The sequence below is a fragment of the Streptomyces sp. NPDC043870 genome (genome assembly GCF_056435785.1).
Genome location: NZ_JBWKDT010000002.1, coordinates 345,235 through 392,166 on the forward strand (window position 1 = coordinate 345,235; position 46,932 = coordinate 392,166).

The window sequence follows — 46,932 nt, forward strand, 5'->3', positions numbered from 1 at the left end:
GCTTTTGGTGGGGGAGAGGCGCACGAAGACAGGGCCCAGCCGGGGGGGGGGGGGGGAGCACCCCCCCGCGCCCCCCCCCCCCCACCGTCGTCTCCGGGGCTTTTACGAGCCGGCAGTGCCGGGTAAGGTTAGGTTAGCCTCACCGATTAGTCGGGACGGGCACTACTTATCGATCCCGCCGGGAGGTGAACCGCGTGTACGTCTGCTCGTGCTTCGGCATCACGGAGAAGCAGGTCAAGGAACACGCGGAGGCGGGTGCCTGCACCCCCCGCCAGATAGCGTCGGTTTCCAAGGCCGGGACCGACTGCGGGTCGTGTGTACGTCGCATTCAGGGCATTCTCGGCCGTGGTGCGTGCCCCCGTCGCGAGCTGCTCGACCAGGGTGTGAAAGCGCTGGCGGTAAGCGCCGAACAGGACCCCGCGCTCAGCGAGGCGGCCTAGCTCTCGGGCTGCTCGATCAGCTGGGCGATGTAGAGCGCCTCGCCGAGCTTCTCGACCAGCTCCAGCTGGGTGTCGAGGTAGTCGATGTGGTGTTCCTCGTCCGCCAGGATCGACTCGAAGATGTTCGCGGAGGTGATGTCGCCCTTGTTCCGCATGACCTCGATGCCGCGCCTCAGGCGGTCGATGGCCTCGACCTCGACCTGCCGGTCGGCCTGGAACATCTCGGTGACCGTCTGTCCGATCCGGACGTGGAAGAGCCGCTGGTAGTTCGGCAGGCCCTCCAGGAAGAGGATCCGGTCGGTCAGGACCTCCGCGTGCTTCATCTCGTCGAACGACTCGGCCCGGGTGTACTTGGCGAGCTTCGTCCAGCCGAAGTTCTCCTGCATCTTCGCGTGCAGGAAGTACTGGTTGATCGCGGTCAATTCGGCGGTCAGCTGCTCATTGAGGAACTCGATGACCTCGGGGTCGCCCTGCATCGCAGAGGCTCCTTCCGCGCGTATGACTGGCCAGGATGCGCGCATCCTCGCACCGTGATCGGGGAGCGTCCAGTAAGTGCCTCCTTAGTAGGAGTTGCCCGAATCGGTGCAGACCTGGTCATGACCACCCCTCGCGGTCTGTCACCATTGAAGGCATGGGTCAGCCGGAGAGCCGGGAATACCGCGAGTCAGAGCAGTCCGAGCTTCCTCCGGGGCAGCGGTTGCAGCGTGGCTGGCCCGTCACCCACTACGGGCCCGTCCCCAAGTTCAAGCCGGACCGCTGGGGGTTCCGGGTCTTCGGCGCCACCGCGGACGGCGACAAGCACTGCTGGAACCACGAAGAGTTCTCGGCGCTCCCGTTCTCGACGGTCGTGGCGGATCTGCACTGCGTCACGAAGTTCAGCATGGTGGGGGCCGAATGGGGTGGGGTGCCCGCCCGGACGATCGTCGAACTGGCCCCGCCGGCGCCGAGCGTCACCCATGTCATGGTCTGGGCCGAGTACGGCTTCAGCGCCAATCTGCGGCTCTCCGACTTCCTCTCCGAGCGCACGATTTTCGCCACCCACATGGATGGTGAGCTGCTCACTGCCGAGCACGGCTTTCCGCTGCGGCTGGTGGTCCCGCATCTGTACGCCTGGAAGGGCCCGAAGTGGGTGCGGGGCGTGGAGTACATGACCGCCGACCGCCGGGGTTTCTGGGAGGAGCGGGGCTACCACAACATCGGCGACCCCTGGCGGGAGCAGCGCTACTCCTACCAGGAGGAGCCGGGGGACGGCCCCGAGCTGTAGGGCCTGTCCGGCGGGACAGGCCCTGGCGCCTGTGGCCGCCGCGCTCAGTGGTGGTACTGGTGGACCACCGCGTGGCCCTTGCCGCGGCCGATCATCCACTTGTTGACCGGGGTGGTGACCAGGAACGCGACGAGGAAGGCCAGGGCGAGCGCCCCCCAGAACAGCCCGTCGGACAGGTGCGCGTCCATCGCGCCCGGCACGACCAGCAGCACACCGTTGTCGACGAGCTCCATCACGGCGATGGAGAGGGTGTCTGCGGCGAGGGCGACCCCGACGGCCGCCTTCAGGCTCAGCCCGGCGCGTACGACCGCCGAGAGCGTCAGCGAGTAGCCGAAGAAGAAGGCCAGCACGATGGCGAGGACCATCGTGGGGGCGTTGCCCCAGCCCAGCGCGGTTCCGATGATCATGCCGAGGACCTCGCCGATGGCGCAGCCGGTGAGGCAGTGAAGGGTGGCCTTGGCGGCCATGGACCAGCTCGCCCCGCCGTGGTGTCCCTCGTGAGCCTCGTGACCCTCGTGCGCGCCGTGCTGCTCGGTGTGCGCGCCGTGCTTGGCGTGCTCGGTGTGCTTGGCGTGCTCGGCGTGCTCGGCGTGGTGGTGAGCGTGTGTGTCGTGCTGCATGAGACAACCCCCATAGCCGGGTAGCGGTTCCTGCCGACAGCAAGAACCGTATACCCCCTAGGGGTATTCCTCAAGCGATCTCAGTCGTCGCGGAGCTTCTTCAGCAGCGCCACATCGGCCGCGTACGTCTCCTTCCCGTGCCGGCCACCGGGGGTCTCGATGATCAGGGGTACGCCGTCGGCCGCGGGGTGGCGCATCAGCTCGCGGAACGGCTCCTCGCCGATGTGACCTGCGCCGATGTTCTCGTGGCGGTCCTTGCGCGCCCCCACGACATCCTTGGAGTCATTGGCGTGGATGAGCTTCAGCCGACCCTCGCCGACCGTGTCCACCAGCAGGTCCAGCGTCCGCCGCGTCCCGTCGGGAGCGGCCAGATCGTGCCCGGCGGCGAAGACGTGGCAGGTGTCCAGACAGACACCCAGCTTGGGATGGGCGTCCAGGGCCTCGAAGTACGGGCCGAAGTCCCAGGTCCTGGAGCACAGCGAGAAGCCCTGACCGGCGGTGGACTCCAGCAGCAGGAACGGGTCGTCGTCGTGCGTCAGCTCGTCGAGCAGCGGCAGCATGCGCGTACGTACCTGGGCGAGCGCCTCCTCGCGCGGCCGGCCTCCGGTGGCCGAGCCGGTGTGGACGACCACGCCCAGAGCGCCGATCTCCCGGCCGCGCTGCAGCGAGTGGCGCAGCGACTCCACGGACCGCTCGACGGTCGCCTCCGTGTGCGAGCCGAAGTTGATCAGATATGGGGCGTGGACGTACACCGGTATGTCCTCGGCCGCGCACTCCGCACGGAACAGTTCGTCCTGCGCCGGGTTCCCGGCCGGTGTCGCCCAGCCGCGCGGATTGGCGACGAAGACCTGCACGGTCTCCGCGCCGATCTCGCGGGCGTACGTCAGGCCGGTCTTGGCGAGGCCGCCGGCCACCGGAACATGGGCGCCGACAGGGTTGCGCATCGGATCTAGAGTCCCTTGGTCTTGATGGTGATCGTGCTGCCCTCGGGGGCCTGCTCGCCGCCCGCGACCGACTGGCTCTCGACGGTGTCACCGAGGAACGGGAAGCCCCGCTCGACCTCGACCTCGAAGCCCGCCTGCTCCAGCTCGCTCTTCGCGGCGTCGGCCTTGTCGCCGACGACGTCGGGGACCTCGATCATCCGGGGGCCCTTGGAGAGCGTGAGGGTGATGGTGTCGCCCTCGGCGGCCTGCTTGCCCTCGGCGGGGGACTGCGTGGCGACCGAACCGGCGTCCTCGGGGGAGTGGACCCGCTCCGCGGCCACCTCGACCTTCAGCCCGGCGTCCTCGAGCGTGCTCGTGGCGCTCTCGACGGACTCGCCGGTGACATCCGGGACGTCGATCGGTGCGCCCTGGCTGACGACGAGCGCGACGGCCGAATCCGGCCGGCGGCCGGTCCCGGCCTCCGGGTCGGAGCTGATGACCGTGCCCTGCGCGAACTCCTCGCTGAACGCCTTGGTGATCACGCCTTCGGCGAGACCGACCTTGCGCAGCGCGCTCCTGGCCTCGGCGAGGGTCTTCCCCTGGACCTCGGGGACCTTGACGATCTCCGGACCGCGGGAGATCACGAGCGTCACCGAGCCGTTGTCGCGGATGCGCTTGCCCGGGCCGGGGTCGATGTCCATGACGCTGCCGCGCTTGTAGACGTCGCTGAAGCCCTTCTTCGTCTGCTCGACGTCGAGGCCCGCGTCGGCCAGCCGCTTCTTCGCCGCAGCCTCGGTCTGACCGAGGACGGGCGGTACGCGGGTGAACTGTCCCGAATTGATGTACCAGACACCGGTGCCCACGCCGAGGAGCAGCAGTGCCGCGACGACGGCGGCGACGACACCACGCCGGGGGGCCGCCGGGACGCGAGGACCGCGCCGGGGCCGGGGAGGTCCGGGCGGCGGCATCTCCAGCCGGCTGGTGCGATGGACGGCCTCGTCCTCGGTGGGCAGGGGCCGGAGGATCACGCTCGTACGGTCGTCGGCGCCGGCGGTTGCGCCGGCGTCCACGGTCCGCGCCTGCGGCGGTACGGCGTCGAGCTGGTCGTCGCCGAGCGCGGCACGGGCCGCGCGGGTCTGCGCGAGCAGCGCCACGGCGTCGTACGGGCGTGCCTCGGGGTTGCGGGCCGTGGCGCTCGCCACGAGCTCGTCCAGCTCCGGGGCCAGCCCGGGGACGGCGGCGGACGGGGCCGGCACGTCCTCGTTGAGGTGCTGGAAGAGGACCTGGGCGGGGGTGTCGCCCGCATGCGGCTTGCCGCCGGTCAGCATCTCGTAGAGCACGACACCGCAGGCGTACACGTCGGCGCGGGTGTCGGCGGTGCCGGACTCGATCTGCTCCGGTGCGAGGTAGGACACGGTGCCCAGCACGGACCCCGAGGTGTTCGTCTCCGACCCGACGGCCCTGACCAGGCCGAAGTCGGCGACCTTCACCCGGCCGTCGTCACCTATCAGCACGTTCTCCGGCTTGACGTCCCGGTGCACGAAGCCGCCCCGGTGCGCCGCCCCGAGCGCGGCCAGCACCGGCTCCATGATGTCCAGCGCCGCCCGCGGCTGGAGCGCACCGCGCTCGCGCAGTACGTCACGCAGGGTGCACCCGGCGACGTACTCCATCGCGAGATAGACGTACGCGCCCTGCGCACCCTGGTCGAACACCCCCACCACGTTCGGGTGGGACAGCCGCGCCACGGACTTCGCCTCCCGGATGAAGCGCTCCACGAACGTGGCGTCCGTCGCGAGCGCCGGGTGCATCACTTTGAGGGCGAGCACCCGGTCGAGCCGGGTGTCCACGGCCCGGTAGACCGTGGCCATCCCGCCGACGGCGATGCGCGCGTCGACGCGGTAGCGGCCGTCGAGCAGCTGCCCGACGAGGGGGTCCTGAAGGGTCGTATCCACGTCGCTGAGTCTACGAGCCGAGCGCACCCGCTCCGCCCCCTCGGGTCGCGCCCGGCCGCTTCCTGCAGCACACCTGTGACCGTGGGGCGATCAGAACGCCGGGCGTTCCGGGTCCAGTGCCGCACGGCCCTCCACCGGGGACGAGGCCTCGGCGAAGTGGCGGCGGGGGATGCGGCCCGCGAGGTGGGCCAGCCGCCCCGCCTCGACCGCGTGGCGCATGGCATCGGCCATGAGGACGGGCTCATGCGCACGGGTGACGGCTGAGGCGAGCATCACCGCCGCGCAGCCCAGCTCCATCGCCAGGGCCGCGTCCGACGCGGTGCCCGCGCCCGCGTCCATGATCACCGGTACCCGTGCCTGCTCGGTGATCAGCTGGAAGTTGTGCGGGTTGCGGATGCCGAGACCGGAGCCGATCGGTGAGCCGAGCGGCATGATCGCGGCGCAGCCGACGTCCTCCAGCTTCCGTGCGAGGACCGGGTCGTCGTTCGTGTACGGCAGCACGGTGAAGCCGTCGTCGACGAGCACCTCCGCCGCGTCCAGCAGCTCGATCGGGTCGGGCAGCAGCGTGCGCTCGTCCGCGACCACCTCCAGCTTGATCCAGCCGGTCCCGAGGGCCTCGCGTGCGAGCCGCGCGGTCAGCACGGCCTCGCCCGCGGTGAAGCAGCCCGCCGTGTTCGGCAGGACCTGGATGCCGAGCCGGTCGAGCACGGACAGTACGGATCCCTGCACGGTCGGATCGAGACGCCGCATCGCCACGGTCGTCAGTTCCGTACCGCTCGCGATCAGTGAGCGTTCCAGTACGTCGAGGCTGGGCGCCCCTCCCGTTCCCATGATCAGACGGGACGAGAAATCCACCCCGCCCAGCACAAAACGGTCATCGGCCATGACTGATCAGCCTCCCTGGACCGCGGTGAGGACCTCGACCCGGTCGCCGTCGCCCAGCAGCGTCCCGGACCACTCGCCGCGCGGGACGACCGTCTCGTTCACGGCGGCGGCGACCCCGGACGGGGCGGCGGTGAGCGTGGCGACCAGTGCGTCGAGCGTCGTGCCGGCCGCGACGTCGCGCGGCTCTCCGTTCACGGACACGGTGTTCACGGACATGGTCATACGGACGACTCCTGACGAACGGGAGAGAAGCGGCGTGGGGTGAAGGGGCGTGCCTCCACCGGGAGTTCACCCGTGACCAGGACGTGCGCCATCGCGTCGCCGGTCACCGGAGTGAGGAGGACACCGTTGCGATAGTGCCCGGTGGCCAGCAGCAGACCGGGCAGCTCCGTCGGGCCGAGCAGCGGCGCGTTGTCCGGCGAACCGGGCCGCAGTCCCGCGCGGGTCTCCGTGAGCGGCAGCTCGGTGATGCCCGGGACCAGCTCATGGGCATCGCGCAGCAGCTCGTACACGCCGCCGGCCGTGACCGTCGTGTCCCAGCCCAGCTCCTCGCTCGTCGCGCCCACGACCAGCTCACCGTTCTCGCGCGGCACCAGATAGACATGGCTGCCGCGCACCACGGCCCGCACCGTGCGCGACAGGAAGGGGGCGTACGGGCCCGGCACCGTCAGCCGCAGCACCTGCCCCTTCACCGGCCGTACCGGAGGCACAAGCTCCGCCGGCAGGCCGTCCAGCCTGCCGCTCAGACTGCCCGCGGCCAGCACGACCTGGCCGGCGGCGACTTCCCCGCCGTCGTCGAGGACCGCTCCGGCGGCCCGGTCCCGTACCACCGTCAGCCGCTCCGCCCAGCGCCGGTGGAAGACCACCCCGGCCCGCTCGCACGCCACGACCAGTGCCTTGGCGAGGCGTCGCGGATCGATCTGGTGGTCGCCGTCCACCCGCAGCCCACCGCGCACACCCGGTGCCAGCATCGGCTCCAGCCGCCGGCACTCGCGCCCGGTCAGCCACTCCGACTCCAGGCCCGACCTGCGCTGCAGCGCGTGCAGTTCGCGCAGATGGGCGCGGTCGTCCGTGTCGAGGGCGACGGCGAGCGTCCCGCAGGAGCGGTATCCGGTGTCCTGTCCGCTCGCCTCCTCCAGCTCGGCGACGAAGTCCGGATAGCGCCGCGCGGAGGCGAGATTGAGACCGAGCAGGGTCTCCTCGCCGTAGTGGAGCTCCGTGACGGCGGCCAGCATGCCCGCCGCGACCTGCGCGGCCCCGCCGCCGGGCCCGGGGTCGGCGAGTGCGGTGCGCAGCCCCCGCTGCGCCGCCCGCCAGGCCGTGACCAGGCCGATGATTCCGCCCCCGATGACGAGCACATCCGCAGAATCCCGTGAATGCATGGGCGTCCAGACCCTCCCTTCGCCGGCATGACCCGGATCAGGTTCGTACGGTCGGAGGCCGCCTCAGCCTCCCTCTCAGCCCGGTGCGTCCGGGCTCCCGCGAGTAGCAGTACGGTGGCCAGCCTAACCCCCGTCCCCAACTGGCAGTAAGGGAGCCCGCGCTGTGCCCCGCTCGCTCGACGGACTTGTTCTCTCCCCGGTCGCCGACCAGGCCCCGGGTCAGGTCGGTACGCGGACCCGGTTCACGTACCACGAGGAGGACGGCCGGATCTGGGCCGATTACGCAGGCGGTGACGTGGTCCGCGGCCATCTCGTCGGCACCCGCGAAGGCGACCGGCTGGACTTCCGCTACGTACAGCTGAAGCGTGACGGAACGACATCTTCCGGGCACTGTGTCTCCACGGTCACCGAGCTGCCCGACGGGCGGGTGCGGCTGGACGAGGCCTGGGAATGGGAGTCCCAGGAGGGCAGTGGCACGAGCGTGGTGGAGCAGCTCCCTTCCTGACGGCCCGTCAGATGGTTAGGGTGGCCGGGTGAGCGAGCAGACAACGCAGAGCCGCCGGGTCGTCATCGTCGGGGCCGGCATGGCCGGCGTACAGACCGCCGTGGCCCTGCGTGAACAAGGTTTCACCGGCACCGTCACCCTGATCGGCGCCGAGCCGCACCAGCCGTACGACCGGCCCCCGCTGTCCAAGTCCGTGCTGCTCGGGAAGGCGGAGGGCTCCGCCCTCGACGTCGACTTCGAAGCGCTCTCGGTCGACCTCCAGCTGGGCCGCGAGGTCAGCGGTCTGCGCCCCGGGGCACATGAGCTGGACACCCCGGCCGGGCCCGTCCCGTACGACGTCCTCGTCATCGCCACCGGCGCCGAGCCGATCACCCTGCCCGGCACCGAAGGCGTCCCCGGCGTCCATCTGCTGCGCACCCTGGACGACGCGGAACGGCTGCGTCCGGTGCTGGAGCGGCAGCACGACATCGTGGTCGTCGGCGCCGGCTGGATCGGCGCCGAGTTCGCCACCGCCGCCCGCGAGGCGGGCTGCGCCGTCACCGTCGTCGAAGCCGCCGACCGCCCGCTGCCGGGCGCCCTGCCCGCCGAGGTCGCCGCGCCGATGGCCGACTGGTACGCGCAGAGCGGCGCGGAACTGCTCACGGACGCGCGCGTCGCGGCCGTCGAGCCGGGAGTCGTCGTTCTCGCGGACGGCCGCAGGCTGCCGGCCGACGCCGTCGTCGTCGGCATCGGCGCACGGCCCGCCACCGGCTGGCTCGCGGGCTCCGGCATCGCTCTCGGCGCGGACGGCTCGATCACCGCGGACGAGCGGCTGCGCACCTCCCTGCCCGACGTGTACGCCGTTGGGGACTGTGCCTCCTTCCCGTCCGGGCGCTACGGCGAGCGGCTGCTCGTCCACCACTGGGACAACGCCCTCCAGGGGCCGCGTACGGTCGCCGCCAACGTCATCGGCAACGTCATCGGCAGCGACACGGGCGAGCTGCCGCAGATCTATGACCCGGTGCCGTACTTCTGGTCCGAGCAGTTCGGCCGCTTCGTGCAGTACGCGGGGCACCACGCGGGTGCCGGGACACTCGTATGGCGGGGCGACCCGGCCGAAGCCTCCTGGTCGGTCCTGTGGCTGCGGGACGGGGTCCTGGTCGCCGTGCTCGCGGTCGGCAGGCCCCGTGATCTGGCCCAGGGACGCAGGCTCATCGAGGCCGGAGCCCGGCTCGACCCGGAGCGCGCCGCCGACCCTTCCGTCCCCCTGAAGGCGGCGGCTCGCTGAGGCTCGGCTACCGACTGTCAGTCCGGGATGGCACGCTTGTCCCGTGACCGAGATTGACGCAAAGATCGATGCCCTCGTCCCCGCCTGGCTCCACCTGCCGGACATCGCGGAAAAGCTGGATGTCGAGGTGACGCGTGTGCGGCAGCTGGTCAAGGAGGGCCAGCTGATCGCCGTGCGCCGAGGGGAGAACCGGACACTTCAGGTTCCGGCCGCCTTCATCAAGGGCGACAAGGTGGTCAAGGGCCTCTCCGGGACCCTGACGCTCCTGAGGGACGACGGCTTCACCGACGAAGAGATGCTGGAGTGGCTCTTCACGCCCGACCCGACCCTGCCGGGCACTCCCGCTGAGGCACTCAGCGAGAATCGCGGCACGGAGGTGAAGCGCCGGGCCCAGGCGCTCGCCGTCTGACGCCGTTCTGAAGACACCACTGGACGCGGTGTACGGACCGGTGGCGGGCGCCCTTCCGCCGCCCGGTCCGCACACCGCCCAACCAGCCCAAACGGGGGAGCACCTCATGTCCACGGTCCGCGCACTGCTGTCCGACGCCCGGCTCTATCTGTGCACGGACGCACGGAAGCGCCAGGGCGATCTCCCGGAGTTCCTGGACGCCGTCCTGTCCTCCGGAGTGGACATCGTGCAGCTGCGCGACAAGGGCATGGAGGCCGGCGAGGAGCTGGAGCACCTCGCCGTCTTCGCCGACGCCTGCCGCCGCCACGGAAAGCTCCTCGCGGTGAACGACCGTGCCGATGTCGCCCACGCCATCGGCTCCGACGTGCTGCATCTGGGCCAGGGCGACCTGCCCGTGCCGGCCGCCCGGGCGATCCTCGGCGACGAGGTGCTCATCGGCCGCTCCACGCACGCCCGCGAGGAGGTCGACGCGGCCGCTGCCGAGCCCGGCGTCGACTACTTCTGCACCGGGCCGTGCTGGCCCACCCCCACCAAGCCGGGCCGTCACGCCCCGGGCCTGGATCTCGTGCGGTACACCGCCTCGCTGCGCCAGGACCGCCCCTGGTTCGCGATCGGCGGCATCGACGCGGGCAATCTCGACGAGGTGCTGGACGCGGGCGCGCGCCGCGTCGTGGTCGTACGGGCGATCACGGAGGCCGACGACCCGGCCGCGGCCGCGGCCGGTCTCACGAAGCGGATACGGGCCCACGGCCAGTAGGCCGATTCGTGACCGATCGGTGTCCGATGGGTGGACTCCGGTTGGGCGACCGGGATGCCCTGGTTAACCTGCGAGTATGGCCCTCGGCACAGCTTCCACCAGGTCGGATCGCGCACGCACCGTGCGCGAGCTGCTCGCCACCGACAAAACGTCGTACTCGTTCGAGTTCTGGGCGCCCAAGACGGAGAAGGGCGAAAGGAACCTCTGGAACGCGCTGCGCCGGGTCGAGGCGGTGCAGCCGAACTTCGTCTCGGTGACCTACGGAGCCGGCGGCTCCACCCGTGCCGGTACGGTCAAGGCCACCCAGCAGATCGCCGCCGACACCACTCTGACGCCGGTCGCGCATCTCACCGCGGTCGACCACTCCGTCGCCGAGCTGCGCAACATGATCGGCCAGTACGCCGACGCCGGGATCAGGAACATCCTCGCGGTCCGCGGCGACCCGCCCGGCGACCCGATGGGCGAGTGGGTCAAGCACCCGGAGGGCGTCCGGTACGCCGCCGACCTGGTCCGGCTGATCAAGGAGTCGGGCGACTTCTGCGTCGGCGTCGCGGCCTTCCCCGAGATGCACCCGCGCTCGACCGACTGGGATGCGGACATCCAGCACTTCGTGGACAAATGCCGGGCTGGAGCCGATTATGCGATCACTCAGATGTTCTTCCATCCGGAGGACTATCTGCGGCTCCGTGACCGGGTCGCCGAAGCCGGCTGCGAAACCCCGATCATCCCCGAGATCATGCCCGTCACCAGCGTGAAGCAGATCGAAAGGTTCGCGCAGCTCAGCAACGCGTCGTTCCCGTCCGCCCTCGAACAACGGATCCGCGCCGTCAAGGACGATCCCGCCGCTGTACGCTCCATCGGTATCGAGTTCGCTACGGAGTTCTGCGCGCGGCTGCTCTCCGAGGGTGTCCCGGGGCTGCATTTCATTACGCTCAACAACTCCACCGCAACGCTCGAAATCTACGAGAATCTCGGACTGCACCAGCAGTCGTGACCGGCCGTACCCGCCGCACCCCCTGGCGGAGGCCGCAGGAGAGGGGCGGGCATGGGCTGGACGGTGCTCTACATCGCGTTCGGCATTGTCGCGCTGTGGCTGCTCGGTGAAGTGCTGCTGCAGTACAAGGCGCGGCTGCGCTGGCGGCTTGTCGCGTTCGCCGGATTCCTGGGTGTGGTCATCGGCGTCCTGATGCCGAACGTGATCGTGATCGCGGTCGGCGCATGCGCCTTCGCGATCGGCCAGACGTACGTCACGCTGTCCTTCCGGCGTGGCTTCTCCACCGGCTGGGCGCTCGGCGGCAGCCCGGGTTCCAGCCGCCGCCGCAAGTCCGGCGACGGCGGCGCCATGCGCGAGCCCACGCTCGAGGTGACCGACCTCGCCTATGGGCCGGCAGACTTCGCGGACCCGGCCGGCCGGCCCGGCCCCGACGGAGCCGAGCCCACGGCCGCGGAGACGACGGCCGTCTACGAGCCCCAGCCTCTGCCGGACGACACCGGGCAGTACGGCATCTACACCGATTCGGCGTACGCCGCGAGCCAGGGACAGGGCCAGAGCGAGACCTTCTACGGGAGTGGCGGCTACTCCTCGGGCTACCCGGACAGCCACTCCCACAGCAGCTACGAACAGCCGGTCGGCGCCCACGACGCCTACGCCGGGCCTTACGACTACGGCACCGGTCAGCAGCAGTACGCCGCGTACTCAGATCCGTACATCGGCGCCCAGGGCTACGGCTCGTACGACAGCTACGGCGGCCAGCAGCAGTACGCCGACCCGTACGCCGCCCAGCAGGGCTACAGCGAGACGCCCCCGGGCGGTGTGTGGGTGCCCCAGCAGCGCGACGGCGAGCAGGTCCCCCCGATGCCGCCGGAGCAGCCCTCGCCGTACGGATACGGCCACCCTGGCTACGAGACCGACTACAACGGCCAGCCGTACCGCTACTGACCGCGCCCGCGGGACCCCTGCCCCCGGGCATCAACCCGTGTGCCTTTCCCCGGGATTCCTGCCCGCGGGCCCTTCGCACCGGCACACAGGGACACCAGCGAACAGGGACTTCGGCACACAGGGACTTCGGCACACCGGCACACCCCGGACACGGGCCTCAGGCACACCCTGGACACGGAGCTCCAGCACACCCGTAGGCAGGGACGCCGGCGGTCACTGCGAGCCGCGGAAGCCCTCGCCCTCGGTGATCAGCCCCGCGACCAGCGCCCCCGACATGCCCGCGTGGGCCAGCCCGCCGCCCGGGTGGGACCAGCCGCCCGCGAAGTACAGCCCGGGCACGGGCGAGGTGTTGGCCGCGGGCAGCAGCTCCCCGCGCGCACCCGCCAACGCCGGGCCGGGCACCTGGTAGGTGCCCGTCTCGCGGAAGGTGTCCGCGGGAGTGCGCACCTCGCGCCACAGCAGCCGCTCCCGCAGCCCGGGAACGGCGGCCTCCGCGGCTTCCACCATCCGGTCCGCGAACGCCTCCACGTCCGTGTCCCACGCTCCCCACAGGTTCTGCGACGACCGGGCACCACCGGCCGGGACGGTCGCGGTCACCGTGACCGCCTCGTGCCCGTCGTCGGGGAGCAGCCGCTCGTCGCCGGGCCGCAGCACCACCACCGTCGGCCGCTCGCACAGCCGTTGTCCCGCGCCGAGCGACTCCAGCTCGTCCGCCCGGTCGGCCGAGTGCACCACCGTCCGATGGGCCGCGCCCGCCTCCCGGGCGCCGCGCAGCGCCAGACAGACCGTGACCCGTCCGGTCCGTAGCGCCGTCTGGTGGCGCGGCCAGTCGTCCTGGTGCTCCCACTCCAGGACCTGGTCCCGGTACAGCGCGGGGACCGGCGCGCCCGCGACCACATGGTCGGCCTCGACGGCCCGGCCGTCCGCCAGCTCGACGCCGACCGCCCGGCCGTCCTTGGTCCGCACGCCCGTCACCTCGGCACCGAAGACGAACTCGACCTTCCGCTCGCGGCACCGCTCGTGGACGGCGTCCGCCAGCGCCCGCATCCCGCCCCGGACGTACCAGCTTCCGAACGTCTGCTCCATGTACGGCAGGACGGCGGCGGAGGCGGGCGCGGTGGCCGGACCGAAGCCGTACGCCAGGGCGTGGCTCTCCAGCAGCGCCGCCAGCCGTGTGTCGCGCAGCTCCCGCCTGCCCACCTCGGCGAGCGTGCGCGCCGGGCGCCGCAGCAGCCCGCCCTTCAGCGCCGGGTAGGGGTCCCGGGTGAAGGGCGAGGGGTCCGCGGGCAGTGGCTCCTCCAGCAGCGGCCGGCGCGAACGGTCCCAGGCATCCCGGGCGCGGCCCAGGAACTCGCCCCACCGCTCACCCGCACCCGCCCCGAGGGCCGCGTCCAGCGCCGAGACGATCCCCGCCCGCGAGGCATTCGGCAGCGCCACGTCCGTACCGTCCGCGAAGACGTGGCGGCTCGCCGGGTCGACCTGGACCAGCTCGACACAGCCCTCCAGCGGCTCCTTGCCGGTCTTGACGAACAAGTCCCGCCAGACGGCGGGCAGATGCAGCAGCCCCGGACCGGTGTCGAAGGCGAAGCCGTCGCGCCCGAACCGGCCCACCGAGCCGCCATAGGTCTCCGCGCGCTCGTACACCGTCACCCGGTGGCCTGCCACAGCCAGCCGGGCCGCCGCCGCCATGGCGCCCATCCCGGCGCCGATCACCGCAATCCGTGCCATGTCAGGGACTTTATCGGCCGCCACTGACAGTCACGGTGGCGGTGGCCCCGGCGGGCCCGCCGCCACGCGTCTCTCCTCGCGGCGCTGCGCCCTGCGGCGCAGGAAGCAGCGGATCCGCACAAGGGGGAGTACGGACACGGACGCGATCGTAACCAGCCCACCCGCCGCACGGGTGGGGATCAGTACGGGCTTCTGAGTATCCGTACCTAGTCCGCGAGATGAGTAGGTACGCGGATGGGCTCCCACCTGCGCGGACGGAAGAGTGGACGTCACGGAAGGGGGCGCGGCGCCGGCACCGCCGGCACGGGGCGGCGGAACGGCGCGGCGCACCTGACCGAACGGGGGTTGCCCGGACCGACAGCACCACAGGGCAACGGGGAATCGGGGGATACGGGGGAACGGGGAACGGGGGGAAACGCCGGTCCGGTGAAGCTCGGGGGGATCGAGCTTCGCCGGACCGGCTCTCTTTGTGCCCGCATGCCTGGTGTGCAGGCCCTAGCGGCCGCTCACACGTCCGTGCAGCAGCCGCGACAGCGCCGCGTGGACGTCGTCGATCGAGCGCTCCCGCTGGAACGCCTGCCAGTCCAGCGCCGCGACCAGCACCATGCCGACGAGCGCGGCCGCCGTGAGCGGAATGTCGATCTCCTCGCTCAGCTCGCCCCGTTGGACGCCCTCCGTCAGGACCGTTTCGACCACGGCGACCGCCTCCTGACGGACCACCATCAGCGTGGACTGCCAGGCCCGGTTGGTGCGCCAGAGCTCGGCGACGTACAGCTGGGTGAAGGCCGGGTAGCGGTCGATGAAGCCGAGACCGGCCTTGATCATCGCGTCCAGTGCCTCGACCTTGGTGCCGCCGCGCTCCTCCGTCTCGTCGGCGGCCGCCTGGAGCGAGGCGGTGAGGAGCCCGACGCCGTACCGCAGCAGCTCCTCGAAGAGTTCGGTCTTGCTCTTGAAGTTGTAGTAGACCGTGCCCTTCGCGACTCCGGCGCGCTCGGCGATCTCGTCCACCGTCGTCGCGGAGAAACCCTGTTCGGCGATGAGAGTGACGGCCGCTTCGTAGAGCTTGGCCCGCGTCGCCTGTCTCCGGGTGCTGCTGCTGTTCATGGCGTCGATTCTCACAGGTTCGGCAGCTCTCACAGGCTCAGCTCGGGATGAAGACGGTCGAACGTCCACACCTGCTTGCGCCGCGCCGATACGGCGGTCAGCGCGAGAGCTCCGAGGGTGAAGGCGACCAGTACGGCCGTGGCCTGCCAGACCGGGCCGATTCCGCCGCCCGTGATCAGCCGGCGCAGCGACTCGACGACGTACGTCATCGGCAGGAAGGGGTGGATGGCGTTGAAGAACGCCGGGCTCGTCTGCACGGGATAGGTGCCGCCCGCCGAGGTCAGCTGGAGCATCAGCACCGCCAGGACGAGAATCCGGCCGGCCGCCCCGAAGCGGGCGTTGAGCCACTGGATGATCGCGGCGAAGCAGCACACCACCAGGGCCAGGAAGCCGACGGTCCCGGTGGCGCGGGCCATCCGCAGGCCGAGGCCCCAGTGCAGCACCGACATCAGGGCGGCGACCTGGAGCAGACCGATCGCGGCCACGGGCAGCCAGCCGGCCAGGGCGATCCGCCAGGCGGATGCTCCGGCGGCGAGGGCGCGCCGGTTGAGCGGCTGGATCAGCATGTACGCCACCATCGCGCCCACCCAGAGGGAGAGCGGGATGAAGTACGGGGCGAAGCCGGTGCCGTAGTTGTCCGCCTTGTGCAGCGACTGGGAGGCAAGCTGCACCGGATCGGCCATCACGTCCGTACGGCGGTCGCGGTCCTTCTTGTCGTAGTCGGGGATCTTGCCGACGCCGTCGTTGAGACCGCCGGCCAGCTCGCCGGAGCCGTCGACGAGCTTGAACATGCCGCCGTCCAGGTCGTTGGCACCGTTCTTGAGCCGGCCGACTCCGGAGTCGAGGTCGGTGGAGCCCGTCTGGGCGCTGGTCAGCCCGGTGTGGATCTGGCCCGCTCCCTTGGCGATCTTGTGGGCGCCGGTGTTGAGCGCGTTGATCTTGGCGACGGCGGACTCGACGTCCTCGTCCAGGGACGGGGAGCGGTCCGCCAGGGCCTTCGCCTGCTTCTGGAGGTTCTTCAGATGGGTGTCGAGCTGCTTCAGACTGCTGTCGTTGTCCTTGATGAGCGCGTTGACGTCGTCGGCGATCGCGGCGGCGTTCGCCGAGGCGGTCTTGGCGCGCTCCAGGGCGGGACAGGCGGTCGCGTCGGGGAGGAGGGCGTCCTCGCAGCGTGCCTTGTGGATCGCCGCCAGGTCGTCGGCGGCCTTGTGGGCGGTGGCCGCCGCGCCCGGCGCGGTCTTCACCAGCAGGCTCAGACTGTTCCGGGCCGCCCCGGAGGTGTCCTCGACGAGGCGCGCCGTATCGCCGACCATTTTGCCGTTGTCCTTGAGGTACGGACGGACGTCCGCGGCGATCCCGTTGACCTTGTCGGCCAGCAGCTGGGTCTTGCCGGCGAGCGTCGCCGTGCCCGTCTCCAGTTCGCCGGCGGCCTTGTTGAGCCGGGTGATGCCGCCCGCGAGCTTTCCGCTGCCGTTCTTCGCGTTCTCCAGGCCGTTGGCGAGGTCCTTCGAGCCCTTCTTGGCCTTGCCGATCCCGCCCTTCAGCTCGTCGGCGCCCTTTGCGGCCTTCTCGGTCGCGTCATGGATGTCCGAGAAGGAGATGAAGATCTTGTCGAGGAAGGAGCGGGAGGCGTTCTTCGAAGCCGACTTGCGCACCTCGGAGAAGACCGACCGGGAGATCTGCCCGACGATGTAGTTGTTCGCGTCGTTCGTCCGCACCTCCAGCGCGCCGGTCTCCGGGGCGTCGCCCGAGGCGGAGGCGATGCGCTTGCTGAAGTCGGCGGGCATGGTGAGCGAGAGGTAGTACGTGCCGTCCTCGACGCCCTTGCGGGCTTCCCCGGCGCTCACCTCGTGCCACTCGAAGACCTCGCTCTCGCGCAGGCCGTCGGTGATGTCGTCACCGGCGGTGATCTTCTTGCCGGCCGCGGTGGCGCCCTTGTCGTCGTTGACGAGTGCGACGGGAATCCGGTCGAGACGGCTGTACGGGTCCCAGAAGGACCACAGATACAGGGCGCCGTAGAGCAGCGGAAGCAGCAGGATCGCGACGAGCGCGGCCCGCGGCAGCTTGCCCCTGCCGAAGCGCTTCAGCTCAAGCGCGGCCAGTTTCGGCGAGCGCATCGGCCGCCCCCTCCTCGGTGTCGTCTTCGTGCGTGGTGGCCGCGGGCGTGCCGGTCGACGGCTCCGTGTCCCCTGCGGGCTTCGTGTCCCCTGCGGGCTCCGCGGACTCAGCGGGTTCCGTGTCCCCTGCGGGCTTCGCGGGATTCTCGGGCTCCGCGGGCTTTTCGGCCTCGGGTGCCGCGGGCTTCACGGTGGGCCCGGGCTTCACGGGGGCGCCGGATGCCTCGGCCGCGTTCGTACCCGTACGGATCACGACCGCGTCCCGCGGGGCCTCGCTGCACACGGCCAGCACCGTCGTGCCGTTCGCCGCGACGCCGCGGAGGAGCTCCCACGCCTCCGTCCGGTCCGCGTCGGAGAGCTTCAGATCGGTGTCGTCGAGGGCCAGCAGCCGGGGCCGGCCGATCAGCGCGAGGGCCACGGAGAGGCGGAGCGCCTCCAGCCGTTCCAGATCCCGTACGGCCGTGCGCCCCGCCTTCGGCAGGGTGTCCAGGTCGAGGCCCGCGGTGTCCAGCGCCGCCTCGATACGGCTCCGCGCGGCCGCGGACCGCTCCGCCCGTGGCCTGAGCAGCGCGCGGACCGAGCCGTCGAACCGCCGCTGGAGCAGTGCACGCTCACGCAGATGCTCGTCGACGGTCAACGCCGGGTCGAGCTCGCTGACGCCCGGCACCGGGCCGAGCGCGGCGACACGGCGTACGGCCGCCATCTTGCGCGGCAGCCGCAGCCCGCCGATCTCCGCGTGGCCCTCGGTGGGCTTCATCCGGCCGGTGAGCGCGAGCAGCAGGCAGGTGCGGCCCGAGCCGGACGGGCCCTCGATCGCGACGAGCGAGCCGGGCCCGGCCTGGACGCTCACCCCGCGAAACGCCCAGCCTCGCGGGCCTCTGAGTCCGAAGTCCTCGGCGCCGACCGCCGCCCCGTGCGGGCTGTCCACGCAGCCTCCCCTTTTGAACTGACTGGTCAGTGCAAAAGTTACCCGGGACCTGCGACCGAAGCAAAATCGGGGCCGTCAGCGCTGGTCCGGCTCGATGCCCGCCACCATCTCGGCGAGCCGTGCACACACGCGTTTGATCTCCTCATGGGTCTCGTTCCGCTCGGTGATCACGGCCGCGAGGAGCAGTGCCGTCAGTGCCGTGGCGCCGTTGAAGGCCTGCAAGGTGACCATGTTGGCGAACAGGTCCTGACCCGCGAACGGGCCCACCTCGCGGGCCGCGGCGAGGATCGTGAGCGTCGACACCACCAGCGCGCACGGCGCCGCCCCGGCCAGCTGGAACCGGAACGCGGCCCAGATCAGGACCGGGAAGACCAGGAAGAGCAGGGACGGGCTGGCGGTTCTGGTCGCCAGGAGAGTGGCGATGAGCGTGCACAGCGTCAGCGCCCCCGCCTCGGCCCAGCGGCGGAGAGGGACATCCCGGGGCCATCGGGCCCTGCGGAGCACGAGCAGGAACGGGGTGACCACCAGGACACCCATCGCGTCCCCTGTCCACCACACCGACCAGGCGGGCCAGAAATTGGACGGCTCCAGAGCCCCGGCGAGCAGGAGCACGCCGCTGCCCACGGTCGCACTGATCAGCATCCCGCCCAGTGCACCGAGGAAGACCAGCGCCAGTCCGTCCCGCAGCCGGTCCAGGTCCTCGCGGAAGCCCGCACGGCGCAGCAGCAGATATGCGCACACCGGCGCCAGGGTGTTCCCGGCGGTGATGCCCAGGACGGCCGCCAATGACGGGCCGATCGACACATTGACCAGGAAGGCGCCGAGCGCGATGCCCGGCCAGCACCGCAGGCCGAAGAAGAGCAGGCCGGCCAGGGCCAGGCCCGTCGGAGGCCAGAGCGGCGTGACCTGGCCGCGCACCAGCTGCTGGATGAGCCCCAGCCGTGCGGAGCCGTAGTAGGCGGCGGCCACAGCGAGGATCCGCAGCGCCGCGGAGCCGTAACTCCGGATCTCCTCGTTGCGCACTCCAGCAGTCTGCGCCGCCGACGGGCCCGCGGCGACTCAGGTGGCGCACAGCGGTTACCAGGGATCGTCCGCGTACTGCTCCTGCGGATGAGGAGGACCGTCGTACCGGGCGACCAGGACGGCGGCATCGTCGCTGTGGCCGGTCAGCTCGGCCACCTCGATGACGGCGGAGGCCAGCCTGTCGGGATCGTCGTCGCCGACCCGGGCGTTCACCAGCCGGGCCACCTCCGCCAGACCGTCCTCCATCGGGTACGACGGCCCTTCCACGACTCCGTCCGTCAGCAGGACGAGCACCCCGGCCTCCTTCAGCCGCCGCCGGGTCACCGGGTACTTCTCGTCCGGCACGATGCCGAGGGGCGGGCCGCCGTTGTCGAGTGCGATGCCCGCACGGCCGTTGACCGTGGCCCACACCATCGGGACATGGCCGGCGCGGGCGATCGCGAGACGGCCGCTGACCGGGTCGAAGCGCAGGAAGCAGCAGGTCGCGAAGAGGCCGAAACCCATCGAGAGCAGCAGGTCGTTGGCGCGGCTCAGCACCTCTCCCGGATCGCTCGTCGCCCCGGCGAGGGCCCGCAGGCTGGTGCGGACCTGCCCCATGAACGCGACGGCCTCCACGTCATGGCCCTGCACATCGCCGATGGCGACCGCGATCGAGCCGTCCGCCATCACGAACGCGTCGTACCAGTCCCCGCCCACGTCCAGCCCGTCCCGCGAGGGCGCGTAGCGGCCCGCGATGCGCAGCAGGGGCACCTGCGGGAGCTCGGGCGGAAGCATATGGCGCTGCAGGGCCATGGCCAGCTCGACCCGCGCCCGCTGGACCTTGATCCGTTCCAGGGCCTGATCCACGAGCCGCCCGAGGGTGACCAGCAAGGCCTGCGCACTGTCGGGCGAGTCACTGCGATCTCCGCGCATGACTGCTCCGAAGGTTCGCGCGTACTCCACGAATCACCTTAGCCCGCACCCGACCGCACCACCTCCACAGGGAAAAGGCCAGGTCGGAGCCGATTGTCAGTGGTGGCGTCCACGATGGACACATACGGCCACAGTGCCGTCACACGACGACAGGAGGTTCGTCATGGCCAGCTCCTACGCCGCTGCCGCACGCCGGCTCCGCACAGGCGGCCCTGCCCCCTCACTGACCGGTCCCGCGAGCGATGTCCACCCCGTGCTGCGACGCTCCTCGGCGCCGCCCGCAGCACTCGACCTGCTCGGCCAGGCGCGGGCGGGCCTCGACGAGGCCGCCACCCTGGACACGCCCAACGAGCGGTACGCCACCGCCCATCTCGCCGCGCTGCGCACCGCCGCGGCCGTGCTCGCCGCCCGTGGCCGGCCCGAGACCGGCCCGCGCCGCCGGACGCGGATACGGTCCGCCTGGGAAGTGCTCCCCGAGATAGCCCCGGAGCTCACGGAGTGGAGTGCGCTGTTCGCCTCCGGCGCCCGGCGCAGGGCGCGCGCGGAGGCGGGCATTCAGGGCGCGGCCAGCGCCCGTGACGCCGACGATCTGCTGCGCGACGTGGCCATGTTCGTGCGCCTGGTCGAGCGGCTGTTGGTGCTCCAGCCGGCGCTGCCGCAGCCCCGGCCCGAGCAGCCGGGGAAGGGAGAAGCCGCGGGATGACGGGGACGCCCGGTTGAGGCAATAGGGTGGAGCGAGCCTGCATCGTTCACGCCCCGTCAGCCGGGGCGGCACCGCGCCGAGGAGTCAACTGCCGTGTCGGACCAGCTGCGCCCCCGCGCCTCCCTTCGTACCGCCGTGGTCTGGGAGGTCCTCACGGACGCCCTGGACCGCCGGGTCAAGGCGACCGGGAGGGACGCCCTGGACGTGCTCGACACCGGCGGCGGGTCCGGCAACTTCGCGGTGCCCGCCGCCCGGCTCGGTCACCGTGTCACCGTCGTCGACCCCAGCCCCAACGCGCTGTTCGCGCTGGAGCGACGTGCTGCCGAGGCCGGGGTCGCCGACCGCGTGCGCGGCGTTCAGGGTGATGTCCACGGGCTGTTCGACGTGGTCGAGCGAGAGGGCTTCGACACGGTCCTGTGCCACGGCGTGCTGGAGTACGTCGACGACCCCGCCGAAGGCGTGCGGAACACGGTGGAGGCGCTGCGCCCCGGCGGATCGCTCAGCCTGCTCGCGGCCGGACTCGGCGGTGCCGTCCTCGCCAGAGCCCTGGCCGGGCACTTCACCGAAGCCCGCCACGCGCTCAGCGACCCGGCGGGGCGCTGGGGCCAGGGCGACCCGGTGCCGCGCCGCTTCACCGCCGAGCAGCTCACCGAGCTGGTCGCCGGGGCGGGCCTGGCGGTCGGTTCCGTACACGGCGTCAGGGTCTTCGCCGACCTGGTTCCTGGCGTCCTCGTGGACACCGAGCCGGGCGCCCTGGACGCCTTGCTCAAGCTGGAGGAGGCGGCCGCCGAGCTGCCCGCGTTCCACTCGGTCGCGACCCAGCTCCACGTTCTGGGCGAGAAGCAAGGCTGAGCTGTCGCCGCCCCGTCGCTGCCAGCCGCTGATCAGGGGCGCAGCTGCAGATGGAGTACGCCACAGGCCACCCGATCGGGACGTTCGCCCCGTATGATCGGGGGACACCATCCGGCATGACGGACAGGCGGTTGGGGAATCAAGGCCTCAGCAGTCGATCCGGCATGGCGGCCCCGAAGGCAATTGGGCATTGGGCGGGTTTCACGGGGGCGATTCCCTGCCTATCCTGAAAGGGCCGCGTACCGGTCGCCCCCAGCGACCGACGACTAGGAGGACTCCGTGCCGCTCTCGGAGCACGAGCAGCGAATGCTCGAGCAGATGGAGCGAGCGCTGTACGCCGAAGATCCCAAGTTCGCGACAGCGCTTGAGGGAAGCGGGCTGCGTACGTACACCCGGCGACGGGTCTACCAGGCGGTCGTCGGCTTCCTGGTGGGTATCGCGCTCCTCATGGCCGGAATGGTCACCGTGCAGATCTGGCTCAGCGTGGTGGGTTTCCTCGTCATGCTCGGCTGTGCGGTCCTCGCGGTCACCGGCTGGCGCAAAGCGCCCAAGCCGGGTGAGCACGGCGGCCCCGGGGCCCAGGCCACAGGCCGACAGCCCAGGCAGCGCCGGTCGATGATGGACCGGATCGAGCAGCGGTGGCAGCGCCGCCGCGACGAGCAGGGCCACTGAGCCCATCTGATCTTCGCCGTACGGGCGCTGTGAGCCGTACGAGCGCACGCGTAAACGGGTGAGGGACAACCGCGACGCCAGCGGTTGTCCCTCACCCGTTTGGCGTACATGGAGTGTGCCCACGCGCCTGTCGGCGGGACGTCTGCGGCACCGGAACGCACGGCTTCCTCGGGGCTCCGTCCGACGGGGAGGCGGGGCTCCGTCCGATGGGGAGGCGGGAATCCCCCAGCGTGTCCCACAGCGTGCCTGGTCCCGAGCACACCCCCCCCGGCGCCCGCGCCGCACTGGGCATCGCGGGCTGCCCCGGCCGGGCGGGGGCGACCCCACCCGGCCGGAAGCCGCCCCTCGTCAGCCGCGCTGCCGGGACGGCCTGCGCAGCTGTGCCGTCCAACGGTCCACAAGGCGGCGCCGGGCAGCCGTCCATCGGTCCGAGAACGCGTTCCACCGCTCCGAGAACGCCCACGCCAACCGGACCGTCGAGCGCGGCAGGAACAGGGCACGCAGCCGCGTCCCCCGGGTCGCCGAGGCGGTCAGCCCCGTACGGACCCGTCCCACTTCGTCGGCCAGGCCCGCGCCGGGCCGGGGGTTCGGCGCGTACAGCACCTGCTCGACCGCGTGGGCCACTCGGTGCACCGAGTCGGCGGGCGCGCCCTCCAGGCGACCGAGCCGCACGATGCGCGCGGCGGCCTTGCGCGGCGTCTGCGACTCGTCCGGCAGGATGCCGTGGTCCCAGGCCGTGTCGGCGATCTCCTCCCAGGCCGCCAGGGTCCGGGCGGCGGCGTCCTCGGGCGTACGCCCGTCGGAGCCGAGCCGGCGGGTCCGTACCCGCAGCCGCCACAGCAGCGGCAGCAGCGGTATGAGCACCACGGCGGCCCCCGCACCGCTCCACAGGAGGATCGTCTGCAGCGACACTCCCTCCTCGGTGGGCGGCAGCACGTCCTGCGGCGCCGCGGCCCCGCACTCCCCGAGCCGGCGGTCCTGCGGCGAGCAGCTGTCCGACTGCGACGGGACGGCGGGCAGCGCCACGGAAGCGCTCGGCTCCGGCTCCGCCGGACTCGTCGGACCGCCCGACGGGGTGCCGGGACGGGTGTAGTCGGGGACACTGCCCCGGGTCGGCGTCGGCTCGAACCTCGTCCACCCCACACCCTCGAAGTACAGCTCGGGCCAGGCGTGGGCGTCGCGGTTGCTGACCGACATCGCCCCGCCCGCACTGGGCGTACCGGGGGTGAAGCCCACGGCGACCCTCGCCGGGATCCCCAAGGTCCGTGCCATCGCGGCCATGGAGAACGAGAAGTGGATGCAGAAACCTTCTTTGTTCTGCAGGAAGCGGGAGATCGCCTGGACGCCACCGCCCGAGTCCACCTCGGTGTCGTAGGTGAAGCCGCCGTTCACGGCGAAGTAGTCCTGGAGCTTTACGGCCCGCTCGTAGTCGTTCGTCGCGCCCTTCGTCACCTGGCGCGCCGTGGCCGGCACGTCGGCAGGCAGCGAGTCGGGCACCTTCGCGTACTCACGCAGCACCGACGCGGGGGCCTTGGGAGCCCGGGCGAGCTGCTCCGCCGTCGGTTTCACCTGGAGGCTGCTGACCGAGTACTGCAGTCCGCCGGTCGTCTGCTTGTGGTCGCCGACGATGGTCCGCCTGGCGGGGTCGAAGCGCCAGTTCCCGCCGACTTCCACCTCGGTCGCCGGATACGGCATCGGCAGCCAGCCCTGCTTGTACGACTCCGCGGCGGACACGTTCGTCCTGATCTCGGTCGTGCTGACGCTCTGGCTCAGACCGTCCGGCCGGGGGAGCCGGTCGGGGATGTCGGTGACCTTGCGCACCGAGAACTTCCACGCGCCGCCGTCGAACTGATCCAGCGCCATGATCCGCAGATACATGTCGCCCGTGGAGCCCGCGTTGGTCTTGTACTTCAGCCACTCGCGGGCCTCGGGCTGGTTGAGGCTGTCCTGCAGCGTCACCACCGGGTTCACCGCATTGATCGTGCCGCCGCCCGGGCCTTCTCCCGTACCGGCGCCGGTGTTGCCGAGCAGCCCGCTGCCCAGAGCGGGCAACGCCGCCGGGACGACGAGCGCGACGCCCAGCGCGACCACGCCGATCCGCCGGCCGGTACGCACCGGCGCCTGCGCCGGCCTTTCGCCCGTGTCGAACCCGGCCGCACCGCGCGGCGGAGCGCCGCCGAACACCCGGCCCCACTGGGAGAGCCGGTCCCGGCCCTCGGCCAGCAGAAGCAGCAGATAGCCCGAAGCCGCCAGCAGGAAGGTCAGCCAGCTCGCGCCGCCGCCGGACAGCCCGGCGGCCACCGAGTACAGCGCGAGCAGTGGCAGACCGGCCGGGGCGGCACTGCGGTAGGTCACCGCGAGCGCGTCCACCGCCAGCCCGATCACCAGCACCCCGCCGACCAGCATCAGCCGGATGCCTTCGGTGGCCGGCGCCGGGATCGCGTACTGACCCACGTCACCGGCGCCCGCGGACAGCAGGTCGGCGAAGCGGGTGAAGACGTCGGGTCCCGGGATCAGTCCGATGACGGCCTGCTCCCTGGCGAAGACCAGGGTGAGCATGAGCAGCACGAGGACCGCCTGGGCGGCCACGGTCAGCGGCCGCGCCAGCGGCACCCGCCGGGCCAGCGCGCCGGCCCCGCTGACCATTGCCACCAGGAAGGCGGCTTGAAGCATCCACGTAAACGGATCGACCAGCGGCAGCAGTGCGCACGCCGCCATCAGCGTGGCGGCGAAGGCGCACAGGGCGAGCCTTCCGCGACCGCTCATGACCATCCCCCAGAAAGACCTGTCGTACCGGCCGCGGCGGTGTCGGTCCGCTCGCGGGCGGCCTGCCGCCACAGATCGGGCAGCGCCCCGCCGGGCGGGACGGCGACCGCCGTCCACCCGGCCTCGCGCAGCCTCCGCAGCCGTTCCTCGACGGCGTCGTCCAGCGCGCCGCCCGTCACCCAGGGGCCGCTGTCCAGGACGAAGGCGACCGCGGCACCGCTGCGCTGCCGCATCCGGGCCGCGACCGCGGCCTGCTCCTCGTCCAGATCGCCGACGAAGGCGACCAGCAGCCCCTCGTTCCCGCCGCGCAGCACGTCGTACGCGCGCGAAAGCCCCGCTCCGTCCGAGTGGTTCACCACCGCGAGAGCGTCCAGCATCAGCCCGGCCGACTCGGCGGACTCCTGCGTGGACCCGGCGAAACCGTCGGTTCCCTCGCCGGGCACCGACGTCCCCGTGTCCGTCAGCAGCCGGACCGAGAAACCCCGCTCCAGCATGTGCACCAGTACCGAGGCCGCGCCCGACACCGCCCACTCGAAGGCCGAGTCGGGGCCCGCGCCCTGGTAGGCGACCCGCCGGGTGTCCAGCAGCACCGTGCACCTGGCCCGCTGCGGCTGTTCCTCGCGCCGGACCATCAGCTCGCCGTAGCGCGCGGTGGAGCGCCAGTGCACCCGGCGCAGATCGTCCCCGTGCCGGTACGTACGCGGAATCACGTCGTCCTCACCGGCCAGGGCCAGTGACCGCTGGCGACCGTCGCCGTACCCGGCGGCCTCGCCCGACAGCCGCACCGGCGGCAGCGGCTCGGTCCGCGGGATGACGGTCAGCGTGTCGTAGGCGCTGAAGGAGCGGGTCAGCTCGCACATCCCGAACGGGTCCGTGAGCCGCAGCTGCAGCGGTCCGAGCGGATAGCGCCCGCGCAGATCCGACCGGACCCGGTACGACACCTCGCGGCGGCCGCCCGCCTCCACCCGGTCCAGCACGAACCGGGGCCGCGGCCCCAGCACGTACGGCACGTGGTCCTGCAGCATCAGCAGACCCGTTGGCATCCGCGAGACGTTGTCCATCCGCAGATGCACCCGCGCCTCGGACCCGGCCGGTACCCGGGACGGGAACAGCCGGCGGCTGCCCGCCACCCGGTAGCGCGTGCGGTACAGCACGGCCACACAGATCAGGGGCAGCACGGCAAGCAGCATCCCGACCCGGAGCAGATCGCCCTGCCCCAGCACATAGGCGCACACAGCCGCGGCCACACCGGCCGCCAGGAAGGAACGGCCGCGTGTGGTCAGCCCGCCGAGAGCCGCCCGCAGACCGCCTTTCTCCTCATCGCCGGCGGCAGGGCTCCCGGCCGCCATCAGAGCCGCCGGACGCCGGGCCGCTGCTGGCCGTAGAGCGCGCCGCCGCCGGGAACCTGCCGGCCCGCGTCGCCGTATCCGGTGTCCGAGCCCGAGGTGGGTACCGGCGTGCGCTGCAGGATCTCCTGCACGACCTGCTCGGCGGTGCGGCGGTTCAGCTGCGCCTGAGCGGTGGGCAGCAGCCGGTGCGCCAGCACCGGCACCGCGAGCGACTGCACATCGTCCGGCAGGGCGTAGTCCCGGCCGCTGAGGGCGGCCGAGGCCTTCGCGGCGCGCAGCAGATGCAGCGTGGCGCGCGGCGACGCCCCCAGTCTCAGATCGGGGTGGTTGCGCGTGGCGGCGACCAGTTCCACCGCGTACCGGCGCACGGAGTCGGCGACATGGACCGTGCGCACCGCGTCGATCAGCTTCACCATGTCGTGGGCGTGCGCCACCGGCTGCAGATCGTCGAGCGGCGACATCTCACCGTGCACATCGAGCATCTGGAACTCGGCCTCCGGGGTCGGATACCCCATCGACACCCGGGCCATGAAGCGGTCGCGCTGCGCCTCGGGCAGCGGGTACGTGCCCTCCATCTCCACCGGATTCTGCGTGGCCACCACCATGAAGGGATGGGGCAGTTCGTACGTCTGCCCGTCGATGGTGACCTGCCGCTCCTCCATCGACTCCAGCAGCGCCGACTGAGTCTTGGGCGACGCGCGGTTGATCTCGTCGCCGATCACTATCTGCGCGAAGATCGCGCCCGGCTTGAACTCGAAGTCCCGCCGTTGCTGGTCGTAGATCGACACACCCGTGATGTCCGACGGCAGCAGGTCCGGCGTGAACTGAATACGCCGTACCGAGCAGTCGATGGAGCGTGCCAGCGCCTTGGCCAGCATCGTCTTGCCCACGCCCGGCACATCCTCGATGAGCAGATGTCCCTCGGCCAGCAACACTGTCAGCGAAAGCCGTACGACCTCAGGCTTGCCCTCGATCACACTCTCCACCGACCTGCGGACACGCTCCGCTGTGGTGGTCAGATCTGTGAGGCTCGCTCGATCGTCATAGGTCGTCACCCGGCCCTCCTCGGCCCGTTCCATGGGCCGATGCGCTGCTTACGGCACGGCCCACCCCAAAACACGGACACCCCCTCCGGTCGGTTCCGTAGAGGTGTCACCCCCGCATTCTTGTTGCCGTTACCGCTTCGTGTCACTCGCCTGTGGATAACTGGGCGCGATATGTCAGGGGTTGCTGTCTTTGGTTGCTGTCCTTCGCGGCTCACACAGCAGGGTCGATCTCCCGCAGCAGGCCGCTCGTGACGTCGAAGACGAAGCCGCGGACATCGTCGGTGTGCAGCAGGAACGGCGAGGTGCGCACCCGCTGCATCGACTGCCGTACATCCTGGTCGACGTCGCGGAACGCTTCCACCGCCCAGGCCGGCCGCTGCCCCACCTCGTCCTCCAGCTCGTGCCGGAAGTCCTCGGTCAGACTCTCCAGACCGCAGTTCGTGTGGTGGATGAGTATCACGCTGCGGGTCCCGAGCGCGCGCTGGCTGATCGTGAGCGAGCGGATCACATCGTCGGTGACGACACCGCCGGCGTTGCGGATGGTGTGGCAGTCACCCAGCTCCAGGCCCAGCGCTGCGTGCAGATCGAGCCGGGCGTCCATGCACGCCACCACGGCGACCTGCAGCACGGGTCGCGCGTCCATCCCGGGGTCGGCGAAGCCCGCGGCGTAGCGCGTGTTCGCTTCGACGAGCCGGTCGGTGACCGTGCCGCGCGCGAGGGCGGCGTCTGCGGGGAGGTTTGCGGAGGTCGACATGTCTATGAAGGTAGTGGCCACGACCGCCCGTGGCTCGCTGTGAGAGCGGACAAAGAACGTCAATGTCGCCTGTTGTGAGGTAACCCACAGGCGTGAGCGGGCGAGGCCCATATGGGTGAGCTGTCCCGATTGCGGCCGCGGTGCCGGACGGCCTGTGCGACGCGCCAGCCGGTTGATTGACCGGCCCGGTCAGTGGACTAAAGTGACGCGCAGTTCACGGACACTTCCTGCACATTTCCGCGATTTCCCCGCGCGTGCGGCAAAACGTACGGCCCGGCCTCCGCCCGCGCCGGACCTGAGAGGGCGCATTGAGCCAGCGACACGTCCCGGTGATGCTCCAGCGGTGCCTGGACCTGTTGGCGCCCGCCCTGGAGCGGCAGCCCGGTGCGGTCCCCCCTGCCGAGGGCCGGGAGCCGGTCGTCGTCGACTGCACCCTCGGCCTCGGCGGACACAGCGAGGCCCTGCTCACCCGCTTCCCGGACGTACGGCTCGTCGCGCTCGACCGGGACAAGGAAGCGCTGCGGCTGTCCGGCGAGCGGCTCGCCCCGTTCGGCGACCGCGCCACCCTCGTGCACGCCGTCTACGACGAGCTGCCGGACGTCCTCGACCGGCTCGGCATCACCGGTGTCCAGGGCGTCCTCTTCGACCTCGGCGTCTCCTCCATGCAGCTCGACGAGGCCGACCGCGGCTTCGCCTACGCCCAGGACGCACCGCTCGACATGCGCATGGACCAGACGACCGGGGTCAGTGCCGCCGAGGTCCTCAACACCTACCCACCGGGCGAGCTGGTGCGGATCCTGCGCGCGTACGGCGAGGAGAAGCAGGCCAAGCGGATCGTCGCGGCCATCGTGCGGGAGCGGGAGAAGGAGCCGTTCACCACCAGCGCCCGGCTCGTCGAGCTGATCCGCGACGCCCTGCCGCAGGCCGCAAAGCGCACCGGCGGCAACCCCGCCAAGCGCACCTTCCAGGCCCTGCGCATCGAGGTGAACGGCGAGCTGACGGTCCTGGAACGGGCCGTCCCGGCTGCCGTGAAATCCCTCGCCGTCGGCGGCCGGATCGCCGTCCTCTCGTACCACTCGCTGGAGGACCGGCTGGTCAAGCAGGTCTTCGCGGCGGGAGCGGCCAGCACCGCGCCACCCGGCCTGCCCGTCGTCCCCGAGCGCTACCAGCCCCGGCTGAAGCTCCTCACCCGCGGCGCCGAACTGCCCACGGAGGAAGAGGTCGCCGAGAACCGCCGGGCGGCGCCCGCACGGCTGCGCGGCGCGGAGCGCATCCGCGAGGACGAGCGGTGACAGCAGCCGCGGCGAGGGAGGGCGAGCGGTGAGGACGGGCGCCGGACAGCTCAAGGGGCGGGCCGCGCGGCTCGCACGGCTCATGCCGTCCGGGCCCAGCACCGCGGCCCGGACCCCCTTCGTCCTGCTGGTCGTCGTACTGCTCGGCGGCGGCCTGATCACCCTGCTGCTGCTCAACACCTCCCTCAACGAGGGCTCGTTCAAGCTGAGCGAGCTCAAGAAGAAGACCACCGAACTCACCGACGAGGAACAGGCGCTCCAGCGGGACGTGGACGGCCGCTCCGCCCCCGACGCGCTGGAACGGCGGGCCCGCGAGCTCGGCATGGTGCCCGGCGGCAGCCCCGCCTTCCTCGGCCCGGACGGCACGGTCCGCGGGAAGCCGAAGAAGGCCAAGGCCGACCCGTCCGCCGTACGGATCCCCGTCAAGCCGCCTGCCGAGGCCCCCGTCAAGCCGCCTGCCGAGCCGGCCACCGAGCCCCGCGCCGAGCCGGCCGCCGAGCCCCCCGCCAAGCCGGCTGCCGAGCCCCCCGCCGAGCCCCCCGCGTCCGGTACGCCGAAGCCGCCCCCCACGACCCCCGGCAGGTGACGCAGTGCCCCTCAAGGAACCACCGCGCCGCCGTGTGCCGGGCCCCGCGCGTCCCGGCGGCTCCGCGAACCGCAGCCGTCCCGCCCAGCGCCGGCCCCGCCCCACCGCCGGGCCCCGGCACATCCGGCTCGGCAGCCCCCGCCCCCGGCTGCGGCTGGTCAGCCTTGCCTTCACCCTCGTCCTGCTGGTGTTCGTCGTCCGGCTGCTCCAGGTGCAGGCCGTCGACGCCGGCACATACGCGGCCCAGGCGGAGAAGAACCGGTACATGAGCCACAAGCTGGCGGCCGAGCGCGGCGAGATCACCGACCGTTCCGGGATCGCCCTCGCCACCAGTGTCGACGCGTACGACATCACCGCCGACCCGCAGATGTTCACGCCCGAGGAGAGCAAGGCCCCGGACGCGCCGGAGCAGGCCGCCGCGCTGCTCGCGCCTATCCTCGGCCAGGACGCCGCCGAGCTCGCGAACAGACTGAAGGCCCCCAAGTCCCGCTACACCGTCCTGGCCCGCCGCCAGACGCCGCAGGTCTGGAACCAGATCAAGGACCTCAAGAGCGCCTTCGCCAGGAAGACCAGAGCGGACAAGGCCGAAGGCGGTCCCGGCGCCGACGTCCTCGCGGGTGTCTTCCGGGAGGCCAGCAGCAAACGCGTCTACCCCAACGGCGATCTCGCCGCCGGGATACTCGGTTACGTCAACGCCGACGGCCGCGGTGCCGGCGGCCTGGAGTCCATGTTCGACAAGGATCTCGCCGGCGAGGACGGAAAGATCTCGTACGCCCAGTCCGGCGGCCGGCGGGTGCCCACCGCCGGAACCCGCGAGACGCCTGCCGTCCCAGGCTCCGACATCGAGCTCACCATCGACCGTGACATCCAGTGGGCCGCCCAGCGGGCGATCGACGAGCAGGTGACGAAGTCCAAGGCGGACCGCGGCTACGTGATAGTGCAGAACACCAGGACGGGAGAGGTCCTGGCGATGGCCAACGCCCCGGGCTTCAACCCCAACGATCTCTCCCAGGCCAACACCGCGGCCATGGGCAACGCCGCTCTCCAGGACGCGTACGAGCCCGGCTCCACCAGCAAGGTCATGTCCATGGCCGCCGTGCTGGAGGAGCGGGCCGCCACGCCCGGCACCCATGTCACCGTCCCCAACCGGCTCCACCGCGGAGACCGGCTCTTCAAGGACGACATCGACCACCCCACCTGGTACCTGACGCTCAACGGCGTGCTCGCCAAGTCCAGCAACATCGGCACGATCCTCGCGACCGGCCAGCTCGGCGACACCCAGCCGGAGGCCAACAGGGTCCTCCACTCATACCTGCGGAAGTTCGGCATCGGCAGCCCGACCGGGCTCGGTTACCCGGGCGAGACCCCCGGCATCCTCGCCAAGCCCCAGGACTGGTCCACCTCGCAGCAGTACACGATTCCGTTCGGCCAGGGACTGTCGTTGAATGCGATGCAGGCCGCCTCGGTGTACTCGACCATCGCCAACGGCGGCGTACGCATCGAACCCACCCTGGTCCGCGGCACCAGGGGCCCCGGCGGGCGCTTCGATCCGGCCCCCGCACCCAAGAAGACCCGTGTGGTCAGCGAGAAGACCGCGAAGACCCTCGCCACCATGCTCGAGTCGGTGGTCGGCGACGAGGAGGGCACCGGCACCAGGGCCCGGATCCCGGGCTACCGCGTCGCGGGCAAGACCGGCACGGCGAACAGGGTCGACCCGAAGCTCGGCCGCTACAAGGGCTACACCGCCTCCTTCGCGGGCTTCGCACCGGCCGACAGTCCGCAGGTCACCGTGTACTGCGCCATCCAGAACCCGACCAGGGGCAGCTACTTCGGCGGCCAGATCTGCGGACCCATCTACAAGAAGGTCATGGAGTTCGCCCTCAAGACCCTGCAGGTCGCTCCGACCGGCAGTGCCCCCGCCCGGCTTCCGGTCACCTTCGAACCCGGCCCGTGACCCGGGAGGAACAGCCAGTGAGAACGATCACGCCCGATTCCGGGAACCACGGTCCTGAACGGACCTCATTTAGCACCGGTCCCGGTACGCCCGGTACGCTCACCGCCGTGCCACATGCTGATCAGTACCGAACCGCCCCGCCCCGTCCGGCCGAGGTCCGCCCGATCGATCTCGCAGAGCTGGCCGACCGGCTCGGGGTCGAGCCCCCGGGCTCCGGCGCGGTCACCGGCATCACCCACGACTCGCGGGCGGTACGCCCGGGAGACGTGTATGCCGCACTGCCCGGCGCCCGGCTGCACGGCGCCGACTACGTCGCCCAGGCCAAGGACCTCGGCGCGGCCGCGATCCTCACCGACCCGACGGGCGCCGACCGCGCCGCCGCGACCGGACTGCCAATCCTGGTCACCGGGAACCCGCGCGGCAGAATGGGCGAGCTCGCCGCCGCCATCTACGGACGGCCCGGCGAGGACCTGCTGCAGATCGGCATCACCGGCACCTCGGGCAAGACCACCACGGCGTATCTCGTCGAGGGCGGGCTGCGCGGAGCGGGCCACCGCACTGGCCTGATCGGCACCGTCGAGATGCGCGTCGACGACGAGCGCATCAAGTCGGAACGGACGACTCCCGAAGCCACCGACCTGCAGGCGCTCTTCGCGGTGATGCGCGAGCGGGGCGTCGAATCGGTCGCCATGGAGGTCTCCAGCCACGCCCTGGTGCTCGGCCGGGTCGACGGCTGCGTCTTCGACGTCGCCGTCTTCAACAACCTCACGCCGGAGCACATGGAGTTCCACTCCGACATGGAGGACTACTTCGGCGCCAAGGCCCAGCTCTTCACCCCGGCCCGCGCGCGGCAGGGCGTCGTCAACCTCGACGACGAGTACGGCCGCAGGCTGGCGACGGAGTCGGCTATTCCGGTCGTCACGTTCTCCGCCGAGGGGCACCCCGACGCCGACTGGCGTGCCGAGGGCGTCGAAGTCGGCTCGCTCGGCTCCACGTTCACCGCCGTCGGGCCCCGGGGCGAGCGGGTACGCGCCGCAGCGCCGCTGCCCGGCCCGTTCAACGTCGCCAACACCCTGGCCGCGATCGTCACCCTGGCCGTCGCCGGGATCGATCCGCAGACCGCGGCCGACGGCGTCGCCGCCGTCCCCGGCGTGCCGGGCCGGCTGGAGCGCGTCGATGCCGGCCAGCCGTATCTCGCGGTGGTCGACTACGCGCACAAGACGGACGCTGTGGAATCGGTCCTGCGCTCCCTGCGCAAGGTCACCAAGGGAAAGGTCCACATCGTGCTCGGCTGCGGCGGGGACCGCGACCGGACCAAGCGCGGCCCGATGGGCGCCGCCGCGGCCCGCCTCGCGGACACCGCCGTACTGACCTCCGACAACCCCCGTTCCGAGGACCCCCTCGCGATCCTCGCCGCGATGCTCGCGGGCGCCGCCGAGGTGCCGGTCCACGAGCGCGGCGACGTCCTGGTCTTCGAGGACCGGGCCGCCGCCATCGCCGCGGCCGTCGCACGCGCCGAGGCGGGCGACACCGTGCTGGTCGCGGGCAAGGGCCATGAGCAGGGCCAGGACGTCGCCGGAGTGGTCCGTCCCTTCGACGACCGCGAGGTCCTTCGCGAAGCGATCGAGCACCATCACAAGACGTCACAGGAACAGTCAGGGATGAAGCAGTGATCGCCCTCTCCCTCGCCGAGATCGCCGAAATCGTCGGCGGGCAGTCGTACGACATACCGGATCCGTCCGTGCAGGTCACGGGACCCGTTGTCCGGGACTCCCGTGAGGTCGGGCCCGGCAGCCTCTTCGCAGCCTTCGTGGGCGAGCGCGTCGACGGCCACGACTACGCCGCGGACGTGATCGCGGCGGGCGCGGTCGCCGTGCTGGCCTCGCGTCCGGTCGGCGTCCCCGCGATCGTCGTCGACGATGTCCAGCGCGCGCTGGGTGCCCTCGCGCGCGCCGTCGTGGAGCGGCTCGGCGCGACGCTCGTGGCCCTCACCGGCTCCGCGGGCAAGACCAGCACCAAGGACCTCATCGCGCAGGTGCTGCGGCACAAGGCGCCGACCGTCTGGACGCCGGGCTCCCTCAACAACGAGATCGGCCTGCCGCTGACCGCGCTGAGCGCCACCGAGGAGACCAGGTTCCTGGTCCTGGAGATGGGCGCCCGCGGAATCGGCCACATCCGCTACCTCACCGGCCTCACGCCGCCGAGGATCGGCCTCGTGCTCAACGTCGGCACCGCCCACATCGGCGAGTTCGGCGGCCGCGAGCAGATCGCCGAGGCCAAGGGCGAGCTCGTCGAGGCGCTCCCCCCTGCCGAAGAGGACGGTGTGGCCGTCCTCAACGCCGACGACCCTCTCGTGCGCGCGATGGCCTCCCGCACGAAGGCACGCGTCGTCCTGTTCGGCGAGTCGGACGAAGCGGACGTTCGCGCCGAGAATGTCCGGCTCATGCCGAGCGGACAGCCCGCATTCCGGCTTCGCACACCCTCCGGGTGCAGCGACGTGACCTTGCGGCTGTACGGTGAGCATCACGTGTCGAACGCGCTCGCCGCGGCCGCCGTCGCCCATGAGCTGGGCATGTCCGTCGACGAGATCGCCCTCGCGCTCTCGGAGGCCGGCACCCTCTCCCGCTGGCGTATGGAGGTCACCGAGCGTCCGGACGGCGTGACGGTCGTCAACGACGCCTACAACGCGAACCCCGAGTCCATGCGAGCCGCCCTGCGTGCGCTCGCGGCCATGGGCGCGGCCGCCCAGGCCAACGGGGGACGTACGTGGGCGGTGCTCGGTCCGATGGCCGAGCTCGGGGGCGAGTCGCTGGCCGAGCACGACGCGGTCGGACGGCTCGCCGTCCGGCTCAACGTCAGCAAGCTCGTCGCAGTCGGGGGCAGGGAAGCGTCCTGGTTGCAACTGGGCGCCTATAACGAGGGTTCGTGGGGTGAGGAGTCGGTGCACGTGTCCGACGCGCAGGCGGCGGTCGACCTGTTGCGCAGAGAGCTGCGCCCGGGAGATGTCGTACTGGTGAAGGCTTCCAGGTCGGCCGGGCTCGAGCGGATCGCCCAGGCGCTGCTGGAGAACTCCACCGAGTCGTCAGAGGGGCAGGTCACCGGCCGATGAGGCAGATCCTCTTCGCGGGAGCCATCGGGCTCTTCCTGACCCTCATCGGCACCCCTCTGCTGATCAAGCTGCTGGCCCGCAAGGGATACGGGCAGTTCATCCGTGACGACGGCCCGCGCAGCCACGGCAGCAAGAAGGGCACGCCCACCATGGGCGGCATCGCCTTCATCCTGGCCACGCTGATCGCGTACGCCGTCACCAAGGTGATCACCGGCGAGGACCCGACCTTCTCGGGTGTGCTGGTGCTCTTCCTGATGGCGGGGATGGGCCTGGTCGGCTTCCTCGACGACTACATCAAGATCGTCAAGCAGCGGTCGCTGGGTCTGCGGGCCAAGGCGAAGATGGCCGGACAGCTGATCGTCGGTATCGCCTTCGCGGTGCTGGCGCTGCAGTTCGCGGACCTCCGCGGTCAGACCCCGGCCTCCACCAGGCTGTCCTTCGTCACCGACTTCGGCTGGTCCATCGGCCCGGTGCTGTTCGTCGTGTGGGCGCTGTTCATGATCCTCGCCATGTCGAACGGCGTGAACCTCACCGACGGTCTGGACGGTCTGGCCACCGGCGCGTCCGTGATGGTCTTCGGCGCGTACACCTTCATCGGGCTCTGGCAGTTCCAGGAGTCCTGCGCCAACGCGACGACGCTGACCAACCCCAACGCGTGTTTCGAGGTGCGCGACCCGCTCGACCTCGCGGTCGTCGCCTCGGCGCTGATGGGCGCCTGCTTCGGCTTCCTGTGGTGGAACACCTCGCCCGCCAAGATCTTCATGGGTGACACCGGCTCGCTGGCCCTCGGCGGCGCGCTCGCCGGCCTCGCGATCTGCTCCCGTACGGAGCTGCTCCTCGCGCTCCTCGGCGGTCTGTTCGTCCTGATCACCATGTCCGTGATCATTCAGGTCGGCTCCTTCCGGCTCACCGGCAAGCGCGTGTTCCGGATGGCTCCGCTGCAGCACCACTTCGAGCTCAAGGGGTGGTCGGAAGTCCTTGTGGTGGTCCGTTTCTGGATCATTCAGGGCATGTGCGTCATCGTGGGTCTGGGACTCTTCTACGCGGGCTGGGCGGCCGACAAGTGAGTACGCAGGACTGGCAGGGCAAGCGCGTCACCGTCGCCGGGCTGGGCGTGAGCGGCATTCCCGCCGCCCGCGTCCTGCACGGTCTCGGCGCGGTCGTCACGGTCGTCAACGACGGCGACGACGAGCGCGCGCGTGCGCAGGCCGCGGAGCTGGAGGCGGAGGGCGTCACCGTCCGCCTCGGTGACGGGTCGACCCTGCCGGAGGGCACCGAGCTGGTCGTCACGGCGCCCGGCTGGAAGCCCGACAAGCCCCTGTTCGCCGCGGCCGCCGAGGCGGGCGTCGAGGTCTGGGGCGACGTCGAACTCGCCTGGCGGCTGCGGGGCCCCGACTCGGCCCCCTGGCTCGCGGTCACCGGCACCAACGGCAAGACCACGACCGTGCGGATGCTCGCGTCGATCCTGGAGGCGGCCGGTCTGAAAACCGCCGCCGTCGGCAACATCGGCGTCTCGCTGCTGGACGCGGTGCTCGGCGACACGGAGTACGACGTCCTCGCCGTCGAGCTCTCCAGCTACCAGCTGCACTGGGCGCCCTCGCTGCGCGCCCACTCCGCCGCCGTGCTCAACCTGGCGCCGGACCACCTCGACTGGCACGGCTCCATGGAGGCGTACGCCGCCGACAAGGGCCGTATCTACGAAGGCAACACGGTCGCCTGCGTCTACAACGTGGCCGACCCCGCCACCGAGGACCTGGTGCGCGAGGCGGACGTCGAGGAGGGCTGCCGGGCGATCGGCTTCACGCTGGGGACCCCCGGGCCCTCGCAGCTCGGCGTCGTGGACGGGATCCTGGTGGACCGCGCCTTCGTCGAGAACCGGCAGAAGCAGGCCCAGGAGCTCGCCGAAGTCACGGACATCAACCCACCCGCTCCGCACAACATCGCGAACGCGCTCGCCGCGGCGGCGCTCGCGCGTGCTTTCGGCGTCGCACCGGCCGCCGTACGGGACGGTCTGCGGGCCTTCCGGCCCGACGCGCACCGCATCGAGTTCGTCGACGAGGTCGACGGCGTCGCGTACGTCGACGACTCCAAGGCCACCAACACCCATGCCACGGAAGCCTCTTTGGCGGCGTACGACCCGATCGTCTGGATCGCGGGCGGGCTCGCCAAGGGCGCCACGTTCGACGAGCTCGTCGAGAAGTCGGCGAAGCGACTGCGCGCGGTGGTCCTCATCGGCGCGGACCGCGCGCTGATCCGGGAAGCCCTCGCGCGACACGCGCCCGAGGTCCCGGTGGTCGACCTCGACCGGACCGACACTGGGGCGATGTCGGCGGCGGTCCGCGAAGCGGCGCGGCTGGCGCTGCCGGGGGACACCGTTCTGCTGGCCCCGGCGTGCGCCTCGATGGACATGTTCGCCAACTACAACAAGCGAGGCGAGGCCTTCGCGGACGCGGTCCGCGCCCTCGCCGCCGAGCGCGCCTGACCGGCCCGGGCCCCGCCGCCTCGACCCGGCGGCGTCGGCCACGACTGGAGGGGACAGCGACCATGCCGCCCGACGCGCCTCACCCCCCGGGGTCCGGCACCACCCCGGCACCCCGCACTCCCGCGGCCTGTGCCGCCGGTCCCAGGGCTGCCGATCCCTGTGCCGCCGGTCCCAGGACCGCCGACGTCCCCGTGTCCGCGGGGCCGGGCGCCACGGCGGCGTGCGCCGCTGCCGGCAGCGGCGTGGGGCGGCGTACGCCCTCGACTCCCGCGCCCGGGCATCCGGGGCCGTCGGACCCTGCTCCAGCCGCCGGCTCCGTGGCCGCCGGTGCTGCCGCATCCGTGCGGCCGCACGTCACGGGGCGCCGGGCTGCCCCCGCGACCTCCGGCCCGCCGGCCCCGACGGCGCGCCCCGCGCCTGAGGGCGGGCGTGCGCCGACTGCGGGCGGCCGTGGTGCGGCCGTCACCGGGCCCGGGGACGCCGAGGTCCCCGTTCGCCATACCGCCCCCCTCGCCGCCGCCCGGGAGCTCGTCGCCGGGCTCGCGCGGGGTCTCGTGCCGGAGCCGGCCTTCGCGGGGGTTCCCGGGGTGGCGCTGCGCGGCAGGACCGCCGGGCCCCTGCGGCCGCCCGCCGCGCGCGGAGGCGGCGGCGGTACGGCCGGAGCGCCCCGGCCGCCGCTGGGGAGCGGGATCCGGCGCGTCTACGAGCAGGCGCGGCGGGCGTGGGACCGGCCGCTGACCGCGTACTACCTGATCCTCGGCGCCGGGCTGCTGATCACCGTGCTCGGGCTGGTGATGGTCTACTCCGCGTCGATGATCACCGCGCTGGAGCTGTCCCTGCCCGCCTCCTACTTCTTCCGGAAGCAGTTCCTCGCGGCGGTCATCGGCACCGGGCTGCTGCTCATCGCCTCCCGTATGCCGTCCAAGCTCCACCGGGCGTTCGCCTACCCGCTCCTCGTCGGCAGCACCTTCCTGATGGTGCTCGTGCAGATCCCCGGGATAGGGCACTCCGTCAACGGCAACCAGAACTGGATCTCCCTGGGCGGCCCCTTCCAGCTGCAGCCCAGTGAATTCGGCAAGCTCGCCCTCATCCTCTGGGGCGCCGACCTGCTCGCCCGCAAGCAGGACAAACGGTTGCTCACCCAGTGGAAGCACATGCTCGTGCCGCTGGTGCCGGTCGCCTTCATGCTGCTCGGGCTGATCATGCTCGGCGGTGACATGGGCACGGCCATCATCCTGACCGCGATCCTCTTCGGGCTGCTCTGGCTGGCCGGCGCCCCCACCAGGCTCTTCGCCGGGGTGCTCGGCATCGCCACGGTGATCGGCGCGATCCTGATCAAGACCAGTTCCAACCGGATGTCCCGGTTCCAGTGCATTGCTGCCACAGATCCGGGACCCGACGACAATTGCTGGCAGGCCGTGCACGGCATCTATGCTCTTGCCTCCGGCGGATGGTTCGGTTCCGGCATCGGAGCAAGTGTGGAAAAATGGGGGCAACTCCCAGAACCGCACACCGACTTCATCTTTGCCATCACGGGGGAGGAACTGGGGCTGGCAGGGACACTGTCGGTACTCGCCCTGTTCGCGGCTCTAGGCTATGCGGGTATCCGCGTGGCCGGACGCACGGAGGACCCCTTCGTGAGGTACGCCGCGGGAGGTGTGACCACCTGGATCACGGCCCAGGCCGTGGTCAACATCGGTGCGGTGCTCGGTCTGCTGCCGATCGCCGGTGTTCCCCTCCCGCTGTTCTCCTACGGGGGGTCGGCCCTGCTGCCGACCATGTTCGCCGTGGGACTGCTGATCGCGTTCGCGCGAGAGGATCCCGCCGCGAAGGCGGCCCTGGCCATGCGGCAGCCCGGATTCGGTAAAAGGGCCGGGGTGAGATGGAAGACGATGAGGCGGCGCGTCAAGAAGCGTCCGTCCGGAGAGCGGTGAATTTCGGTGCATGTCGTACTCGCCGGTGGGGGGACCGCCGGCCACATCGAGCCCGCGCTCGCCCTCGCGGACGCCCTGCGCAGGCAGGATCCGACCGTGGGCATCACGGCCCTCGGCACGGAGCGTGGGCTCGAGACCAGGCTCGTCCCCGAGCGGGGCTACGAGCTGGCGCTCATCCCCGCCGTACCGCTGCCGCGCAAGCCCACACCCGAGCTGATCACCGTCCCCGGGCGGCTGCGCGGCACGATCAAGGCCGCCGAGCAGATCCTGGAGCGCACGAAGGCGGACGCCGTCGTGGGCTTCGGCGGCTATGTCGCGCTGCCCGGCTACCTCGCCGCCAAGCGCCTCGGCGTGCCGATCATCATCCACGAGGCCAACGCCCGCCCGGGCCTGGCCAACAAGATCGGCTCGCGGTACGCCGCGGCCGTCGCGGTCTCGACGCCCGACAGCAAGCTGCGCGGCGCCCGCTACATCGGCATCCCGCTGCGCCGCTCCATCGCCACCCTCGACCGGGCCCGGGTGAGGCCTGAGGCGCGCGCCGCGTTCGGTCTCGACCCCAATCTGCCGACGCTGCTGGTCTCCGGCGGCTCCCAGGGTGCCCGCCGCCTCAACGAGGTCATCCAGCAGGTCGCCCCGCTGCTGCAGCGCTCCGGCATCCAGATCCTGCACGCGGTCGGCCCGAAGAACGAACTGCCGCGCGTGGACAACATGCCCGGAATGCCGCCCTACATCCCGGTACCGTACGTGGACCGGATGGATCTCGCGTACGCCGCGGCCGACATGATGCTCTGCCGCGCGGGCGCCATGACCGTCGCCGAACTCTCCGCCGTCGGGCTGCCCGCCGCGTACGTACCGCTGCCGATCGGCAACGGCGAACAGCGGCTCAACGCCCAGCCGGTGGTGAAGGCCGGCGGCGGACTGCTGGTCGACGACGCCGAGCTGACCCCCGAGTGGGTTCAGGGACAGGTGCTCCCCGTGCTCGCCGACCCGCACCGGCTGTACGAGATGTCCCGCGCCGCCGCCGAGTTCGGGCGCCGGGACGCAGACGATCTGCTTGTCGGAATGGTGTACGAGGCGATTGCCGCACGCCGGCAGGCGTAGGGAAAGGCAGGGAGCATGGCCGGACCGACGACCGCCGACCGCGGCACCCGGAAGCCGAAGGGCCCGTCGTCGGCCGGCCAGGCTCGCGGAGGTTCCGCACCCCGCCGCCGCAGGCTGCCCGCTCGCCGGTTCCTGCTGTTCGCCCTTGCCGCCCTGGTGCTCACCGCGGGCGGAGTCTGGCTGCTCTACGGCTCCTCGTGGCTCCGCGTCGAGCGGGTCGGAGTGTCCGGTACGCAGGTTCTGACGCCCCGTGAGGTCGAGGAGGCGGCTGCCGCGCCGTTCGGGGCGCCGCTGATTTCCGTCGATACGGACCGGATTGAGAGCCGGCTGCGCGACGAACTGCCCCGTATCGACTCGGTCGACGTGGCCCGTTCGTGGCCGCACGGAATCGTTCTGAACGTGACGGAACGAAAGCCGGTGCTCCTCGTCGAAAAGGGCTCAAACTTCATCGAAGTGGACGCGAAAGGTGTCCGCTTTGCCACGGTGGACAAAGCGCCCAAAGGTGTTCCCCTGGTGAAATTGACGACGAATCAGTCGCCGAGTCTGCGCCGCTTCGGCGAGCAGCGGCTGCTGGTGGAGGCGGTCCGCGTCGTCTCGGAACTCCCCGCGCGGGCCGCGAAGGAGCTCCAGGGCGTCGAGGTCCGCTCGTACGACGCCATCACGCTGAAGTTGACCCGCGACCGCACCGTGATGTGGGGCAGCAGCGAGGACGGCGAGGCGAAGGCGCGATCGCTCACCGCCCTGATGAAAGCCGCTCCCCGTGCGGGGTACTTCGATGTGAGTGCCCCCACCGCCCCTGCCATGTCGGCGAGTTGACGCACAAATGCGCAGGCCAGAACCCTGGTTGGTCAGCGCAACGGCTGATCACATAGGGTGAAAAGAAAAACGGGAGGTTCGGCGTGTTCGTTGAACGCGCGCCACTTGTCGACTTAGTGTCTCGTTCGAGAGAGTCCAGGAATCAGAGACACTGGTAACCCTAAACTTCAACGTTAGGGTTTGGGTCGGCGTTTCGGACCGTCCCATCGGCATCCGTCGTCGCCGCGCGGCCACCACCGCGAAGCGACGACACGTAACTCGAGGCGAGAGGCCTTCGACGTGGCAGCACCGCAGAACTACCTCGCAGTCATCAAGGTCATCGGTGTCGGCGGCGGTGGTGTCAATGCCATCAACCGAATGATCGAGGTCGGTCTCAAGGGCGTCGAGTTCATCGCGATCAACACTGACGCGCAAGCCCTGTTGATGAGCGACGCCGACGTCAAGCTCGACGTCGGCCGCGAACTCACCCGCGGCCTCGGGGCCGGAGCCAACCCGGCAGTCGGTCGCAAGGCGGCAGAGGACCACCGAGAGGAGATCGAGGAGGTCCTCAAGGGGGCCGACATGGTCTTCGTCACCGCCGGCGAAGGTGGCGGCACCGGCACCGGCGGCGCGCCCGTCGTCGCCAACATCGCGCGCTCGCTCGGCGCGCTGACCATCGGCGTGGTCACCCGGCCCTTCACCTTCGAGGGCCGCCGCCGCGCCAACCAGGCGGAGGACGGCATCGCCGAGCTCCGCGAAGAGGTCGACACCCTCATCGTCATCCCGAACGACCGGCTGCTCTCCATCTCGGACCGCCAGGTCAGCGTGCTCGACGCGTTCAAGTCCGCGGACCAGGTACTGCTCTCCGGTGTCCAGGGCATCACCGACCTCATCACCACCCCGGGCCTCATCAACCTCGACTTCGCCGACGTGAAGTCCGTGATGTCCGAGGCCGGCTCGGCACTCATGGGCATCGGCTCGGCCCGCGGCGACGACCGCGCGGTGGCCGCGGCGGAGATGGCCATCTCCTCGCCGCTGCTGGAGGCGTCCATCGACGGCGCCCGCGGCGTCCTGCTCTCCATCTCCGGCGGCTCGGACCTCGGTCTCTTCGAGATCAACGAGGCCGCCCAGCTGGTCAGCGAGGCCGCCCACCCCGAGGCCAACATCATCTTCGGCGCCGTCATCGACGACGCGCTGGGCGACGAGGTACGGGTCACGGTCATCGCGGCCGGCTTCGACGGGGGCCAGCCCCCGGCCCGCCGGGACACCGTGATCGGCTCCGCGTCCGCAAAGCGCGAGGAGCCCGCCTCCCCGGCCCGCCCCGAGCCGCGCTCCATCGGCGGCCTCGGCACGGTGCCGCCGCGCGAGGAGCCCGCCGCGGCCGAGCCGGCCCCGGTGGGGAACGAGACCTCGCTGTCGCAGAGCACGTCCGCGCAGGTACCGCCGGCCCGGCCGTACGACAGCCAGGCCGAAGAGCTGGATGTCCCGGACTTCCTGAAGTGATACGGGAGCATGACAGCGTGAGCGGCGCGCATTTCGCCTTCACCGACAGGTGGGGCGGAGTGAGCGCCGCTCCGTACGAGGAGCTCAACCTCGGCGGCGCGGTCGGTGACGACCCCGCCGCCGTCGTCGCGAACCGGGAGCTGGCCGCCAAGTCCCTCGGGCTCGACCCGGGCCTCGTCGTCTGGATGAACCAGGTGCACGGGCGCGATGTCGCCGTCGTCGACGGACCCTGGGGGGATGCTCCGGTCCCGGCGGTGGACGCGGTGGTGACCGCCCGGCGCGGACTGCCGCTCGCGGTCCTCACCGCCGACTGCACCCCGGTACTGCTGGCCGATCCGGTCGCGGGGGTGGTGGGCGCGGCCCACGCCGGCCGCCCCGGGATGGTCGCCGGAGTCGTACCGGCCGCGGTCGAGGCCATGATCGCGCTCGGTGCCGAACCGGCCCGCATCACCGCCCGCACGGGACCGGCCGTCTGCGGACGCTGCTACGAAGTCCCGGAGGCGATGCGCGCCGAGGTCGCCGCGGTGGAACCGGCGGCCTGGGCCGAGACCAGCTGGGGCACCCCGGCCGTCGACGTCACCGCCGGAGTGCACGTCCAGCTCGAAGCGCTCGGCGTACGGGACCTGAAGGCGTCCCCGGTCTGCACACTGGAATCGACAGACCACTACTCGTACCGCCGCGACCGCACCACCGGGCGGCTCGCGGGATATGTCTGGATCCGGGCAGAAGAGAACGCAGCATGACCGACCGCAAGACCGAACTCGCCGAGAATCTCGCGCGCGTGGAGGAACGTATCGCCGCCGCCTGCGCCGCGGCCGGGCGCAAGCGCGGGGAAGTGACCCTGATCGTGGTCACCAAGACCTACCCGGCGAGCGACGTACGGCTCCTGCACGAGCTCGGTGTGCGCCATGTCGCCGAGAACAAGGACCAGGAGGCGGCTCCGAAGGCCGCTGCCTGCTCCGACCTCGATCTCAATTGGCACTTCGTCGGTCAGCTCCAGACGAACAAAGTCCGTTCTGTTGCGAGTTATGCCGATGTCGTGCAGTCGGTCGACCGGCTCAGGCTCGTCCGCGCACTGTCCGCGGCTGCGGTGCGCGCCGGGCGCGAGTTGGGGTGCCTGATCCAGGTCGCCCTTGACGCCGAGTCGGGGCAGCAGGGCGCCAGGGGCGGCATCGCGCCCGACGGCATCGAGGAGTTGGCCGCCGCGGTGGGCGACTCGCCGGGGCTGCGACTTGACGGACTGATGACCGTCGCACCACTCGCGGGGCCGTACGCGGGGCGCCAACAGGCGGCGTTCGAGCGGCTGATGGAATTCTCATCCCGCCTGCGCGCGGACCGTCCTGCTGCGAACATGGTGTCAGCAGGGATGAGTGCGGACCTCGAAGAGGCCGTAGCGGCCGGAGCGACACATGTGCGCGTCGGTACGGCGGTACTCGGAGTCCGACCCCGGCTCGGGTAACGTCGCGAAGCAAGTCGGACCACAGTAGAAAATATGGTCATTTCCGTCGAAAGACGGACAGACCGAGTGGATCGCGGGCACTTGGTGACGTAGCCGAACGAAGCCGATCCACCACAGAGCGGAGGACTCAGAGAATGGCCGGCGCGATGCGCAAGATGGCGGTCTACCTCGGCCTCGTGGAGGACGATGGGTACGACGGCCGGGGATTCGACCCCGACGACGACTTCGAACCCGAGATGGAGCCGGAGCCCGAGCGGGACCGCCGGCGGCACCAGCCCCCGCATCAGGTGGAACGGGAAGAGCCGGCGCGTGTGGTCCAGCCGCCCGCGCCGCGTGAGCCGGTCGTCCATTCCGCTTCGCTGCCCGCGGAATCCGGACGTCCGGCACGAATCGCCCCCGTGGCATCCATCACACCTGAACGACCGAATCTGGAGAAGAACGCACCAGTGATCATGCCCAAGGTCGTGTCCGAGCGGGAGCCCTACCGCATCACCACACTGCACCCGCGGACCTATAACGAGGCCCGTACCATCGGGGAACACTTCCGTGAGGGCACCCCGGTGATCATGAATCTCACGGAGATGGACGATACCGATGCGAAGCGACTTGTCGACTTTGCCGCGGGACTCGTCTTCGGTCTGCATGGCAGCATTGAGCGGGTGACGCAGAAGGTGTTCCTGTTGTCGCCTGCTAACGTCGATGTCACGGCGGAGGACAAGGCCCGCATCGCAGAGGGCGGGTTCTTCAACCAGAGCTGAGAAAACGACCGAGGAACGACCCGGCCGCGAGGCCGGAACGAGAGCCAGGGGAGAGGGACACGCGGGATGGGTGTCGCACTGGATGTGATCTACATCGCGCTGACGTGTTTCCTTGTCGTGCTCATTTTCCGGCTGGTCATGGACTACGTCTTCCAGTTCGCCCGCTCGTGGCAACCTGGGAAGGCGATGGTGGTCGTCCTGGAGGCCACCTACACTGTCACCGATCCACCACTCAAGCTTCTGCGGCGGGTCATCCCGCCGTTGCGTCTCGGGGGCGTGGCACTCGACCTGTCCTTCTTCGTTCTGATGATCATCGTCTACATCCTGATCTCCATCGTGAACAACTTTGCGAGCCAGGTGTGAACGATACGGTCTTGCCGACTGCCGACGACTACGTAGAGGTGAAGAAGAGATGCCGCTGACCCCCGAGGACGTGCGGAACAAGCAGTTCACGACCGTCCGCCTCCGAGAAGGCTATGACGAGGACGAAGTCGATGCCTTCCTCGACGAGGTCGAAGCCGAACTGACGCGCCTGCTCCGCGAGAACGAGGACCTGCGTGCCAAGCTGGCCGCTGCGACCCGTGCCGCTGCGCAGAACCAGCAGCAGCAGGGCATGCGCAAGCCGCCGGAGCCGCAGGACGGCCGTGGACCCGGCGCGCCGGTGCCCGCCGCCATATCCGGACCGCCGGTCCAGCAGCAGCCCCCGCAGATGGGTCCGCCCCAGCTGCCCGGTGGTGCTCCGCAGCTGCCCGCCGGCCCCGGTGGTCATGGTCCGCAGGGCCCGATGCAGGGCGGACCGATGCAGGGCGGTCCCATGGGTGGCCCGATGCAGGGCGGTCCCATGGGTGGCCCGATGGGCGGCCCCATGGGCGGTCCGATGGGCGGCCCCGGTCAGGGCCCGGGCGGCGACAGCGCCGCGCGTGTGCTCTCGCTGGCCCAGCAGACGGCCGACCAGGCCATCGCCGAGGCCCGCTCCGAGGCCAACAAGATCGTCGGTGAGGCGCGTTCGCGCGCCGAGGGCCTGGAGCGCGACGCCCGCGCCAAGGCGGACGCGCTGGAGCGGGACGCGCAGGAGAAGCACCGTGTCGCGATGGGCTCGCTGGAGTCGGCCCGCGCGACGCTGGAGCGCAAGGTCGAGGACCTGCGCGGCTTCGAGCGCGAGTACCGCACGCGGCTGAAGTCGTACCTGGAGAGCCAGCTGCGTCAGCTGGAGACCCAGGCGGACGACTCCCTGGCTCCGCCGCGGACCCCGGCGGCCCCGTCGCTGCCGCCGTCCCCCTCGATGGCTCCGGCCGGCGCGGGTGCCCCGACCTTCGGCGGCAACCAGACGATGGGCGGCAACCCGCAGATGGGTGGCGCTCCGTCGTACGGCGGCCAGCAGCAGATGTCGCCGGCGATGACCCAGCCGATGGCACCGGTGCGGCCGCAGGGTCCGCAGCCGATGCAGCAGGCGCCGTCGCCGATGCGCGGTTTCCTCATCGACGAGGACGACAACTGACGGCGGGCTGTCGCGCGGTGAGCGCGTAGCCGTCGGCAGGCTAAGGGCCGGGGGGGGGGGGGAGGGGGCGGGGGGGGGGGTTGGTGTGTGGTGGTTCCCCGCCGGTTGTGCACGCTGAAGGGGGGTGGTTTCCATGGGGTCCGCGGTTGTCCGGATGGGGCAGG

General features: G+C 71.2%; 44 protein-coding genes and 1 riboswitch. Of the genes, 27 read left to right on the plus strand and 17 right to left on the minus strand.

Annotated elements, in window-relative coordinates; all coding sequences use genetic code 11:
- Positions 1-185 precede the first annotated feature (185 nt).
- Complete coding sequence (locus AC0699_RS04015; protein ID WP_478655276.1) at positions 186-440, plus strand: (2Fe-2S)-binding protein; 255 nt, start codon at positions 186-188, stop codon at positions 438-440.
- Here the strand turns inward: AC0699_RS04015 and bfr are convergent.
- Positions 437-916, minus strand: coding sequence for a bacterioferritin (gene bfr, locus AC0699_RS04020; RefSeq protein WP_478655279.1), 480 nt, complete (start codon positions 914-916; stop codon positions 437-439). The genes AC0699_RS04015 and bfr overlap by 4 nt on opposite strands.
- 155 nt (positions 917-1,071) lie before the next feature.
- Here bfr and AC0699_RS04025 point away from each other — a divergent pair, with 155 nt between their 5' ends.
- Positions 1,072-1,704: a sulfite oxidase-like oxidoreductase gene (locus AC0699_RS04025; RefSeq protein ID WP_478655282.1), complete on the plus strand. Its 633-nt coding sequence runs from the start codon at positions 1,072-1,074 to the stop codon at positions 1,702-1,704.
- 44 nt (positions 1,705-1,748) lie between these two features.
- Here AC0699_RS04025 and AC0699_RS04030 read toward each other — a convergent pair whose 3' ends face one another.
- The 6 genes from AC0699_RS04030 to thiO all read right to left on the minus strand — a co-directional run bounded on the left by AC0699_RS04030 (position 1,749) and on the right by thiO (position 7,466).
- The gene (locus AC0699_RS04030; protein WP_478655284.1) at positions 1,749-2,324 is read right to left on the minus strand and encodes a DUF4396 domain-containing protein; all 576 of its coding nucleotides are present in this window, start codon (positions 2,322-2,324) and stop codon (positions 1,749-1,751) included.
- Between the two features lie 80 nt (positions 2,325-2,404).
- Positions 2,405-3,268, minus strand: coding sequence for a deoxyribonuclease IV (locus tag AC0699_RS04035; RefSeq protein WP_478655286.1), 864 nt, complete (start codon positions 3,266-3,268; stop codon positions 2,405-2,407).
- Positions 3,269-3,273: 5 nt separating this feature from the next.
- Positions 3,274-5,199 (minus strand): Stk1 family PASTA domain-containing Ser/Thr kinase, encoded by a 1,926-nt coding sequence (pknB, locus tag AC0699_RS04040; RefSeq protein WP_478655288.1) that lies wholly within the window; start codon positions 5,197-5,199, stop codon positions 3,274-3,276.
- A gap of 90 nt (positions 5,200-5,289) precedes the next feature.
- On the minus strand, positions 5,290-6,084 hold the full coding sequence (locus tag AC0699_RS04045) for a thiazole synthase (protein WP_478655290.1): 795 nt from the start codon (positions 6,082-6,084) through the stop codon (positions 5,290-5,292).
- Between the two features lie 6 nt (positions 6,085-6,090).
- The gene (gene thiS, locus AC0699_RS04050; protein ID WP_469768525.1) at positions 6,091-6,300 is read right to left on the minus strand and encodes a sulfur carrier protein ThiS; all 210 of its coding nucleotides are present in this window, start codon (positions 6,298-6,300) and stop codon (positions 6,091-6,093) included.
- A 2-nt stretch (positions 6,301-6,302) separates the two neighbouring features.
- On the minus strand, positions 6,303-7,466 hold the full coding sequence (gene thiO / locus AC0699_RS04055; protein WP_478655292.1) for a glycine oxidase ThiO: 1,164 nt from the start codon (positions 7,464-7,466) through the stop codon (positions 6,303-6,305).
- Positions 7,464-7,577: riboswitch (TPP riboswitch) on the minus strand. (Overlaps the previous gene by 3 nt.)
- Before the next feature lie 52 nt (positions 7,578-7,629).
- Here thiO and AC0699_RS04060 point away from each other — a divergent pair.
- The 6 genes from AC0699_RS04060 (at position 7,630) to AC0699_RS04085 (ending at position 12,343) form a co-directional block, all read left to right on the plus strand.
- On the plus strand, positions 7,630-7,971 hold the full coding sequence (locus AC0699_RS04060) for an avidin-fold protein (protein WP_478655294.1): 342 nt from the start codon (positions 7,630-7,632) through the stop codon (positions 7,969-7,971).
- Between the two features lie 28 nt (positions 7,972-7,999).
- Positions 8,000-9,238: an NAD(P)/FAD-dependent oxidoreductase gene (locus tag AC0699_RS04065; protein ID WP_478655295.1), complete on the plus strand. Its 1,239-nt coding sequence runs from the start codon at positions 8,000-8,002 to the stop codon at positions 9,236-9,238.
- Positions 9,239-9,281: 43 nt separating this feature from the next.
- Positions 9,282-9,647: an Rv2175c family DNA-binding protein gene (locus AC0699_RS04070; RefSeq protein ID WP_453665815.1), complete on the plus strand. Its 366-nt coding sequence runs from the start codon at positions 9,282-9,284 to the stop codon at positions 9,645-9,647.
- Between the two features lie 106 nt (positions 9,648-9,753).
- Positions 9,754-10,404: a thiamine phosphate synthase gene (thiE, locus tag AC0699_RS04075; RefSeq protein WP_478655298.1), complete on the plus strand. Its 651-nt coding sequence runs from the start codon at positions 9,754-9,756 to the stop codon at positions 10,402-10,404.
- A gap of 76 nt (positions 10,405-10,480) precedes the next feature.
- Positions 10,481-11,398: a methylenetetrahydrofolate reductase [NAD(P)H] gene (metF, locus tag AC0699_RS04080; RefSeq protein ID WP_478655301.1), complete on the plus strand. Its 918-nt coding sequence runs from the start codon at positions 10,481-10,483 to the stop codon at positions 11,396-11,398.
- Positions 11,399-11,449: 51 nt separating this feature from the next.
- On the plus strand, positions 11,450-12,343 hold the full coding sequence (locus tag AC0699_RS04085) for a hypothetical protein (protein WP_478655303.1): 894 nt from the start codon (positions 11,450-11,452) through the stop codon (positions 12,341-12,343).
- A gap of 213 nt (positions 12,344-12,556) precedes the next feature.
- Here AC0699_RS04085 and AC0699_RS04090 read toward each other — a convergent pair whose 3' ends face one another.
- The 6 genes from AC0699_RS04090 to AC0699_RS04115 form a co-directional block, all read right to left on the minus strand.
- The gene (locus AC0699_RS04090; protein WP_478655305.1) at positions 12,557-14,071 is read right to left on the minus strand and encodes a phytoene desaturase family protein; all 1,515 of its coding nucleotides are present in this window, start codon (positions 14,069-14,071) and stop codon (positions 12,557-12,559) included.
- A 495-nt stretch (positions 14,072-14,566) separates the two neighbouring features.
- Entirely contained in the window at positions 14,567-15,175 is a 609-nt protein-coding gene (locus tag AC0699_RS04095; RefSeq protein WP_478655307.1) for a TetR/AcrR family transcriptional regulator, read from the minus strand.
- 29 nt (positions 15,176-15,204) lie between these two features.
- Positions 15,205-17,292: a YhgE/Pip family protein gene (locus tag AC0699_RS04100; RefSeq protein WP_478655309.1), complete on the minus strand. Its 2,088-nt coding sequence runs from the start codon at positions 17,290-17,292 to the stop codon at positions 15,205-15,207.
- A complete protein-coding gene (locus AC0699_RS04105) occupies positions 17,264-18,220 on the minus strand; it encodes an ATP-binding cassette domain-containing protein (RefSeq protein ID WP_478655311.1) in 957 nt (318 codons plus the stop codon). The genes AC0699_RS04100 and AC0699_RS04105 overlap by 29 nt, the downstream gene beginning before the upstream one ends.
- Positions 18,221-18,295: 75 nt before the next feature.
- Positions 18,296-19,243, minus strand: coding sequence for an MASE1 domain-containing protein (locus AC0699_RS04110; RefSeq protein ID WP_478655313.1), 948 nt, complete (start codon positions 19,241-19,243; stop codon positions 18,296-18,298).
- 54 nt (positions 19,244-19,297) lie between these two features.
- Positions 19,298-20,155, minus strand: coding sequence for a PP2C family protein-serine/threonine phosphatase (locus tag AC0699_RS04115; RefSeq protein WP_478655315.1), 858 nt, complete (start codon positions 20,153-20,155; stop codon positions 19,298-19,300).
- 163 nt (positions 20,156-20,318) lie between these two features.
- Between AC0699_RS04115 and AC0699_RS04120 the strand changes: the two genes are divergently transcribed.
- The 3 genes from AC0699_RS04120 to AC0699_RS04130 all read left to right on the plus strand — a co-directional run bounded on the left by AC0699_RS04120 (position 20,319) and on the right by AC0699_RS04130 (position 22,382).
- Positions 20,319-20,858, plus strand: coding sequence for an SAV_6107 family HEPN domain-containing protein (locus AC0699_RS04120; protein WP_478655318.1), 540 nt, complete (start codon positions 20,319-20,321; stop codon positions 20,856-20,858).
- 93 nt (positions 20,859-20,951) lie between these two features.
- Complete coding sequence (locus AC0699_RS04125; RefSeq protein ID WP_478655321.1) at positions 20,952-21,710, plus strand: methyltransferase; 759 nt, start codon at positions 20,952-20,954, stop codon at positions 21,708-21,710.
- 279 nt (positions 21,711-21,989) lie between these two features.
- The gene (locus AC0699_RS04130) at positions 21,990-22,382 is read left to right on the plus strand and encodes a DUF3040 domain-containing protein (protein ID WP_478655324.1); all 393 of its coding nucleotides are present in this window, start codon (positions 21,990-21,992) and stop codon (positions 22,380-22,382) included.
- Between the two features lie 348 nt (positions 22,383-22,730).
- Here AC0699_RS04130 and AC0699_RS04135 read toward each other — a convergent pair whose 3' ends face one another.
- The 4 genes from AC0699_RS04135 to AC0699_RS04150 all read right to left on the minus strand — a co-directional run bounded on the left by AC0699_RS04135 (position 22,731) and on the right by AC0699_RS04150 (position 28,297).
- Complete coding sequence (locus AC0699_RS04135) at positions 22,731-25,148, minus strand: transglutaminase TgpA family protein (protein WP_478655326.1); 2,418 nt, start codon at positions 25,146-25,148, stop codon at positions 22,731-22,733.
- A complete protein-coding gene (locus tag AC0699_RS04140; RefSeq protein ID WP_478655329.1) occupies positions 25,145-26,497 on the minus strand; it encodes a DUF58 domain-containing protein in 1,353 nt (450 codons plus the stop codon). The genes AC0699_RS04135 and AC0699_RS04140 overlap by 4 nt, the downstream gene beginning before the upstream one ends.
- Positions 26,497-27,552, minus strand: coding sequence for an AAA family ATPase (locus AC0699_RS04145; protein ID WP_478655331.1), 1,056 nt, complete (start codon positions 27,550-27,552; stop codon positions 26,497-26,499). The genes AC0699_RS04140 and AC0699_RS04145 overlap by 1 nt, the downstream gene beginning before the upstream one ends.
- Positions 27,553-27,754: 202 nt before the next feature.
- Positions 27,755-28,297, minus strand: coding sequence for a beta-class carbonic anhydrase (locus AC0699_RS04150; RefSeq protein ID WP_478655334.1), 543 nt, complete (start codon positions 28,295-28,297; stop codon positions 27,755-27,757).
- Between the two features lie 308 nt (positions 28,298-28,605).
- Here AC0699_RS04150 and rsmH point away from each other — a divergent pair, with 308 nt between their 5' ends.
- From rsmH to AC0699_RS04230, 16 genes are all read left to right on the plus strand, one after another.
- Complete coding sequence (rsmH, locus tag AC0699_RS04155) at positions 28,606-29,589, plus strand: 16S rRNA (cytosine(1402)-N(4))-methyltransferase RsmH (protein ID WP_478655336.1); 984 nt, start codon at positions 28,606-28,608, stop codon at positions 29,587-29,589.
- 82 nt (positions 29,590-29,671) lie between these two features.
- The gene (ftsL, locus tag AC0699_RS04160) at positions 29,672-30,175 is read left to right on the plus strand and encodes a cell division protein FtsL (RefSeq protein ID WP_478655510.1); all 504 of its coding nucleotides are present in this window, start codon (positions 29,672-29,674) and stop codon (positions 30,173-30,175) included.
- Between the two features lie 4 nt (positions 30,176-30,179).
- The gene (locus AC0699_RS04165; RefSeq protein ID WP_478655338.1) at positions 30,180-32,129 is read left to right on the plus strand and encodes a peptidoglycan D,D-transpeptidase FtsI family protein; all 1,950 of its coding nucleotides are present in this window, start codon (positions 30,180-30,182) and stop codon (positions 32,127-32,129) included.
- 17 nt (positions 32,130-32,146) lie between these two features.
- Positions 32,147-33,802 carry a UDP-N-acetylmuramoyl-L-alanyl-D-glutamate--2,6-diaminopimelate ligase gene (locus AC0699_RS04170; RefSeq protein ID WP_478655340.1) on the plus strand — a complete coding sequence of 552 codons (1,656 nt, stop codon included), beginning with the start codon at positions 32,147-32,149 and terminating at the stop codon, positions 33,800-33,802.
- Positions 33,799-35,238, plus strand: coding sequence for a UDP-N-acetylmuramoyl-tripeptide--D-alanyl-D-alanine ligase (locus AC0699_RS04175; protein WP_478655342.1), 1,440 nt, complete (start codon positions 33,799-33,801; stop codon positions 35,236-35,238). Before AC0699_RS04170 ends, AC0699_RS04175 begins: the two co-directional genes overlap by 4 nt.
- Complete coding sequence (gene mraY / locus AC0699_RS04180) at positions 35,235-36,305, plus strand: phospho-N-acetylmuramoyl-pentapeptide-transferase (RefSeq protein ID WP_478655343.1); 1,071 nt, start codon at positions 35,235-35,237, stop codon at positions 36,303-36,305. Before AC0699_RS04175 ends, mraY begins: the two co-directional genes overlap by 4 nt.
- On the plus strand, positions 36,302-37,720 hold the full coding sequence (gene murD, locus AC0699_RS04185; protein ID WP_478655345.1) for a UDP-N-acetylmuramoyl-L-alanine--D-glutamate ligase: 1,419 nt from the start codon (positions 36,302-36,304) through the stop codon (positions 37,718-37,720). The genes mraY and murD overlap by 4 nt, the downstream gene beginning before the upstream one ends.
- 587 nt (positions 37,721-38,307) lie before the next feature.
- On the plus strand, positions 38,308-39,654 hold the full coding sequence (gene ftsW, locus AC0699_RS04190) for a putative lipid II flippase FtsW (RefSeq protein WP_478655512.1): 1,347 nt from the start codon (positions 38,308-38,310) through the stop codon (positions 39,652-39,654).
- 6 nt (positions 39,655-39,660) lie between these two features.
- Positions 39,661-40,755: an undecaprenyldiphospho-muramoylpentapeptide beta-N-acetylglucosaminyltransferase gene (gene murG, locus AC0699_RS04195; protein WP_453666686.1), complete on the plus strand. Its 1,095-nt coding sequence runs from the start codon at positions 39,661-39,663 to the stop codon at positions 40,753-40,755.
- A 15-nt stretch (positions 40,756-40,770) separates the two neighbouring features.
- Positions 40,771-41,571, plus strand: a complete 801-nt coding sequence (locus tag AC0699_RS04200; protein WP_478655347.1) for a cell division protein FtsQ/DivIB — start codon at positions 40,771-40,773, stop codon at positions 41,569-41,571.
- A 279-nt stretch (positions 41,572-41,850) separates the two neighbouring features.
- A complete protein-coding gene (gene ftsZ, locus AC0699_RS04205) occupies positions 41,851-43,053 on the plus strand; it encodes a cell division protein FtsZ (RefSeq protein WP_478655349.1) in 1,203 nt (400 codons plus the stop codon).
- Positions 43,054-43,070: 17 nt separating this feature from the next.
- A complete protein-coding gene (gene pgeF, locus AC0699_RS04210) occupies positions 43,071-43,796 on the plus strand; it encodes a peptidoglycan editing factor PgeF (RefSeq protein ID WP_478655352.1) in 726 nt (241 codons plus the stop codon).
- Complete coding sequence (locus AC0699_RS04215) at positions 43,793-44,512, plus strand: YggS family pyridoxal phosphate-dependent enzyme (protein ID WP_469768427.1); 720 nt, start codon at positions 43,793-43,795, stop codon at positions 44,510-44,512. Before pgeF ends, AC0699_RS04215 begins: the two co-directional genes overlap by 4 nt.
- A 134-nt stretch (positions 44,513-44,646) precedes the next feature.
- Complete coding sequence (locus tag AC0699_RS04220; RefSeq protein ID WP_453666694.1) at positions 44,647-45,270, plus strand: cell division protein SepF; 624 nt, start codon at positions 44,647-44,649, stop codon at positions 45,268-45,270.
- Positions 45,271-45,336: 66 nt separating this feature from the next.
- Positions 45,337-45,633: a YggT family protein gene (locus AC0699_RS04225; protein WP_469768429.1), complete on the plus strand. Its 297-nt coding sequence runs from the start codon at positions 45,337-45,339 to the stop codon at positions 45,631-45,633.
- Between the two features lie 49 nt (positions 45,634-45,682).
- Positions 45,683-46,768, plus strand: coding sequence for a DivIVA domain-containing protein (locus AC0699_RS04230; protein WP_478655356.1), 1,086 nt, complete (start codon positions 45,683-45,685; stop codon positions 46,766-46,768).
- Positions 46,769-46,932 lie beyond the last annotated feature (164 nt).

What these genes read in the sequence shown, in the direction of transcription:
- bfr (WP_478655279.1), bottom strand. Translation starts at nt 916, where the DNA reads ATGCAGGGCGACCCCGAGGTCATCGAGTTCCTCAATGAGCAGCTGACC.
- AC0699_RS04025 (WP_478655282.1), top strand. Translation starts at nt 1,072, where the DNA reads ATGGGTCAGCCGGAGAGCCGGGAATACCGCGAGTCAGAGCAGTCCGAG.
- AC0699_RS04030 (WP_478655284.1), bottom strand. Translation starts at nt 2,324, where the DNA reads ATGCAGCACGACACACACGCTCACCACCACGCCGAGCACGCCGAGCAC.
- AC0699_RS04035 (WP_478655286.1), bottom strand. Translation starts at nt 3,268, where the DNA reads ATGCGCAACCCTGTCGGCGCCCATGTTCCGGTGGCCGGCGGCCTCGCC.
- AC0699_RS04045 (WP_478655290.1), bottom strand. Translation starts at nt 6,084, where the DNA reads ATGGCCGATGACCGTTTTGTGCTGGGCGGGGTGGATTTCTCGTCCCGT.
- thiS (WP_469768525.1), bottom strand. Translation starts at nt 6,300, where the DNA reads ATGTCCGTGAACACCGTGTCCGTGAACGGAGAGCCGCGCGACGTCGCG.
- thiO (WP_478655292.1), bottom strand. Translation starts at nt 7,466, where the DNA reads ATGCATTCACGGGATTCTGCGGATGTGCTCGTCATCGGGGGCGGAATC.
- thiE (WP_478655298.1), top strand. Translation starts at nt 9,754, where the DNA reads ATGTCCACGGTCCGCGCACTGCTGTCCGACGCCCGGCTCTATCTGTGC.
- metF (WP_478655301.1), top strand. Translation starts at nt 10,481, where the DNA reads ATGGCCCTCGGCACAGCTTCCACCAGGTCGGATCGCGCACGCACCGTG.
- AC0699_RS04085 (WP_478655303.1), top strand. Translation starts at nt 11,450, where the DNA reads ATGGGCTGGACGGTGCTCTACATCGCGTTCGGCATTGTCGCGCTGTGG.
- AC0699_RS04090 (WP_478655305.1), bottom strand. Translation starts at nt 14,071, where the DNA reads ATGGCACGGATTGCGGTGATCGGCGCCGGGATGGGCGCCATGGCGGCG.
- AC0699_RS04095 (WP_478655307.1), bottom strand. Translation starts at nt 15,175, where the DNA reads ATGAACAGCAGCAGCACCCGGAGACAGGCGACGCGGGCCAAGCTCTAC.
- AC0699_RS04100 (WP_478655309.1), bottom strand. Translation starts at nt 17,292, where the DNA reads ATGCGCTCGCCGAAACTGGCCGCGCTTGAGCTGAAGCGCTTCGGCAGG.
- AC0699_RS04115 (WP_478655315.1), bottom strand. Translation starts at nt 20,155, where the DNA reads ATGCGCGGAGATCGCAGTGACTCGCCCGACAGTGCGCAGGCCTTGCTG.
- AC0699_RS04120 (WP_478655318.1), top strand. Translation starts at nt 20,319, where the DNA reads ATGGCCAGCTCCTACGCCGCTGCCGCACGCCGGCTCCGCACAGGCGGC.
- AC0699_RS04135 (WP_478655326.1), bottom strand. Translation starts at nt 25,148, where the DNA reads ATGAGCGGTCGCGGAAGGCTCGCCCTGTGCGCCTTCGCCGCCACGCTG.
- AC0699_RS04140 (WP_478655329.1), bottom strand. Translation starts at nt 26,497, where the DNA reads ATGGCGGCCGGGAGCCCTGCCGCCGGCGATGAGGAGAAAGGCGGTCTG.
- AC0699_RS04150 (WP_478655334.1), bottom strand. Translation starts at nt 28,297, where the DNA reads ATGTCGACCTCCGCAAACCTCCCCGCAGACGCCGCCCTCGCGCGCGGC.
- ftsL (WP_478655510.1), top strand. Translation starts at nt 29,672, where the DNA reads ATGCCGTCCGGGCCCAGCACCGCGGCCCGGACCCCCTTCGTCCTGCTG.
- mraY (WP_478655343.1), top strand. Translation starts at nt 35,235, where the DNA reads ATGAGGCAGATCCTCTTCGCGGGAGCCATCGGGCTCTTCCTGACCCTC.
- AC0699_RS04200 (WP_478655347.1), top strand. Translation starts at nt 40,771, where the DNA reads ATGGCCGGACCGACGACCGCCGACCGCGGCACCCGGAAGCCGAAGGGC.
- AC0699_RS04215 (WP_469768427.1), top strand. Translation starts at nt 43,793, where the DNA reads ATGACCGACCGCAAGACCGAACTCGCCGAGAATCTCGCGCGCGTGGAG.
- AC0699_RS04220 (WP_453666694.1), top strand. Translation starts at nt 44,647, where the DNA reads ATGGCCGGCGCGATGCGCAAGATGGCGGTCTACCTCGGCCTCGTGGAG.
- AC0699_RS04225 (WP_469768429.1), top strand. Translation starts at nt 45,337, where the DNA reads ATGGGTGTCGCACTGGATGTGATCTACATCGCGCTGACGTGTTTCCTT.
- AC0699_RS04230 (WP_478655356.1), top strand. Translation starts at nt 45,683, where the DNA reads ATGCCGCTGACCCCCGAGGACGTGCGGAACAAGCAGTTCACGACCGTC.